The 56,463-nt window shown below is 58.2% G+C and carries 54 protein-coding genes and 3 pseudogenes; 30 read left to right on the top strand and 27 right to left on the bottom strand.

Annotated features, from left to right (window positions below; all coding sequences use genetic code 11):
* The first annotated feature begins 95 nt into the window (after positions 1–95).
* The 4 genes and pseudogenes from IB267_RS16355 to IB267_RS16340 all read left to right on the top strand — a co-directional run.
* Positions 96–233, top strand: coding sequence for a hypothetical protein (locus IB267_RS16355; RefSeq protein WP_192448553.1), 138 nt, complete (start codon positions 96–98; stop codon positions 231–233).
* Between the two features lie 286 nt (positions 234–519).
* Positions 520–1,089, top strand: coding sequence for a helix-turn-helix transcriptional regulator (locus IB267_RS16350; protein WP_192448552.1), 570 nt, complete (start codon positions 520–522; stop codon positions 1,087–1,089).
* 159 nt (positions 1,090–1,248) lie between these two features.
* On the top strand, positions 1,249–2,445 hold the full coding sequence (locus tag IB267_RS16345) for an MFS transporter (protein WP_192448551.1): 1,197 nt from the start codon (positions 1,249–1,251) through the stop codon (positions 2,443–2,445).
* A 233-nt stretch (positions 2,446–2,678) separates the two neighbouring features.
* Positions 2,679–2,906 (top strand): annotated as a pseudogene (locus IB267_RS16340) (ATP-binding protein); the annotation flags it as partial.
* Between the two features lie 611 nt (positions 2,907–3,517).
* On the opposite strand, the gene IB267_RS16335 reads toward IB267_RS16340, so the two are convergent.
* The 6 genes from IB267_RS16335 to IB267_RS16310 all read right to left on the bottom strand — a co-directional run bounded on the left by IB267_RS16335 (position 3,518) and on the right by IB267_RS16310 (position 8,067).
* Positions 3,518–4,051, bottom strand: coding sequence for a hypothetical protein (locus tag IB267_RS16335; RefSeq protein ID WP_192448550.1), 534 nt, complete (start codon positions 4,049–4,051; stop codon positions 3,518–3,520).
* A 43-nt stretch (positions 4,052–4,094) separates the two neighbouring features.
* On the bottom strand, positions 4,095–4,625 hold the full coding sequence (locus IB267_RS16330) for a hypothetical protein (RefSeq protein WP_192448549.1): 531 nt from the start codon (positions 4,623–4,625) through the stop codon (positions 4,095–4,097).
* A gap of 93 nt (positions 4,626–4,718) precedes the next feature.
* Complete coding sequence (locus tag IB267_RS33320; protein ID WP_371742549.1) at positions 4,719–5,426, bottom strand: hypothetical protein; 708 nt, start codon at positions 5,424–5,426, stop codon at positions 4,719–4,721.
* A gap of 356 nt (positions 5,427–5,782) precedes the next feature.
* Positions 5,783–6,355 carry a CYTH domain-containing protein gene (locus IB267_RS16320; RefSeq protein WP_192448548.1) on the bottom strand — a complete coding sequence of 191 codons (573 nt, stop codon included), beginning with the start codon at positions 6,353–6,355 and terminating at the stop codon, positions 5,783–5,785.
* 34 nt (positions 6,356–6,389) lie between these two features.
* On the bottom strand, positions 6,390–7,169 hold the full coding sequence (ppk2, locus tag IB267_RS16315) for a polyphosphate kinase 2 (RefSeq protein WP_246810738.1): 780 nt from the start codon (positions 7,167–7,169) through the stop codon (positions 6,390–6,392).
* 199 nt (positions 7,170–7,368) lie between these two features.
* The gene (locus IB267_RS16310) at positions 7,369–8,067 is read right to left on the bottom strand and encodes a VIT family protein (protein WP_246810676.1); all 699 of its coding nucleotides are present in this window, start codon (positions 8,065–8,067) and stop codon (positions 7,369–7,371) included.
* A 307-nt stretch (positions 8,068–8,374) separates the two neighbouring features.
* On the opposite strand from IB267_RS16310, the gene IB267_RS16305 reads away from it, so the two are divergent.
* From IB267_RS16305 to IB267_RS33715, 3 genes are all read left to right on the top strand, one after another.
* Positions 8,375–10,480: a mechanosensitive ion channel family protein gene (locus IB267_RS16305; protein WP_192448546.1), complete on the top strand. Its 2,106-nt coding sequence runs from the start codon at positions 8,375–8,377 to the stop codon at positions 10,478–10,480.
* Between the two features lie 240 nt (positions 10,481–10,720).
* Complete coding sequence (locus IB267_RS33720; RefSeq protein WP_256436947.1) at positions 10,721–11,197, top strand: DUF2254 family protein; 477 nt, start codon at positions 10,721–10,723, stop codon at positions 11,195–11,197.
* Positions 11,119–11,823 carry a DUF2254 family protein gene (locus IB267_RS33715; protein WP_371742548.1) on the top strand — a complete coding sequence of 235 codons (705 nt, stop codon included), beginning with the start codon at positions 11,119–11,121 and terminating at the stop codon, positions 11,821–11,823. Before IB267_RS33720 ends, IB267_RS33715 begins: the two co-directional genes overlap by 79 nt.
* A gap of 36 nt (positions 11,824–11,859) precedes the next feature.
* On the opposite strand, the gene IB267_RS16295 is transcribed toward IB267_RS33715, so the two are convergent.
* A complete protein-coding gene (locus IB267_RS16295; RefSeq protein ID WP_246810675.1) occupies positions 11,860–12,687 on the bottom strand; it encodes a MarC family protein in 828 nt (275 codons plus the stop codon).
* A 541-nt stretch (positions 12,688–13,228) separates the two neighbouring features.
* Between IB267_RS16295 and IB267_RS16290 the strand changes: the two genes are divergently transcribed.
* The gene (locus tag IB267_RS16290; RefSeq protein WP_192448545.1) at positions 13,229–13,588 is read left to right on the top strand and encodes a hypothetical protein; all 360 of its coding nucleotides are present in this window, start codon (positions 13,229–13,231) and stop codon (positions 13,586–13,588) included.
* A gap of 347 nt (positions 13,589–13,935) precedes the next feature.
* Here the strand turns inward: IB267_RS16290 and IB267_RS33315 are convergent, their stop codons facing one another.
* Complete coding sequence (locus tag IB267_RS33315; RefSeq protein ID WP_246810737.1) at positions 13,936–14,277, bottom strand: GNAT family N-acetyltransferase; 342 nt, start codon at positions 14,275–14,277, stop codon at positions 13,936–13,938.
* Positions 14,278–14,520: 243 nt separating this feature from the next.
* Positions 14,521–15,552, bottom strand: a pseudogene (locus tag IB267_RS33125) (zinc-dependent alcohol dehydrogenase family protein); the annotation flags it as partial.
* 335 nt (positions 15,553–15,887) lie between these two features.
* Between IB267_RS33125 and IB267_RS16280 the strand changes: the two are divergent.
* From IB267_RS16280 to IB267_RS16265, 4 genes are all read left to right on the top strand, one after another.
* Positions 15,888–17,828 (top strand): DUF3604 domain-containing protein, encoded by a 1,941-nt coding sequence (locus IB267_RS16280; RefSeq protein WP_192448543.1) that lies wholly within the window; start codon positions 15,888–15,890, stop codon positions 17,826–17,828.
* An 82-nt stretch (positions 17,829–17,910) separates the two neighbouring features.
* On the top strand, positions 17,911–18,762 hold the full coding sequence (locus IB267_RS16275) for a peptidyl-prolyl cis-trans isomerase (RefSeq protein WP_192448542.1): 852 nt from the start codon (positions 17,911–17,913) through the stop codon (positions 18,760–18,762).
* Positions 18,759–19,754 (top strand): HupE/UreJ family protein, encoded by a 996-nt coding sequence (locus IB267_RS16270; protein ID WP_192448541.1) that lies wholly within the window; start codon positions 18,759–18,761, stop codon positions 19,752–19,754. The genes IB267_RS16275 and IB267_RS16270 overlap by 4 nt, the downstream gene beginning before the upstream one ends.
* Before the next feature lie 100 nt (positions 19,755–19,854).
* Complete coding sequence (locus tag IB267_RS16265; protein WP_192448540.1) at positions 19,855–20,178, top strand: hypothetical protein; 324 nt, start codon at positions 19,855–19,857, stop codon at positions 20,176–20,178.
* A gap of 104 nt (positions 20,179–20,282) precedes the next feature.
* Here the strand turns inward: IB267_RS16265 and IB267_RS16260 are convergent, their stop codons facing one another.
* Positions 20,283–21,317, bottom strand: a complete 1,035-nt coding sequence (locus IB267_RS16260; RefSeq protein WP_192448539.1) for an ABC transporter ATP-binding protein — start codon at positions 21,315–21,317, stop codon at positions 20,283–20,285.
* 150 nt (positions 21,318–21,467) lie between these two features.
* Between IB267_RS16260 and IB267_RS16255 the strand changes: the two genes are divergently transcribed.
* Entirely contained in the window at positions 21,468–21,755 is a 288-nt protein-coding gene (locus IB267_RS16255) for a hypothetical protein (protein WP_192448538.1), read from the top strand.
* A 368-nt stretch (positions 21,756–22,123) separates the two neighbouring features.
* Here IB267_RS16255 and IB267_RS16250 read toward each other — a convergent pair whose 3' ends face one another.
* Both IB267_RS16250 and IB267_RS16245 read right to left on the bottom strand, forming a co-directional pair.
* A complete protein-coding gene (locus IB267_RS16250; protein ID WP_192448537.1) occupies positions 22,124–22,627 on the bottom strand; it encodes a universal stress protein in 504 nt (167 codons plus the stop codon).
* Between the two features lie 518 nt (positions 22,628–23,145).
* Positions 23,146–23,802, bottom strand: coding sequence for a BON domain-containing protein (locus IB267_RS16245; protein WP_192448536.1), 657 nt, complete (start codon positions 23,800–23,802; stop codon positions 23,146–23,148).
* Between the two features lie 135 nt (positions 23,803–23,937).
* Between IB267_RS16245 and IB267_RS16240 the strand changes: the two genes are divergently transcribed.
* A complete protein-coding gene (locus IB267_RS16240) occupies positions 23,938–24,390 on the top strand; it encodes a pyridoxamine 5'-phosphate oxidase family protein (protein WP_192448535.1) in 453 nt (150 codons plus the stop codon).
* Between the two features lie 65 nt (positions 24,391–24,455).
* Here the strand turns inward: IB267_RS16240 and IB267_RS16235 are convergent, their stop codons facing one another.
* From IB267_RS16235 to IB267_RS16225, 3 genes and pseudogenes are all read right to left on the bottom strand, one after another.
* Entirely contained in the window at positions 24,456–25,289 is an 834-nt protein-coding gene (locus tag IB267_RS16235) for a universal stress protein (RefSeq protein WP_192448534.1), read from the bottom strand.
* Between the two features lie 247 nt (positions 25,290–25,536).
* Positions 25,537–25,910 (bottom strand): annotated as a pseudogene (locus tag IB267_RS16230) (response regulator); the annotation flags it as partial.
* 343 nt (positions 25,911–26,253) lie between these two features.
* Positions 26,254–26,994: a helix-turn-helix domain-containing protein gene (locus tag IB267_RS16225; protein WP_192448533.1), complete on the bottom strand. Its 741-nt coding sequence runs from the start codon at positions 26,992–26,994 to the stop codon at positions 26,254–26,256.
* A gap of 137 nt (positions 26,995–27,131) precedes the next feature.
* Here IB267_RS16225 and IB267_RS16220 point away from each other — a divergent pair, with 137 nt between their 5' ends.
* The gene (locus IB267_RS16220) at positions 27,132–27,872 is read left to right on the top strand and encodes a response regulator (RefSeq protein WP_192448532.1); all 741 of its coding nucleotides are present in this window, start codon (positions 27,132–27,134) and stop codon (positions 27,870–27,872) included.
* Between the two features lie 34 nt (positions 27,873–27,906).
* Here the strand turns inward: IB267_RS16220 and IB267_RS16215 are convergent, their stop codons facing one another.
* The gene (locus IB267_RS16215) at positions 27,907–28,338 is read right to left on the bottom strand and encodes a hypothetical protein (protein WP_192448531.1); all 432 of its coding nucleotides are present in this window, start codon (positions 28,336–28,338) and stop codon (positions 27,907–27,909) included.
* Between the two features lie 216 nt (positions 28,339–28,554).
* Between IB267_RS16215 and argF the strand changes: the two genes are divergently transcribed.
* The 5 genes from argF (at position 28,555) to IB267_RS16190 (ending at position 34,404) form a co-directional block, all read left to right on the top strand.
* The gene (argF, locus tag IB267_RS16210; RefSeq protein ID WP_192448530.1) at positions 28,555–29,577 is read left to right on the top strand and encodes an ornithine carbamoyltransferase; all 1,023 of its coding nucleotides are present in this window, start codon (positions 28,555–28,557) and stop codon (positions 29,575–29,577) included.
* Positions 29,578–29,649: 72 nt separating this feature from the next.
* Positions 29,650–31,245, top strand: coding sequence for an MBL fold metallo-hydrolase RNA specificity domain-containing protein (locus IB267_RS16205; RefSeq protein WP_192449237.1), 1,596 nt, complete (start codon positions 29,650–29,652; stop codon positions 31,243–31,245).
* Positions 31,246–31,285: 40 nt separating this feature from the next.
* The gene (locus IB267_RS16200) at positions 31,286–31,837 is read left to right on the top strand and encodes a hypothetical protein (RefSeq protein WP_246810674.1); all 552 of its coding nucleotides are present in this window, start codon (positions 31,286–31,288) and stop codon (positions 31,835–31,837) included.
* A gap of 78 nt (positions 31,838–31,915) precedes the next feature.
* Positions 31,916–33,238, top strand: a complete 1,323-nt coding sequence (locus tag IB267_RS16195; RefSeq protein WP_192448528.1) for a trypsin-like peptidase domain-containing protein — start codon at positions 31,916–31,918, stop codon at positions 33,236–33,238.
* 53 nt (positions 33,239–33,291) lie between these two features.
* Positions 33,292–34,404 carry a site-2 protease family protein gene (locus IB267_RS16190; protein WP_192448527.1) on the top strand — a complete coding sequence of 371 codons (1,113 nt, stop codon included), beginning with the start codon at positions 33,292–33,294 and terminating at the stop codon, positions 34,402–34,404.
* A gap of 367 nt (positions 34,405–34,771) precedes the next feature.
* On the opposite strand, the gene IB267_RS16185 is transcribed toward IB267_RS16190, so the two are convergent.
* From IB267_RS16185 to IB267_RS16170, 4 genes are all read right to left on the bottom strand, one after another.
* Positions 34,772–35,215 carry a host attachment protein gene (locus IB267_RS16185; protein ID WP_192448526.1) on the bottom strand — a complete coding sequence of 148 codons (444 nt, stop codon included), beginning with the start codon at positions 35,213–35,215 and terminating at the stop codon, positions 34,772–34,774.
* 36 nt (positions 35,216–35,251) lie between these two features.
* The gene (locus IB267_RS16180) at positions 35,252–36,082 is read right to left on the bottom strand and encodes a universal stress protein (RefSeq protein ID WP_192448525.1); all 831 of its coding nucleotides are present in this window, start codon (positions 36,080–36,082) and stop codon (positions 35,252–35,254) included.
* 71 nt (positions 36,083–36,153) lie between these two features.
* The gene (locus tag IB267_RS16175; protein ID WP_192448524.1) at positions 36,154–36,681 is read right to left on the bottom strand and encodes an Hsp20/alpha crystallin family protein; all 528 of its coding nucleotides are present in this window, start codon (positions 36,679–36,681) and stop codon (positions 36,154–36,156) included.
* A 498-nt stretch (positions 36,682–37,179) separates the two neighbouring features.
* Positions 37,180–37,545 carry a glucokinase gene (locus IB267_RS16170; RefSeq protein WP_192448523.1) on the bottom strand — a complete coding sequence of 122 codons (366 nt, stop codon included), beginning with the start codon at positions 37,543–37,545 and terminating at the stop codon, positions 37,180–37,182.
* A 127-nt stretch (positions 37,546–37,672) separates the two neighbouring features.
* Between IB267_RS16170 and ppsA the strand changes: the two genes are divergently transcribed.
* A complete protein-coding gene (gene ppsA, locus IB267_RS16165) occupies positions 37,673–40,051 on the top strand; it encodes a phosphoenolpyruvate synthase (protein ID WP_192448522.1) in 2,379 nt (792 codons plus the stop codon).
* A gap of 22 nt (positions 40,052–40,073) precedes the next feature.
* Here the strand turns inward: ppsA and IB267_RS16160 are convergent, their stop codons facing one another.
* Positions 40,074–40,391 carry an ATPase inhibitor subunit zeta gene (locus IB267_RS16160; protein WP_192448521.1) on the bottom strand — a complete coding sequence of 106 codons (318 nt, stop codon included), beginning with the start codon at positions 40,389–40,391 and terminating at the stop codon, positions 40,074–40,076.
* 25 nt (positions 40,392–40,416) lie between these two features.
* On the bottom strand, positions 40,417–42,039 hold the full coding sequence (gene groL, locus IB267_RS16155) for a chaperonin GroEL (protein ID WP_192448520.1): 1,623 nt from the start codon (positions 42,037–42,039) through the stop codon (positions 40,417–40,419).
* A gap of 169 nt (positions 42,040–42,208) precedes the next feature.
* Here groL and IB267_RS16150 point away from each other — a divergent pair, with 169 nt between their 5' ends.
* Entirely contained in the window at positions 42,209–43,015 is an 807-nt protein-coding gene (locus tag IB267_RS16150; RefSeq protein ID WP_192448519.1) for a universal stress protein, read from the top strand.
* On the opposite strand, the gene IB267_RS33920 is transcribed toward IB267_RS16150, so the two are convergent.
* Both IB267_RS33920 and IB267_RS16140 read right to left on the bottom strand, forming a co-directional pair.
* Positions 42,922–43,305 (bottom strand): helix-hairpin-helix domain-containing protein, encoded by a 384-nt coding sequence (locus tag IB267_RS33920; RefSeq protein ID WP_371742585.1) that lies wholly within the window; start codon positions 43,303–43,305, stop codon positions 42,922–42,924. The genes IB267_RS16150 and IB267_RS33920 overlap by 94 nt on opposite strands.
* Before the next feature lie 76 nt (positions 43,306–43,381).
* On the bottom strand, positions 43,382–43,801 hold the full coding sequence (locus IB267_RS16140) for a DUF3775 domain-containing protein (RefSeq protein WP_192448517.1): 420 nt from the start codon (positions 43,799–43,801) through the stop codon (positions 43,382–43,384).
* 267 nt (positions 43,802–44,068) lie between these two features.
* On the opposite strand from IB267_RS16140, the gene IB267_RS16135 reads away from it, so the two are divergent.
* A complete protein-coding gene (locus tag IB267_RS16135) occupies positions 44,069–45,583 on the top strand; it encodes a bifunctional aminoglycoside phosphotransferase/ATP-binding protein (RefSeq protein WP_192448516.1) in 1,515 nt (504 codons plus the stop codon).
* A gap of 569 nt (positions 45,584–46,152) precedes the next feature.
* Here the strand turns inward: IB267_RS16135 and mgtA are convergent.
* From mgtA to IB267_RS16120, 3 genes are all read right to left on the bottom strand, one after another.
* Positions 46,153–48,702 carry a magnesium-translocating P-type ATPase gene (gene mgtA, locus IB267_RS16130; RefSeq protein ID WP_371742547.1) on the bottom strand — a complete coding sequence of 850 codons (2,550 nt, stop codon included), beginning with the start codon at positions 48,700–48,702 and terminating at the stop codon, positions 46,153–46,155.
* 360 nt (positions 48,703–49,062) lie between these two features.
* Positions 49,063–49,398 carry a cytochrome c gene (locus IB267_RS16125; protein WP_192448514.1) on the bottom strand — a complete coding sequence of 112 codons (336 nt, stop codon included), beginning with the start codon at positions 49,396–49,398 and terminating at the stop codon, positions 49,063–49,065.
* On the bottom strand, positions 49,399–49,794 hold the full coding sequence (locus IB267_RS16120; RefSeq protein ID WP_246810673.1) for a hypothetical protein: 396 nt from the start codon (positions 49,792–49,794) through the stop codon (positions 49,399–49,401).
* Positions 49,795–50,029: 235 nt separating this feature from the next.
* Here IB267_RS16120 and IB267_RS16115 point away from each other — a divergent pair, with 235 nt between their 5' ends.
* The 7 genes from IB267_RS16115 (at position 50,030) to IB267_RS16085 (ending at position 56,261) form a co-directional block, all read left to right on the top strand.
* Positions 50,030–50,719, top strand: coding sequence for a CBS domain-containing protein (locus IB267_RS16115; RefSeq protein WP_192448513.1), 690 nt, complete (start codon positions 50,030–50,032; stop codon positions 50,717–50,719).
* Between the two features lie 4 nt (positions 50,720–50,723).
* The gene (locus IB267_RS16110; protein WP_192448512.1) at positions 50,724–51,659 is read left to right on the top strand and encodes a 1-phosphofructokinase family hexose kinase; all 936 of its coding nucleotides are present in this window, start codon (positions 50,724–50,726) and stop codon (positions 51,657–51,659) included.
* Positions 51,660–52,019: 360 nt separating this feature from the next.
* Positions 52,020–52,361 carry a DUF5335 family protein gene (locus IB267_RS16105; protein ID WP_192448511.1) on the top strand — a complete coding sequence of 114 codons (342 nt, stop codon included), beginning with the start codon at positions 52,020–52,022 and terminating at the stop codon, positions 52,359–52,361.
* A 73-nt stretch (positions 52,362–52,434) separates the two neighbouring features.
* Positions 52,435–53,418 (top strand): zinc-dependent alcohol dehydrogenase family protein, encoded by a 984-nt coding sequence (locus IB267_RS16100; RefSeq protein WP_192448510.1) that lies wholly within the window; start codon positions 52,435–52,437, stop codon positions 53,416–53,418.
* Between the two features lie 268 nt (positions 53,419–53,686).
* Entirely contained in the window at positions 53,687–54,676 is a 990-nt protein-coding gene (locus IB267_RS16095) for an ABC transporter substrate-binding protein (protein ID WP_192448509.1), read from the top strand.
* Positions 54,673–55,497, top strand: coding sequence for an ABC transporter ATP-binding protein (locus IB267_RS16090; RefSeq protein ID WP_192448508.1), 825 nt, complete (start codon positions 54,673–54,675; stop codon positions 55,495–55,497). The genes IB267_RS16095 and IB267_RS16090 overlap by 4 nt, the downstream gene beginning before the upstream one ends.
* Entirely contained in the window at positions 55,494–56,261 is a 768-nt protein-coding gene (locus IB267_RS16085; protein ID WP_192448507.1) for an ABC transporter permease, read from the top strand. The genes IB267_RS16090 and IB267_RS16085 overlap by 4 nt, the downstream gene beginning before the upstream one ends.
* Positions 56,262–56,463 lie beyond the last annotated feature (202 nt).

The following is a 56,463-nucleotide window of genomic DNA, read 5'->3' as shown; positions in this document are numbered from 1 at the left end:
GGATACAGGGTTTGGTTGAAAGTCGTGTCGTCGCCGGGTTGTCCGGGCGTTTACCTGTGACTATGTGTGTGACAACCAAGAAAGGATCAAACCCAATGCGTATCGCCACAGTCTTGCTCGTACTCTCCGCGCTTGCCGGATGCTCCCAGACCGGCGGCGGTGCGAGCAGCGTCAGACAGGATTACTACGGTGGCGACGGCGGTTTTTATGCGGGCGCGGTTGCACCGCGCTGAAGCAGCGCTGACGGGAGCTGTCTGAGCCCTGACAGCAGATGACGGCCGATCAGGCGATTTGCCCAGTACGAAGCATCGCCTGATCTTCAGCCGTAGTGGCGCCGAACATCTCCGGGCCGCCAAGAAAATCGATCGAGATCCAGCTTCCCCCCCTGGAGACCCCGTTGGCACCCCGTCCTTCCCGTTAAGTCAGCTCTCTGTCCTTCAGAGCCTCAGGTCGCTGTTGACATCTGACCAAGCGTCCTTGCTATTCGAGAGGCGAGGGGGCCATTGTCGCGAGGAAGATATGGAGCTCGATCTGAAGATTTGCGCTTTGCCGCTCGGATGCCGGCTTCGACGCTTCCGCAGGCTGAAGCAGATCAAGCAGGAGACGCTGGCGGCGGATCTTGGCGTGTCGCAGGGTCTGCTGTCGCGGTGGGAAGCGGGCCGGCATGAGCCTTCGGCAAAGGCCCGGACTCGGGTCGAAAGGCTACTGGAGCGGCACGAGAGCGTCGGGATGGACCTGACCTTGCGGCGGCTCATCGAAACAGCGCCGTTTCCGGTTCATCTTGTTTGCGACGATACGCATGCGCTTTTGAGCGCGTCACCGGCGAGACAAGCCCAGTGGCGGATCTCCGCGGCGTCCTTCTTCGGCGTCTCGCTCTGGCGATACGCGACGGCGGAAATCATCGAGAGAGAGCTTCAACTGCAGGGACTCGGCTGGTTTGAAGAAGTCTGGTCGGGCGCCATACAGTTCACGACCGATGGCAGCGACGACCCCGATATGCCGATCCCCCCAAGCATCATCCGATGGGAACGAGTAGGGATTTCCGACGGGCGCGTCGGTCGCCTCGTAACCAGCGTCGGTCCTGTCTGAGACGCGAATATTTCATTCGTTGTCCAAGCTGTGCAGCCCTTGTTAGCCTGAAGCGACCACGAGTTGCCCTGAACCACCGTCCCGCAAAACCCGGCGGGCAGGGCACCTGCACTCCAGATCCCATCGGTCACGATCAAACGGCCAAGAGCACCCCAGACAATGACAAATTCGCGTCGCGCCATCACGTTTTCCCTTCTCATCCTCTGCGCAACGTTGTCGCTGGCAGGGACGGACCTCATCTTGCCGGCTGTCCCGCAATTGCCTGAAATCTTCGGCACCGACAGGGCGACCGCGCAGCTGGTGCTTGCCGCCTATGTCGGCGGTGGCGGTCTCGGCCTGCTTCTCTATGGGCGCTTGGCGGATCATTTTTCGCGCAAGGCGCTGCTCTTGTCTTCGCTTGGCGCATTTGCGGCCGCCTCGCTCGCCTGCGCCTTCTCGCCGGACATCACGGCACTGATCGCGCTGAGGTTCATTCAGGGTGTGGCGTCTGCGGCAGCTCCTGTCTTTGGCCCGGGGTTGATCCGCCAGCTGTTCACCGACAAGGCGGCGGTGCGCGCAATCGGGTTCCTTGGCAGCGTGGAATCGCTGGTGCCGGCGCTTGCGCCCATCTTCGGCGTGCTGCTCCTCTCGCATTTCGGATGGCAATCGTCGTTCGAGCTGTTGGGTGTTTTGACACTGCTCGCCGCGGTGCTCATCCTCGTGCTCGGGCTGCCCCAGGAGGAAAAGACCTCCGATATGCGCGGCAGCTATGGGCAACTGCTTACCGATCGCATCTTCATGCGCTACGCGCTCAGCCAGGCCCTGACGCTCGGCGGGCTTCTCACCTTCGTCTTCGGCGCGCCGACGGTCATCGTCGCGTCGATGGGCGGCTCGCTCAACGACTTCATCATCATGCAGGTGATCAACATTTCCGGGTTCATCATCGTCGCCAATCTCACCGCCCGGATCGCCGAACGTTTTGGCGCTGAAAACGTCATCCTGACCGGCACCGTCATGGCAGCCTTGAGTGCCCTTGCGCTGCTCGCCTATGGGCTCACGGGCGGCACCAACACGCTGATTTTGCCTCTATTGTTTACGCCCATGGCGATCGGCTTGGGCCTTCGTGGCCCCATCGGCTTCTATCGCGGCATCCTTGCCTCGGGCGCCAACAATGCGCGCGGATCGGCGCTGATCGTCTTCTTCATCTTCATGATCACGACGCTCGGAACCGTCATCGCCGCCCCCATCATCGCAGCCGGACTCGCGGCCCTCGCATTCGTCGCCACGGCCATCCACCTTCTATCGGTGGTCCTCCTAATCCTTCTTCCGGCGATGCCGGAGCCCACACGCGAGGCCGCCGGCGCATCTAGGCTATAGGCAGTGTCGATCGCAACGGTCATTGAGAGGAGACTGCAAGGCGACGGGTCCCAGACCGCGGGCAGCATTCCGAACCAGATGAGCGCTCCCTTGAACGGCTAATATAAATCGGCGAATCTCCAAGGACGTGCCGGTATACGCCTTAGCGCATGCCACTGATATCCACGTGTCGCTCAAGCGCGCCCCCAAGTTTTCGCGCGACCGCTTGGGAAGCCAAATTGTCATCAGTGATCAGGCTTATTGCCGTCCTCACGACAAACCTCAGTTTCAGCGAATGGGCCATCGTCTTCGGCGATGCCAAGATGACTACGGCGCTGCTGGACCGGCTCACGCACCACTGCCACATCCTGGAAACCGGAAACAACAGCTTCCGCTTCAAAAACAGCTCCGCGCACGAGCCCAAAACGACAAAGGAGAAACCGAGGAACTTGACCACTACCACAGACCCGAAACATACCTAACAGGTGGGTCAATTCTCGGTGGAAACGCCTCAGTTCTCAGTGGTAATCAACAGGCTGTGTATAAAACGCTGCCTGTGTTGCGAGTGCAGCTTTAATCGAGGCGATCAGTCCGCAAGTCTCTGCCGTGCCATCGCCTCGGCTATTCATGTGGGGCGGAACAAAGACCATTTGAGACTGCTCTAAATTCCAACGCACTAATGTGCTAGATGTTCCGAGCGTGTTGCCCCTTTACGGTCAGCCATCTCCCCGCCGTAGGCATGATGCGCGAAACTCACAAAGCACAATGCGACGCACTTCCACCGGCCAATCCATCACGTCTGCAAGTTCGCGCCCGGTCCAGCCAGCAGCTTTCCCATATGGACACATTGTTGAAACATCTGAGATCGCGATCGATATGTCGTGAGAAAGTAAGGAACCGAGCCCCCCTTGGCGGCTACCAGCCGCAACGAACCGGACGTGGGCCAGCCGTAGCGAACGCGAAGGCCGCTTAAGACCGAATGGAGGTTGCGCTTTACGGCGCGAAGCGCTTCAACGCCAAGGACAGGCTGCTGGGATTGAATATCGAAGGGAGATGTCGCTCGGGCCCGGAAGAACACAGAGCCGGACGCGTCCTAGTTTGCGCTGAACCGCTCAAGCATCTGCAAAAGCAAGGCATTTTCCTGCCTAAGTCGCCGAGCCAGAAGCTCTTTCAATCTGCGATTTTCTTCTTCGAGCGCAGCGAGTGCGTCGGCGGCAACTGGTACGGCCGTTGCCACCATCTTGCTTCGTGCACGGCGCACTATCCGCGCCGCACGCGGTCGTTTCGCAAGCTGAGACACCTCGGCCGGAGGAACTACGTTGACTTGCGAGCGTGAAGCGGCTTCAGAGTGAGCCGGCAGAACGGCGACTTCTTCCGATCCGGTAAGGCCGGCGATTGCCAAACCACCGCCGGCTGAGCCGCCATCATGATCAGAGCCCTCGGCGCTCAGTGGCGCTGGTGCGGCGTCGGCTTGACCGACCGTTTCAAAGAGATGCGGCGCTTGGCTCTCAGCCTCGCGCGCCAACGCCTTCAAGTCGGTATCGCCCCATATCGAGGCGGGTCGGACTGCCGAGCGCCGGCGAGACGGCTTCACTTCGACGATAAACTTTCGCTGCTGTGGTTTCATCGGAATCCAAGGTCGGGAGCGCGGCAGGCCTGGGCGGAACCCGTCAAAACCGCTCAAGCATTTTCTTGAGCTGAGCGTTCTGCAAAGCCAGTTTTTGTCCCAGTTGCCGCCTTAGTTGTCTGATGTCCTCGTCCAGCGCTGTAACCTCATCGGCAAAAGCGATCGGCACGCGGGGCTTGGAGTTCCCGACCTCATACGCGACACCGTCAGCGGACGCAACGTTTTGAGCCTTCGATTTGCTCGGTTTGTGCCGTCTGGAGAGTTTTCGGCGAGGTGGGACCACTGCTTCAGTGGCGCGAGCCGGCTCAGACGCAACAGACGCGATTGCTTGATCGTCACGGATTTCAACAGCGAGGCTGACCGTTTCTCCGGCAACGGGATCGGTTTCGACCGCAACCAGCGCCGTCTCGACAATCGCTGCCGTCCCATCGGACGTTGAAGCGGCGATTGGGTCTTCCATCGGCATAGGGGGCTCAGTCGGCCTTTCGGGCGCAGCTTCCGGCATGCGCTCCGGCTGTTCGACGGCTCTGCCTCTCGATGCCAGATCAACCAAGAACTTCCATGGTGATTTCATGATGCCTCGTCACCCGGACCTATTCCAAGCTCGTATCTAAACGACGCGATGACAAAGGCCGACCGCATGAACGATCGGCGTTTCACCGCGTGATCAGTTAAGCCCGAGCCGCTTCTTCAGATCGGCGTTTTCGGCACGCAGTTTATCTGCGAGTGCCTTGCGCAGCCGCGCATTTTCTTCCTCCAGCTGAAGAAGGTCCGCAATCTCGTCGAGGACCGTACCCGTCGATCCTGCCGACGGCTTCGACGCGGTCTCCTTTCCAATGCCTTTGGTGGCAGCCTTTGCCCTTGTTTTGACGGTAGGCGCCGCCTGGTTTGCCGCCTTCGCCTCAACCGGGGCTTCCTTGCGCTTGCGGCCCCTCTTGGCGGCCGGTGCAACACTTGCCTCTGCTGTCGTTGCATCCATAGCTACTTTTTTTGCCCGCGGTCCGCGCTTCTTGGGCACGGGCACGTCCGCCGGCGTAGTCGCTTCCACGGTCGCGACCGTTCCAACCGGGTTGATTTCTTCTGCCATGATTTTTCCCTCTCCAGCTCTAAAGCGACTTTTCCGACGAGCGAAGCCAGGTGTCAATGAGTACTTCGGCAAACGCGCTCGGGGCTCTGCCAATACTAATGCAAAATTGCGCGAAGCCGTCCATTCGTCTGCAGCACAGACCGCTTGCCAGAAGCGAGTTTCTTTACAACGCGAGACCTTGGCGCGCAGCACCGCCAGATCCATTTTATCGCGGCGCAGTGGCAATATTCCGTTCTTGCCTACCTCATGTTCCTGTTTTTCATTCCCCGCGATCGACATGGTGGCCAAGGGGGCGACTTCTCGTCCCGTATCGGCGGCATCCGCATTGTGTACCGCGAGGGCGTCGAGGCCCCGTGCAGCGCTATTCGATGCATTCCAGGAGATGCGAGCGGATCCGATTTCAAACTCGGCGACATCGCTTGGTACGGATACACAGCCTTGGCGAGGCAACCGCCGGGAGATTGGAAAAGCGCTCAACGGAGCGGGGAACGGATTTTCGACGCCCGCGGCATCGAGTTGCCGTTCCCTGACCAGACGATCTAATTCGGCGCTGACAGCAATGGGGAGGCGTCTCCTGCGATTTTCGCTATGGAAGCCCCGAAACCTGAACGGGCGTGTTGACAAATAACGCGCGAGTTCCCTTCTTATGTGACTTTCAGGCACGTCTCAGCGCTTATCCCTACAGCAATTTGGCGACCCAACATTGGATCCACTTTATGTCTGTAAAGTCCTGACTTCATCGCGCAGGGCGGGGTCAGGCCTGATGCGTGCGGCCGCCCCTTTATGAGTCTCCGGCTTGAATAGAGCTCATTCCCGGTGATTTCAGGACCAAGCCATTCTGGCAAAGAGGGAGTATCCTTGACGTCGTCGAGTTCGACTTCTGCAACAACAAGCCCACGACTTTGACCTGAATAGACGTCGACTTCCCGGATGTAGCCATTTACCTCGTAACGCGTCTTTCGAAGAAAGTCGCGGGTAAGCCCGAACATCTCCTGCGCGTCGCAATAGGGTATATCATATTCGTATTCTTCACGCCGATTGCGGCTGGTTCGGATCTTGACTGTGAGCTTAGCGTGTCGGCCCTCGATCGTGCGAATACGCACAGTTTGACGTCGCGTTGCCACCAGATAGATTTGTTGCAGAAAAGAACCCTCGGAGGCATGTTGCCGCCAGCCATCGTTGGCGACAAGAAATTTTCTCTCAATCTCCGCTGTCATTTCTTAATCTCCGGCAAACGATTGGCGCGCTTGCTTACAAGACGCTAGGCACATAATGGCGCACATGCGGGCTTTCAGCATAGTCATTGGGTCGCTTCTGACGTTTTCCCAAGTCTGGTTCATCGAACTTCACCTTCTCGTAGGGGATGACGGAAAGGATGTGAGAAATACAGTTGATGCGCGCCCGCTTCTTGTCGTCGGATCGAACAATCCACCAGGGGGCGTATTCCGTGTCGGTCATCCGGATCATCTCATCGTAAGCAATACTGTAGTCCCACCAGCGCTGATAGGATTCGACGTCCATTGGACTGAGCTTCCATTGGCGAAGCGGATCGCCGATGCGCTGACGGAAGCGGCGCTCCTGTTCGTCCTCGCTGACATCGAGGAAGTACTTGAGCAGTATGATACCGCTCTCGACGATGGCAGCTTCGAAACGTGGCGCGAGCTCGAGAAAGCGCCGTGCCATCTCTTCGCTGCAGAAGCCCATGACACGTTCAACCCCTGGCCGGTTGTACCAGGAACGATCGAATATGACGATTTCGCCAGCCGCGGGCAGATGCGGTATATAGCGCTGGATATAGATCTGGCTTTTCTCCCGATCGGTCGGCGCCGGCAAGGCAACCACGCGGAACACGCGCGGACTGACGCGCTCGGTTATGCGTTTGATCACCCCTCCTTTTCCCGCGGCATCGCGCCCCTCGAAGATGATAACAATGCGTGCCTTTGACTTCTTCACCCAAGCCTGCAGATGTGCGATCTCCACCTGTAGCCGACGCAATTCCTTTCCATAGTCAGCAACCGCTGCGGAGCTCATCCGCTCGCCGGAATTTGCGTTCTCAAGCGCTTTGCGCACATCCCTGCCATGTTTCGCCGTTTTGTCCTTGTTCTTTCCTTTACCGTTCTTTGACATGGGGACCCATTCCTCCCTTGAAAGCCGTATGCAGGAACATCGAATACTTGGTGGCCGGCGGCGGATTGCGGCGCTGATTCCTAAAGCCTGGCGCAGCGGAGCCTCATCCGCCCAGCACCAAGGCTATCGCCACCATCCCCAGACCCACCGCAACCATCAAAAGCCCAATGCGCAGCGGCGCTCCCGCATGACGCCCCAGGGTATAGCCGGTGATGAATAGCAGTCCGATCGCGATCCCATTGGAAACGCGCAGAGCGCTTGTGACATCGCCTATGAAAAAGAAGGGGGCGACGACTGGAAAGGTGAGCGAAAAAACGAGCACGAAGACAGCAAGGGCGACGACGAAGTCTTGCGCCTGAATTCCAACGCGCGTTTTGTCGGCAGACAGACTATTCAGATGCAGCCGGATCCGCTCGAAGTCGCTAGCACAGAGCGCTGGCAGGACCAGAGGCGGTAGGGCGCCTTCTATGACCGATCGCGCGATCGATGGGCTGGCTGCCGTTTGAACTGCCTCAACGGTTTTTTTCGAAAGTCGGCGCTCAGCGGTCGAACTCATCAAAAACATCACCGCGTCAATAATCCCCCATGCCAGGTTACAGCTGAGCGCCCCTACGATCATCGCCTTGACATCCGCGCTGCCAGCTTGAGCGACACCAAGCGAGCCTGTGAATGTCATCACCATGATCAGGCCGAAAAGAATCTCAGCTGCGCGGTCGACAGGATCTAGAACGCGTCGGAACGGCGACGTGCTCTTGGGTGTTGCAATGGTATCGCTGACCGTTTGTCTGCCGCCGTCCTTCATCGCGAGCCTCGACCGTCAAAACAGCGCTAATGCCACCAGAGTTTTAGTTATCTCTACTATGCCAGCGCCGCTGCGCGCTTGAATTGATCCGCGTCAATGTCCGATCTCGGTTTTCGAAATATTTAGAGAACACTTGCGGTGCGGCCGTCGGTCCCCGTGTTTTGGCCGTGACGCTGATCGCTACGACCGAACACGGTCGAAGTAAACGCCGCCCACCTCGACTGCCGACGCCCCGTCCAACGGTTTCAGTTCACGAACGATCCAAGTCCTGCCGATGGGGCGCGACAACAATTCAGGTACGTTGAATATGAAGGCGATTGTGTCCAGTTTTTCGTGTCCCTGGCGTCTCTGGATTACCCCTATTGCATTGGTTGCCCTTTCAGTTGCACCCGACATCTCGTTTGCAGCAACCAGTCCATCAGCGGGGGTAACGGACCTGCCGCCTGAGAAAGTCCGACAGTTTCTCGATCTTGCAAACAACCCGGAGGTCAAGTCGTGGCTGGAGGGTAAGGTCGCTGTGCAGGCTCCAGCCGCGGAAACTTCGATTGCGGACGCGATCTCCGATTGGGGAGCAGCCGTTAGGGGCAGAGTTGCCGCTGTCGTCGGTGCAATCGATCGAGTGCCAGACGAGATCGCGAATTCTTCTGCAGTATTTGTGCGTGACGTAAACGCAGGCAAGCCCGGACTCGTCCTAATCATCTTTGGGGCCTTGCTTGCGGTAGGCTTTGGCGCCGAGCGGCTAATCTTGCGTGTGCTCGCTAGGCGCAACACAGACTGGTCGAGCGTGGACCCGGTACGGGCGACCATGTTGCACGCCGTCGCTCTGGTCACCTTCTCCCTGGCGACCACTGGTCTTTACCTGTTGTTCGATTGGCCCCCCCTACTTGGCAAGACGATCCTGCTGCTGCTTGTCGCGTTGATACTGTTTCGATTGATCCACGGCATCGGCCGATTGCTGCTGGCTTTTGACGGCGTTAGCGAAGATCCCGAAAATCTTTCATCCATCTCTCAAGTCGATACAGTCGCTCAGTTCTGGCTTTGCCGTATCGATCTCGTCGCCGGTCTTACATTGGCCGGATGGGTCGCTGTGAACGTGATGTCCTCATTGGGCTTTTCCGCGGAGATTACAAAGCTCGCCGCATTCGTGCTCGGGTTAGGCATCCTTGGAATCGGGACTGAGACGGTTTGGCGGCGGCCAAGGGGGACCACCTCCGTCATCGTACGATCGCTGCTGTCTGTGTACATGGTACTTCTCTGGCTTGCTTGGGTCGGCGGACTTCTCGGCCTGCTGTTTGTCGGTATCTATTCCCTGGTCCTACCTGGTGTTATCCGCAGCGTCGGCCGCTTGGCCCAAACCCTGGCAAGCCGAGCGCAATTGCGTGGAGCTCTCGGGATCCTGTTGAACGTGGTGATCGTTAGAGGCGCTCGTGCGCTGGTGATCGCCGCAGCTGTCGCGTGGCTTGCCTATACGTGGCGATTCAGTGCAGCGGCTCTGGCCGGTAGCGAAGTCGGCCAGGTTGTGGTCAATGGCGCGTCGAACGCGATCGTCATCCTGCTTGTGGCAGAGTTGATTTGGCAGTCGTCCAAGGCGCTTATCGCCTATCGTATGGAGCTTGCGGAACAATCAAACGATGCAGGAAACAATCCGGCCCGAACCGACAGATTGCGGACCTTGCTTCCTATCTTTCGCAACACGTTGGCGGTCCTGATCGGTGTGATCTCCATTTTGACGATCTTGTCTGGATTGGGCGTCCAGATTGCACCCTTGCTTGCCGGTGCCGGCATATTTGGTGTTGCCATCGGATTCGGCTCGCAGACCCTGGTAAAGGACGTCCTGAGTGGCGTCTTCTACATGCTGGACGACGCATTTCGCGTTGGCGAGTACATCCAAAGCGGCAGCTACAAGGGAACTGTCGAGTCGTTCAGTCTGCGGTCCGTACGTTTGAGGCATCACCGCGGACCTATCTTCACCGTCCCGTTCGGAGAACTTGGCGCCATTGAGAACATGAGCAGAGACTGGGTGATCGACAAAATGACAATCAACGTCACTTACGATTCCGACATAGAGCTGGCTCGCAAGCTCATAAAGAAGGTCGGTCAGGAATTGGCCGCGGACCCTGAGTTCGCGGCAGACACATTGCAGCCCTTGAAAATGCAGGGCGTCGATAGCTTCGGCGACTTCGCGATCGTGCTCAGGCTCAAGCTCATGACCAAACCCAACGCGCAGTTTGCCATCAAGCGGCGCGCCTTCATGATGATCAAGAAGGTGTTCGATGAAAATGGCATCAAGATCGCTGTGCCGACAGTCCATGTGGAAGGAAGTGGTGAATCTGCGGCTGCTGCCGCTCATCAGATTCAGCAATCGGCAAAAGCGGCAAAGGTTGCCGAAGCGGCGGGCCAACCCATGTCCTGAGGAAATCGCTCAAGACCTTGCGTAGCCGCCGCACGCTCGTCGGCCCAAGGGAGGGCATGACAAAAGATGAGCTGGAACAAGCTGTATTCACTCAAGAGCTACGTGCGCGCCTCCTTGTGGATTATCCCATTTTTTGCGCTCATTGCGCAGCAGGCATTTTTTCGTGCTGTTCTTAGCTCCGAGGAATGGATACGCTGGATCCCGGCTTGACCCTTGGGAATCGATGGCACGGTTGCTGCAATGCAGGCGATCATAAGCCTGGCGCTTTCGTTTCTCGTTTTCACATTCGGCTCACTGCTTGTGGCGATACAAATCGCCAGTGGGCAGCTAACGCCGCGGATCATCGCGACGACGCTGCTGCGAGACAATGTTATCCGGTTTACCGTCGGCTTGTTTATTTTCACGCTGCTGTTCGTCATCGGCGCGATAAGTCGCGTGAACTCATCGGCCCCAGCCGCCATAGTGTGGATCTCGGCCGCCCTCGGCGTCCTCTCGCTGGCGGCATTTCTCTACTTGATTGATCATTCAGCTCGATTGCTGCGTCCAATCAGCATCATTCACAGTGTCGCCGAGCAAGGCTTCACCGTCATCGAAAGCGTTTATCCTGAACGCTGGAGGGAGAGTGTGGGGCCCTGCAGGTGCGAGATGTTCCCGGAAAGGCGGATGAGGTCGTCTTACACGCCGGCTCATCAGACATCATTCTTGCTGTGGACGTAAAATCCCTGCTGAGCCAGGCCTCGCGGGCAGACGGTGTCGTCGAGCTTGCCGCACGCGTCGGCGACTTCGTAGCCTGTGGCCAGCCGTTGCTCCGGCTATATGGCGGCGCCAGGACAATCTCCCCCAGCGAACTTAGCAGCAGCGTTGCGTTTGGGCGTGAGCGAACCATCGAGCAGGACCCGACTTTCGCTTTCAGGGTCATTGTCGATATTGCCACGAAGGCGCTCTCCAAAGCGATCAACGACGCTACGACAGCGGTGCTGGCAATCGACCAACTGCATCGCCTACTGACCACGGTTGGTGGACGCGATCTGCGCAATGAGTATCTGCGTGACGGAGCCGGACGCCTGCGGGTGATATTTCCGACACCGGACTGGGAAGACTTCGTCCAGCTCACGTGTCGCGAGATCAGGATCTATGAAGCAGACAACCTTCAGATCGCGAGGAGGCTTCATGCCATGATCGACAACCTTGAAAACGTACTGCCCGAGAGCCGGAAACAGGCCTTGCGGACTGAGCGCGATCTGCTCGATCGAATGATCGACAAGGCCTACCTCCTGCCTGAGGACGCCGCTTTGGCGCGCATCGCCGATACGCAGGGTTTGGGAGGATCGGTGAACGAGTAACTGCAGTGAAGCATCAGGCAGATCAGCGAGAAATGTTCACCATTCAATCATGTTGAAGCTATGGAGGATGATTTGAAGTCCGAGCGCTGCTTGGGTGACACCGAGCACCACTGCCAAAACCTGAAGCGAGGTCCCGACCCATTTTAGTATGGCATCGGCGAAGAGCATCGCAAGCCAATCGAGCGCAAGGATCATCAATACGATAGCAGCCACGGTCAGGCCTTCAGCTTGGCGATTGCCTGCAAGCGTTGAAAAGACGATGACCGCGGCGATCCCGTAAGGTGTGACGATCGTTGGAAAAGCTAGAGGCGAGAAGGCCAGTTTCATGTCCGGCGCGCGGTCTGGTGCAAGAGCGTGATCCGTTGGACTTGCTGATTGCTGTAGAATGGTTCGCAGCGCCACCAGGAAAAGAATGACACCACCGGTCATGGCTAGAACCGGCAACGAAATCTCAAAGTTCTCAAGCATGGTGCGCCCAAGAAGGCCGGCAACCGCCAGTGCGCCGGCGGAGAAGAATATTGCTCTTTGGATGGCTCTGCGTCGAAATGCGGGCTCCCATGTCTTGGTTATCGTCACAAACGGTACCAGGATCTTGATCGGGCCAAGCATAAGAAAAAGCATCAAGAATACTTTTCGCGCACCAAATTCGACCTCCGGCAACGCTACGTCATATGTCGCTTGCGCAAAAGAATGAGCTGGAAAGCAAGCAAGAATTACCAACAGTGCGGTGAAAAACTTGGAACAGTGCAAATAGCGCCGTCGCAATGTCTCAACCAAGCGAGTATCCTGTCTGCTTGATGCTGCAAAAATGGCTATGTGTTCGTGCAGGCACATCATTTTTGGCCATTCCACAGTCAAGGGCATCGCCATTCTCCCGGAAGCGGACCCGATAGATCCGCAGCTTTCACCGATGGATCAGACGGCGCTTGAGCCGGCGGCACGAAGGCTGAACCGGTTCGTCTTCCCGCTCACGGCCTGGATCTTCGTACCTCCGTCAGAAAGGTTGCAGCAATTCGTCGCAAAACGCATTGATTTCCAACAAACTTGCCGCCCGGCGGTCCTGCGATGATCCCCGACGACAGGCTCTGTCCATTCAAAGTCTGCCCCAGAGTGGCGTGCGCTACGGCGATGACAAGCAACCGTGCCTCGGGAATGCCGCGGTTGGTTGATCCCGGCGAACACCGAAAGTTGTTGTATCCGAGACAGCTACTTGCACTTGACATCATGCTTATCGACCGCTGTCGGAAGAGCCATTGCACATCCTGACTGAGTATTGACGCAGCGCAAGGACGCCGTCTCATTCTGGAGGTAACTTGAGATTTATTGATACGATTGCGGTGAGCCCAACACGCGAAGCAAATCCGCGTCTTGCGCCGCAAACATCCAACAATTGATGGAGGATCCCATGGACACGGCGAAATGCGCATATGCAGCAATTACGGCGGTGCTCTTATCAACCAGTCCGACCCTGTCCCTCGCTCAACAGCCTCCGGCCGAGAACCGAGATGAACAACCCGCCTACGAAATGATGCCCGGGGCGATGATGGGCGGAGGGTGGAACCGCTTCAGGGGCTACATGCGGCCGGGCATGATGCACGGTCCTATGATGAAAATCATGTTTGCCGTTGCCGACGTCAATGGCGACGGCGCGCTGTCCTTCGACGAAATCACCGCGATCCATAAGCGGATCTTCGACGCTGTCGATGTGAACAAAGACGGAAAGGTAACATCCGAGGAAATACAGGGCTTCATGCGCGATCAATAAAGTCAGACGATGTCCATTCGAATGCCGCCGGGCATGCATTGTCATGCCAAAGTAGCAGCCGTGGGCGAAAATCCGCACAACCTGGCGTTTGGACACGCTAACGTGTCCGCTATCGTCTCGAACTTTACTCCATGCACCAGAGCGCGGCCAGGATGTGGCAGTCCGCTGTGAACTGCACTCGCGATGGGGGGCGGGCTCTGATGGCCCGCCCTCTCTCCGCAATTCGGGTTGAAGTTTGCATAGCGATGTAGGTTCGCATAGCGACTGCGCTCCGGCCGCAAGCCATTTTGCCTACCCGCTGAGACCCACAATTTCGAAGGCGCCGCCGACTAACAGGCTGCTGCGCACTAGCCTTGTCGCAAATCCTTGCGAATGAGGACGACGATCGGATCATCCTCATAGGGAATTGCCACGAAACCTTGTTCCTGTTCGAGTTCGATCGCCTCATGGTTTGCTCGACTTTCGAGCGATTCTAGGGACTTGGCGCCCGACGCTTCCGCAAATCGAGCGACATGGCGCAGCAACTCCCAAGCGACGCCCATATGTTTGTGTTCAGCACGAACGGAGATCGCAACTTCTGCCCTTTCCGTCGAAGCGTCGCGGGCTACCATGGCGGTGGCGATGATCTTCTCACTATCATCACCGAATGCGAGGAAATTTTCGGTCAGGCGGTGATCGACATTTGTCATCGAAAGGAGACGCTCGCGGCTGACCTCCCTGACCCCACCGAGAAAGCGGAAGCGCAAATCTTGCGGCGTTAGATGGGTGAAAAACTCGGCCAAACGTACGTCGTCTTCAGGACGAACAGGACGGACATGGAGGACAAGACCGCTCCGCGTGATAAGATTGCAGCTCCAAACGTCTGTTGCAGTCGAGTTCTTGGTCTGCTGTTCTGTCGTAACGACTGCCTGCAGACTTTGAGCAAAATCCGTCTCGATTATCACCTTAAGCGCTTTCGTGCGCGCGGCATTCCCGAAGGTCTCATATGCCTCGCTAATCTGTCTGAGATTGAAGCGATGTGTAATGAGGTCCTTGGGATCGATTTTTCCAGATTGTACGGTTCTTAAAAGCAATGAAGTTGTTGCCGCATCGACTAGTCGCGTCGTGATCTTGACGTTTCTTGACCAGAGCGTCTCCAGATGCAAATCGGCCTTGGCGCCGTGGACGCCTATATTCGCGATTACGCCCCCGGGTGCGACGATGTCCTGGCAGAGTTGGAATGTGGCGGGGATCCCAACCGCCTCGATCGCAGTATCGACACCCTTTCCCTGTGTCAGCCTCATCACTTCTCGCGAGGCAACGTCACCACTCGCCTGTATTGTCTGTGTCGCACCGAAACGGCGTGCAACTGTGAGGCGGTTCTCGTCAACGTCGATCATAATGAGTTCGGCTGGTGAGTAGAGTTGCGCCGTTATCAACGCCGCCAATCCGATCGGCCCGCAGCCGACTATGGCAACCGTCGCACCCGGCTCCACCTTGCCGTTGAGCACGCCGCATTCGAAGCCGGTTGGAAGAACATCGCTGAGCATAACGAGCGCCTCTTCGTCAGCACCTGTTGGAATCGGGTAAAGGCTGGTGTCGGCATGCGGAATGCGGACGTATTCGGCTTGGGTACCGTCGATGGTGTTCCCGAGAATCCATCCGCCAGAGGTACAGTGGGAGTACATTCCGCGGCGGCAGTAGTCGCATTTGCCGCAAGACGATATGCAGGAGATCAGGACGTGGTCGCCCTTCTTGAACTGGCTCACCGCGACCCCTGTTTCTTCCACGATACCCACACCCTCATGACCGAGAATACGGCCGGCTGCGCAACTCGGCACGTGTCCTTTGAGAATATGCAGATCCGTCCCGCATATCGTCGTCCTCGTGATTTTCACAATGGCGTCGGTGGCAGCAACGATCGTCGGTATCGGCCGCTCCATGAGCGACTTGCGTCCCGGTCCTTCATAGACGAGCGCCTTCATCAATTTCTCCTTCGCAAGCTGGGGTCGAAAACATCTACGATTGTGCGCGCGCCGCCGGAAACCTGCTTTGACGCCAGTCAAAGTTCAAACGAACGGCGCACATGGCGCGGGAATTGGAACCGACATTTCCTTTAGCCGGGCAGTGGACCGCGGCCTTGCAAGTTATGGACGCTCCCTCGAGTACTAAGGTGGCATTAGCGCGCAACAAGGCGTCGCCAGCGATCCGGCCAGCGTGATTTTGATCGGCGTCAAAGTCGTGATTGCCCCTGTGTGAGATCGTTGAAGGTGGAGAGCCGGGCTTTCGCGATACGATCGTGCCGGCATGGAGGGTAACAATGAAAAACACCTCTGCGAAATTCATCCTCGCAAGTGTGCTGAGCCTTGGTCCAGCACTCCCGGCGATAGCGCAGGAACATGGAGACACCGGTACGTTGGATGTGGCCAAAGCCGAAAAGGCTTTCGCCAGAAAACCCCTCTATTCGCCGTATGCGGGTCGCAGTTTTCCGACCCGCCCCCTGTTCGGCGACACGCATCTTCACACCGGAGCCTCATTCGACGCCGGAGCCTTTGGCGCGCGGTTGACCCCTCGCGATGCCTATCGTTTTGCCCGTGGCGAGGAGATCATGGCGTCGAGTGGTCAGCCGGCGAAGCTGTCACGTCCACTGGACTTCCTTGTGGTCGCCGATCATTCTGACAATATGGGCATGTTCCCAGACCTCTTTGCCGGCAAGCCGGACGTCATCGCCGACCCGCAGGCCAAGAGCTGGTACGATATGATCACGTCCGGCCAGGGCGCAAAAGCCGCGCTGGAGATCATCTTCAGCTTCGGCAAGGGGACCTTGCCGCCGTCGATGATCTATGGACCCGACACGCGCCCTTACAAGAATGCCTGGCAGGATACGATCAAGGCGGCCGAAGAATACAACGAGCCCGGCCACTTTACCGCTTTCATCGGCTACGAATGGACCTCGAACACGGCCGGCAACAACCTGCACCGCAACGTCATCTTCCGCGACAATGCCGACAAGGCGAGCCAGGTCGTACCCTATACGACGCTAAAACCGCTCGGTAGCGACAACCCGCGCGACCTGTGGAAGTGGATGCAGGCCTACGAGGACAAGACCGGCGGCAATGTGCTGGCGATCGCACACAACGGTAACTTGTCCAACGGGCGCATGTTCCCAATGATCGAGTCCTTCACTGGCAAACCTGTGGACAAGGACTACGTCGAGCAACGCTCCCGCTGGGAGCGCCTCTATGAGACGACCCAAACCAAAGGCACCGGCGAGGCGCACCCGGCGCTTTCGCCCAATGATGAGTTCGCCAGCTTCGAGATCTGGGACTTCGGCAATCTCGATGCCAGCGAGCGCAAGACACCCGAGATGCTCGAATTCGAATATGCGCGCTCCGCCCTCAAGAATGGCCTGAAGCTGGAAGCTCAGCTTGGCACCAACCCATACAAGTTCGGGCTGGTGGGCAGCTCGGACTCCCATACAGGTCTGGCGGCTATGGAAGAAGACAACTTCTTCGGCAAGACGACCCCGCAGGAACCTAGCCCTGAACGGCTGACAGCGACCTTCGTAAAGGACGCCAAGACCAAGATCACGGTGATGGACTGGGAAGTCGGGGCATCCGGTTACGCGGCCGTATGGGCACAAGAGAATACCCGCGATTCCATTTGGGACGCCATGCAACGCAAGGAGACTTATGCGACGACTGGGCCGCGCATGCTCGTGCGCTTCTTCGCCGGCTGGGACTTCGAACCGGCCGATGCCGAAGGCCGCAATCCCGGGGCTATCGGCTATGCCAAGGGCGTGCCGATGGGTGGCGACCTGACGAAGGCGCCCGAGGGCAAGGCACCCACATTCCTCGTCGCCGCGCTTCGGGACCCGATCGGCGCCAATCTCGACCGCTACCAGATCGTCAAAGGCTGGCTCGACGGCAATGGCGAGACACATGAACAGGTCTATGACGTCGCCTGGAGTGCGGGCCGCAAGCCGGGCGCGGACGGCAAGGTCCCATCGGTCGGTGATACGGTCGACGTCGCAAACGCCACATGGACCAATACGATCGGCGCGCCCGAACTGATCGCGGTCTGGAAGGATCCCAAGTTCGACCCGAACCAGAAGGCGTTCTACTATGGCCGCGTCCTTGAGATCCCGACCCCCCGTTGGACGGCCTATGATGGCAAGCGTTTCGGAACGAAGGCGCTCGAAGGCACGCGCATGACTGTGACAGAGCGCGCCTACACCTCGCCGATCTGGTACACGCCGTGAGCCGGAAAACGGACCACGACCCGTGGGCGGGTGCACGAGGTTCGTGCCCCCATCGCCATACGTCACGCGAACGGAGAACGGCATGCTGAAGCGCATCCGGCGAGAGCCCCTGTTCCATTTCCTGGTGGTGGCGCTTTTGATTTTCGCGGCCCACGACCTTTTGCGCCGCGGTGCGGATGCGCCGGACAAAATAGTCGTAAGTGTCGCGAAGATCGAGCAGATGGCGACGGTCTTTGCCAAGACCTGGCAGCGTCCGCCCAATAAAGACGAGCTGAAAGGCATGATCGACGATTATGTGAAGGAGGAGATCCTGGTGCGCCAGGCGCTACAGCTAGGTCTCGACCGAGGCGACACGGTCGTGCGCCGCCGTCTGCGCCAGAAGATGGAATTCCTCAGCGCCGCCGACTCCGCCCCGCTGACAGCCACAGATCCGGAGTTGGAAGCCTATCTCGCGGCCAATCCCGCAGCCTTTACCACCTCTGCGACGCTGGCATTTGAACAGGTCTTCCTCAATCCGTCCCGCCATGGCGATACGATCGCCAAAGACGCCGAGGCCCTCCTTGCGGAACTCCGCACCAACGACACGGCCGATCCGGCCCTCCTTGGCGATACCTCGCTGCTGCCTGCCACTGTCGAACTCACAAACAGGGCGGCGATCGACCAGATGTTTGGTGGCGCTGTTGCCGATGGACTCGAAACGGCACCCATCGACAAGTGGACGGGGCCGATCGCCAGCAGCTTCGGTCTCCATCTGGTCAGGGTCACGGAGCGCACGCCGGGTCAGGTGCAGCAACTCGCGGGCATCCGCGACGAAGTCACACGGAAATGGGAAAACGCGAGACGCACCGAACTCGAGCGGCAACGCTTCGGCGCGTTGCTGGCGCACTATGAGATCAGCATCGAAGCCCCCACGGCTGCGGGAGAGAGCCGTTGAGACAGTCTGGCGCCCTTCTCGCTTTTCCTCTCCTGTTGCTCTTTGGCGCCCCAGCCCTGGCTCATGAGGTGCGCCCTGCTTTTCTCGACATCCGCGAAACCGCGCCCGATGCCTTTACGGTCCTCTGGAAGGTGCCGGCGCAGGGCCGGATGCGGCTGGCGCTTGACGCGCGTCTGCCGAGGCAATGCATCGAAAGGGCCAAGCCGGTCCGGTCATTCGAAGGCAGCGCCTATCTGGAGCGCTGGACCGTCGACTGCGCGGGAGGATTGCGCAACAGTCAGATCGCCATCGACGGGCTCAAGACGACGTTGACCGAGGCGCTGGTGCGCATTGGCTATCAGAACGGTGGCTCCGAGGTCGGGCGCCTGATGCCAGATGCGCCCTCTTTCACGGTGGCCGGCGCGCAGACCAGCCTCGAAGTCGCCCGGACCTATTTCCTGCTCGGCGTTGAACACATCATGCTCGGCTTCGATCATCTGATCTTCGTCCTTGCGCTGATGCTGCTGATCCATGATCGCTTTATGCTGTTCAAGACGATCACGGCCTTCACTGTTGCCCACAGCATCACACTCGCCGGCGCATCGCTCGGTTATTTCAGCCTTCCCCAGAAGCCGGTCGAAGCGACCGTCGCCCTCAGCATCGCCTTCGTCGCAAGCGAACTGCTGAAGGCAAGACCGAACGAGGTGCGTCTCTCCGAAGCCTATCCCTGGGTGGTTGCCTTCGCCTTCGGCCTGCTGCACGGCTTCGGCTTCTCCGGCGCGCTGAAGGAGATCGGCTTGCCGCAATCGGATGTGCCGATCAGCCTTTTGACTTTCAACCTGGGCGTCGAGGCCGGACAGATCATCTTCGTCGTCACGGCGCTGGCGATTGCCTGGGTTGCCCGCACGTTGCTCGTTCTCAATACGAGCTTGGCGCGCCAGGCAATAGCCTACGGCATCGGCACCAGCGCGATGCTCTGGTTCATTCCCCGGGTCGCCACTATGGCGATTTGATTGTCGGAATGTTGGGTCGAAGGCATGGCACGCGGCAGGAAAGCGCCCCCTTTTGAACGAGGTTCAATTCACGTTTGGCGGATAAATCGGAGAGGAAAGAATGAGCGAGTTTCAGAACAAGGCTGTTCGGCTGACGGTGGCATGCAGTGGTGCCGCATCGGTGACCAACCTTGGCGAATGTCAAAAGAGGTTCCTGGCGGCCGCACTGGAACTCAACCGGGCACTTGATCAGGAAGCTGATCATGATGTTGACGTGTCGTCGGTGGGACCAGGGGCCACGAGGCGGATCGACCTCATTATTGGTGATCTGATGAAAGAATTGGCGGTCGTCGGTCACCTGTTCGACATTGATATCATGCAAGCTGGACATAATACCCTCGATCGGCGGATGGGCGAGATCAGGAGTGCACTTATCAGGCCGTGATGATTCGGAAGTGGTGGGCGGCCAACCCTGTGACCTTTACGGAGTGTTTTCGATCGAAGGGCGTGAGCTGCGGGCGGCCACCGAAACAGGCTTCCAGCGCTCGATCACGCCTGAGAGGCGCTCGGTTCAGCTACCCATTCCACGATCATTCGATACTGAACCTTGGCTTGCGAATAGGTTCGATAGAACTCGAGCAAATCCCCTGTCGGATCGGACAGGCGTTGGAACCCGGAAACGAAAGCCATCACTGTGCCGATCGTCGTCTGTCCCGTGATCACCAAATAACCGCCGGCGAGAAGCACCATCAGGGAGCCGAGCGAATTTGCGATGTTGAGAACGGTCTTCAGTCCGAATTTCAAGAGGTAGAGTTGCATCCGGTTTTGAAAGATCGTCCGAATGGTCCTATGCGTAGCATGGAGCACTGCTGCCCTCCTCGACGAGCGGTCCACAGCCTGATCACCAAGCCTTCGTACCAAGCCGATTTGTCGCTCGACCCGCTTGTTAAGGCTCTGCTGCAGGTATTTGGCGAGCAGAAACTGAGGAATCACGGCTGCGACGCTGAACAGAGCAATCACCGGCTCCATATATGCCATATAGGCCAGGACCGAGAGCATCATGCTAATGTTTACAACGAACTCGGAGATACTGGTTCCGACAAACCCGCCGACAGTGTCAACTTCATTGCCCAGGACATTCGCAGTCTGCCCGCTTGCTTCAGTCGGCTGTCTCGCTCGTTTGCAAGCAATTGGTGCCAGTTGGTCGCGCGCGGTTTTGATCGCGCTTTCGGCAATCCAACTCTGGTAGATAAATAGTACATACTTCAGGCAGGAATAAGCGCCCAAAACCGCGAGGTAGACCAGACCTAGTTCAGCAAGGTGCCTGAAATCCTTTGTGGCGACGGCATCGTCTACAATCCGGCGCTGCAACTCGATCGGTATGAAGTTGAAGAGCGTCACGCCGATGGCGACCGCGCCGACATAAAATTGGTGTAGGCCGGTAACACTCCAGATGAATTTCCCAAAGGTCTCGTTCAGTTGCACGGGCACCGCGGGGGCCAGCGGCCGTATACGGCGCGCCATGGTCTTCGAAAAACTCCACCGCGAACGCGTCATGGATGGATTTTCTGTTGCTGTTGCCATGTCAGACCCCGATCACGTCGAACTTGCACCCTGCTGTTGCCTTGCCGCCTCTTGTCGGCTGATATCGCGCAGGCGCGAGCAACCTCCGTAGGCGGTCTTCCTCTCGGCAAAGTGCAGTCTCACAACCGCCTCGATCCCATGGAGCAGCCATTGGATCTCTTAGACCTGCTGCGGTTTGGGATCGGCAAAATCGTTTGCCTGACGAAGGGAGGTGAGAAGATGGGACTAGCGCTGAATTTCCCTGTGGGCACGGCTCATTCCGGCGAGGGTATCCGACCCACCCCTTTGCTGGCGAAGCGAGGGACACGAATCGTGGTCGTATTGGCGGCCGTGGAGAAGAAATCCCTCGCGCAACAGCACATCCAAATTGGCCATGCGATCGCGGGTTTCCGCCTCGGACAGATACTTCATCCGTCTGGTCGTGGCCTACCCGCCTGACTTCGTCGGGCAAAAGGAATGCCCCTGCAACGATGCGATCCTCGGCGACAGCGACTGCAATTGTTCCCTCTGTCCTCATCCAGATCCCGCGCGAGAGATGGTTGTCGTCAATCAGAAGGCGGACGAACTCCCGCCCGTCGACGGCTATCTGCCGCCCGTTGATCCGGCCCGTGATGCCGGAGCCAGAAATTTCTGGCAGTTCGGGCGGCGAGAGGAGGGCGGGCCTACGCTCGCGGGCAGCGGCGCCTTCTCGCCACCGCAGGACATTTGTGTGATGAGCGCTCAAGAGCCGGGTTCCCTAGATCGTCAACGTGGTCAGTCTCGCAGACACCTTAGCGCGGCAAGCCAACCGTTCTTCTTCGCAAACCTCAACGCACGATAAGGACCGAACATTGCGCATCCTGAGCCACCTTCTTCGATACACTCCCGAGAAGTATGCCCTTCAGTCGCCCAAGGCCCCGGCTGCCAACGACAATCAAGCTTGCGCTGATCTCCGCTGCAGTCTCAAGAATCGTCTCGGCGCAGTCGCCCACTTCCAGTCGCACGGTGACGTTCTCGACGCCAAGCCCACGTGCCACATTTCGAGCTTCGTCCGCAATTGTCTTGCCGAGCATCATGGCACTCTCATCGATTCCATCGCCGGGCGTACGTGAAAGTTCCCCTGCCGGCCTCGACATGCCAGGGATCATGTTGCCGACCGGGAGAACGTGTCCGAATCCGGGAAGGCTCTGTGTTGCGCTTGCAAAATTTGGTGGGGCAACGTGGAGAACGGTCAGGGGAGCGTCGATCGCCTTGGCAAACTTTGCGGCCATCGCCACGGCGTCGCGCGCTTTATCGGATCCATCGCTTGCAACCAGGATATGGTTATCCATGGAAAACTCCTCTCAGGACAGCCTCATACATTTCCAAACCGCAAGCATTGATCATCGTCAAAGACATGATCGAAGTTAGCTGACCACAAATGCGATGGTTTGATCTCAGCACGTATGCCGCCTGGAGAGTGCAAATCGAACCGCTTTTCCTTCGTTTGGGGCTCGCACTTGCAATTGGCCTTCTCGGCGGGTTGGAGGCGGGGGTGGTGCGAGAGGGAGAGGCCGGAAGTCAGCCGGACAGCCGGCATTCGAACCTTCGGGATTTCCGGACTTCTTGGCGGTATCGTTGCGTACGTGTCGGAGGTTGAAAACAGTCCGTTCCTGTTTGCGGCTGGTCTTCGGCCACCGACCCTGCCCGTGGTTCGGGCAGGGCGTTTGAACCACACTTGGCCAACGGGCTGCGGGCCTCCCCGCTCGTGAGCCCCGTAGAGCCATTGCCTTCCTTTTGACGCCGGGCGAGGCTGAGTGGGATAGTGTCGGCTATCATGAGCCCTCGGAGGAACGCTGACCAAAAGTGCCTACTTGTCGGACACCGTCAGATAGTCGGTTACCCCACTCACCCCTTTTGCGGACCAGGCAGCCTGCTCGGCGGTGATACGCTCTCGGGCGCTTTGGACTTTCCCGCGCAGGGTCACGTGGTTGCCCGAGACTTCAACCTCGATGTCCTCTGCCTCGATTTCGGCATTCCGTCGCAAGGCCTGCTTGATGCCGTGACGAATATCGACGACATCCATCCTTGGCCGGATCCTCAACTGGTTATCGATCCCCGTTACACCAGAGAGCTGGCGAACGGAATGTTCGGCCGCCGAACGTTGAAAATAGAAGTCGACAGCGCCGGCGAGTGTGACGAACCCGTTTTCAACCTTCACCTGAATATCGCTCAGATCGGAAATAGCCGCACCCCAGTCGAGGATCTTCAGAACACGGCTTGCGATCTCGTCATCGGCAGTTTTCTTGTGCTCGGGCAACCGCACCGCGATTTCCTCCGCGATCGCCCGAACACCCCTTATCCGTCGAGCAACCTGTTCGGCGGCGTGTTTTTCGGCGAAGCTGTGGACGTGACCAGTCAGGGTCACTATTCCATTCTCAACGGTGACGCCGATGTTTGCGGCGTCGAGGCTGGGCTCATAATCGAGTTCGTCGAGAATATCCTGTCGTAAACTGTTATCGTTCATGACGGCCTCCGAAGGTTTCTTCATCCAGTCTGCAACGAAGTATGCGCCTCCGCCGGATACGGGTCTTTGAGGGGCGTCAAAGCGGGATGAAGTTTATGGATCTAATCTTGAGACATTCGCCCAAGGAGGTGGATCATGATCATCAAGGAAATGTCCCGTCACGATTGCAGCAGCCTTGTTCAGGAGAGCCGAGTGGGGCGCCTCGCCTGTTGCGAGAACAACAAGCCCTATGTCGTACCGATCACCTATGCTTACGCCGGAAATTGCCTTTATGCATTTTCCATGCCTGGTCGGAAGGTCGATTGGATGCGTAAAAATCCCAATGTTTGCCTGCAGATAGACGCAGTTTCAGGAAACGAGTGGAAAAGCGTCGTGATATACGGGCGCTATCAGGAACTTGCCCCGACAGGTCAGTGGCACCGCGAGTACCTGCACGCCTGGTCGCTTCTCGAAAAGAGAGCAAATTGGTGGGAACCGGGCGGCCTGAAGCCCGCTCGGCAGGAAATATCCGGTCATTATCCGCACCTGTTCTTCAGTATTGATGTCCTTGAAATGACCGGGCGGGCGTGCTGTGAGAGTGAGACTTGAAGCTTGAAAACTGAAAGGTGTGCCGCTCCCAGGCGGCGCACCTGTTGTTTCTTGTGTTCGATGGTTCAATGGACCATCAACACCGGCACTGCGGGTGCCTCGATCATGGCTTTCGTCACACCACCGAACATGCGTTCGCGAACCCGCGAATGGCCATAGGCACCCATAACGATCAGGTCGACCGAGGTGTCGAGCGCATGCTGCATCAACACCTCATGGATCTGACGGCCTGAGCTCGGGAGCCTGTCAACGGTGACCCTAATGCCGTGTCTGGCGAGGTAAGTCGCAACATCGGCTCCCGGTTCTTCTCCGTTTCTTGCCGGCGCCGCCGTGGGATCGACCAGTACCACGTTGACGCTGTCAGCGGCCTTCATCATCTCAAGCGCTTCGCGTGCGGCTCTGGCGGCTTCGATGGTGGAGTTCCATGCAAGCAGGATCTTCTTCGGTGCTAACGTCACCGACTGGCGGTTGCCCGACAGAAGGACTGGGTGGGCCGAACGAAAAAGCGCACCTTCAATTGCGTGCGAACGAAGCCGGGAGCTCGCTTCGAGGCTTGATCCAATCAGTGTCATGTCGGCGTAACGTGCGCGCTCGCCGATGTCATCCTCGACCCACGCTTCCTCCGGGTAGCAGCCCTCGACTTCAAACGAGATACCAAGGCCTTCCAGCGTTGCGCGGGAATTCGTAACGGCATCGCCGAGTTTCTCGGCATCCTGTGCGCGCACGTCAAGCCACGCAACCGACATCGCGGCGTAGTCGCCAAGCGGCACGGGGGCAGCAAGTCTGACCAGAAGAACAGACAGATGTGCGCTTCCGGCCATGCAAAGGTCTGCCGCGGTTCTCAGATCGAGATCATAATTATCGGCATCGACCACCAATAGTACGGTTTTGTATGTCATAGCTCCAATCTCCCGAATTCACGTTTGAGCTACCAGCCAATCTACGCACCTCTTGGCAAACGGCATTGACGGCAATCAAAGAGTGTTCGGGATGCTCAGCTGGAAGGCCCGAATGGGAGAGCGGACATCGAAGATGTTGTCGTAGGAAAAGCTTAACCGGCACAATTTCGCCGCTTTGTGGCTTGCAGGGTTGTACCCGCACCGATCCGCTTGACCTACCGCAATGTTGTCCGTTGAAGTGACGGTATCAATCGAGCAGTTCTCGCAGACGTTTTGAGAGTTTTCTCGCCGTGTAGGGTTTGAGCAGCCAAGAGGCGCCTTCCGGTAGCCTCTCTTTGGCAAGGCTCGGAGCGGCGTAACCCGATGTCACGAGTATCTTCATCTCAGGGCGGAATCTTCGAACGCGGTGTGCGAGCTCGTTGCCTGTCATCCCGCCGGGCATCACCATGTCCGTAAACACAAGAGAAATCTCCGGGTGGTCGGCGAGACGCTGAAGCGCTTCAGCCCCGGACTCGGCCTCCACAACGCCATACCCGCATCCAAAAGCCGCGCGACCACAATACGGCGTACACGGGCGTCGTCCTCGACAACGAGAATAGTCTCGTGTCCTTGCGCGACCCGCTCCGGCGGTAGATCCTTTGCCACGCCTATGGAGGCCGATCCAGAGGCTGGCAACGAAGACCTTGCTCTCATCCTTGCGCTTTCGTGCCAGTTCGCCGGACCATGACCCGTGTCTTTGAACTTTTGCGTGGATGTCCTCGATAGGCTCGGGGAATGAGGTTTCAAGCAGGTGGTGAACTACCTCACCTTGCGCTTCAGCCTCGCGCCAACCGTAAAGTCGCTCGCAGCCCTTGCTCCAGTGACCGATGTGCCCGCCCGGGCCCATGGACGATCAGATTCGCGTCCTCAAGAAGCCCAACGATTTTCCCGACCACAGTTTGCGCTATCATCAACCGCCACGTTCTCAGGCGAAATCAGTTCGCCTAGCTCTATTCGACATCGCATCTGGGCGAAGATCGCAACCGTCGCCATCCGCGATGGATTGAAGCATATGTCTTTTCAAGATGATGATCGAGCGACGGTCGGGCGCAGCGATGATGCCCATGCCTGCAAATTTCGTTATGGTTCGAGATACCGTTTCGATTGTCATGTTCAAGTAGTCCGCAATATCGAGCCGCGTCATCGGTAGATCGACGAGATCCGTGGCTGCGCCGTCCCGGTTTTTCGCCATAAGAAGTAGGAAGTTGGCAACCTTCTCGTCGGCGCTACGTCGCGACAGCAGCACCGCCTGGTCCTGGGCCGCCGTCATTTCATCGCATAGCTTGGAAAACAGCTGGTTTCGAAGGTGCGGCTGACGAGCCACTTCGTCTTCAAAGCGACGGCGGGGATATCGCCGCAATCTCACCTCGGTTATCGCCTCGACAGTATAGAGATAGCGGTCCCTGAGAGAAACGCCGAGGAGATCACCGGGATGCAGGAAGCCGACAATGACCCGGCGACCATCGGTTAGCAGCCGCAATGCGCGCAGCATGCCGTCTTCGACCTGAAAAACATAACCGGCATCGTCCCCTTCCCAAAACACCGCCTGACCCGGCGCAGCTTCGACGATCGGCTGGAAGCTGAAGACCGACGATAGATCCGGGACAGCAGGAGAGCACTCCAACGCTCCAAGACCGCCATTGATAGCAACTGATTGAAGGGTCATTCGCGCATCCTCCATCTGGCGCTGAGTAGAGGATTTCAACATCCGAGCGTGAACCGGCATCGACGCATCTGCCACAAATAGTGCTATAGTGTAACGGAATGTAACAGCATGTCGGTGGACCAACTTCGGGGAAAGGTATGGCAAACGCTAGAAGCGAGCCGGAACTCGTTCTGGTTGTGGACGACGATCCACGCATAAGGCAGATGTTGTCACGCTACTTCGAAGGGGAAGGCTATCGGGTTAGCCTTGCCGGTGATGGCCGCGAAATGCGAGACAGGCTCGATAAGGCCCATGTGGACATCGTTTTGCTCGATCTGGGGCTCCCTGGAGAGGATGGGCTGTCGCTCGCCCGTGAGCTTCGCGCCCATTCCGATATTCCCATCATCATGCTGACCGGCCGGGACGACGTGGTTGATCGTGTGGTTGGCCTGGAAATCGGGGCCGACGACTATGTCACGAAGCCATTCCACCTTCGTGAGGTTCTGGCACGCGTAAGAGGTGCACTTCGCCGTAATCGACCTAGAGTCGTGTCGATTCAGGAGAATGAAAAAAGCGAAACCTTCTGTTTCGAAGGCTTGCGCCTCGACGTTTCCCGTCGTCGGTTGACATCTGAAGACGGTCGCGAGATCGCCTTGACGACGGCCGAGTTCGACATGCTGTGCACTCTCGTGAGACATGCCGGCCGCGTCCTCAATAGGGATATGTTGATGGATTTGACGCGCGGCAGATCGCTGGAGGCCTTCGACCGCGTAATCGACGCCCAGATAGCGCGGTTACGCAGGAAGATCGAGAGAGACCCCCGCCGTCCCGAGTTCATCAAGTCGGTCCGCGGAGTGGGCTATGTATTCAGTGCGCGCACCGTGAAACAGAACGCTTAGGGCTGTCGCCTATCGATGACGCTCACTGGAGATTTCAGCGCAGCGGTATGATTATTCCGTCGACCTCTCCGTCCGCACCCGGCCACCTGTCCGGCGCAAGACTTGCGACATGAATGGCGCGGCAATGCCTGTTGAATGCCGCTAGTCTCAAATATTCGAGCAGGGCGTCGCAGACACCGCGCGGATCGCCGGCGCTGGCTACGACAAAGACGGGAACCGAGAGGTGGCGGCCCAGTCTTTCATGATGCCTCACGCGCAATATGGCGATCCCCCTGATGTAGCCGAGCGAATCCTCGACAACCGCAATCTCCTTGACAAAGGGGGAGGGGTGTCTGCGCATGAGCGCCGCTGCACAGACCTGCCGCCATGCACAAGGGTCGACGTCGTAGCCTACCGCGCCGATCAGGCAATAGGCCCGTTCGACCTGTGATGCTTTGATTGGGGCGACGGCATAGGCGCAAGCCATGATATCCTTCCCGATGAGTCAGTCGGAATTAAAGAGCCGGCCGGGTCCAGAGCTTTGTGCCGCACGACTGTAGGCTCTCCCCGATTATGGCGGCATGGCATTATGAAGTGAGTTTTCCCGTCGGCAGGCGAGCCGTCATTGACGAGCATCAATGCCGGTAGCGGATATCTGTCTTTTATTTATCTTAAGGAGCGCGCCCAAAAAGGAGAATGCGCCATGTCGATCGATCTTCGTGGTCGTAGCGTGCTTTCCCTTGACGACCTGACTGCCGATGAAATCCACTATCTGCTTCGGCTTGCCGGCACCCTCAAGGAAGAAAGGCAGAGTGGAACCGAGCTCAAGCAACTGAGCACCAGGAACGTCGTTCTGTTATGCGAACAGGATTCGATCCATACGCGCGCGGCCTTTGAAGTCGCTGCCTACGACCAAGGTGCCAACGTGACCTTGATCGGACCATCAGCCGGTCACACGCGCTATCGGGAATCGATCAAGGACACGGCCCGTTTTCTCGACCGGCTTTATGATGCAATCGGATATATTGGGCGTTCCCAATCCGTCGTCGAAGAGGTCGCCAAATGGGCGTGTGTGCCCGTCTTGAATGGAGGGACCGACACGTCACACCCCACCCAGACTTTGGCCGACCTCGTGACGATGCAGGAATGCAGTGAGAAGCCTCTCGATGGCATGATCGTGGCCTTCCTTGGGGATGGACGCAGCAACGTCGCTCGATCACTGGCCGTGGCTTCCTCAAAACTCGGCATCGACCTTCGCATCGTTTCACCGCCGAGTTTCTGGCCGGAGGCGTCCTTCATTGAAAATGTGACTTCGGCTGCAAGGGATAGCGGCGGCAGGATAGCGGTACTTGAGCACGTCGGCACCGGTATTCTCGGGGCAGACTTTATCTGCACGGCGCCGTGGTTTGGCGACACGGACGTGCGTTGGGCCGAACGGGTGAGACAGCTTGCGCCCTTTGCCGTCAGAGAGAATGTTATGGAGGCGACCGATAACCCACAAACGAAGCTGATGCACAGTCTTCCCGCCTGGCATTGCCGGGAAGACGAGGCGGGCGCCCGTATCGCCAAGCGTTTCGGCGTCGAATGCATGGAAGTGTGCGACGGTGTGTTTGAATCCAAATCCTCGATCGTCTTCGATCAGGCTGAAAATCGCATGCATGCAGCCAAGGCGCTTCTTGTGGCGACACTTGCCGACCGACGGGGCCCATCAGAGCCGCCGGCCTAATCTACAGACTTGCGACTGAACGGAAGACCTTTCATGGCACATGACCCCGCAATCAGAACAAGGCACATGTCGATGAATACTCAACCGCTCCTTCATTTTCACGGGGCCGCAGGCACCGTCACCGGTTCCTGCCACCTGCTTGAGTTCGGCGAAACGAAGGTTCTGATCGATTGCGGGCTGTTTCAAGGGTCGAAGACCGAAAAAGAACTCAACTATCGTCCGTTGCCCTTCGATGTCGACAGCATCGACGCTGTGATCCTGACGCATGCGCACATCGACCACTCCGGCCTCTTGCCGAAGCTCGCCAAACTTGGGTACGGCGGCCCGATTTTCGCAACGCCGGGCACGGCCGATCTGTGTTCCGTCATGCTGCCAGACTCCGCGCATATTCAGGAAAGTGAAGTCGATCAGCTCAACCGCCGAAACCTCAGACGCGGGCGGCAACCTGTGACGCCAATTTACGATGCCCATGATGCAGCAGTGGCGGTCACGCTCTTCAGGCAAGTTCTGCTTGGCAAATGGGAGACGGCGGCCGAGGGAATACGGTTTCGGTTCTGGAATGCGGGTCACCTGCTCGGTTCGGCGTCCGTCGAAGTCGAGCTCGACACGGCACCGACGCCTCTCCGATTGCTCTTTTCCGGAGACATCGGCCCACGTCACAAGCTTCTGCAATACGACGCGGCCGCGCCAACCGGCTGGGACTATATCGTTTGCGAGAGCACCTACGGCGACGTCGAGCGCGAAGATGCAACCGACGAAACCAGACGGCGCATTTTGCGTACGGTGGTCATGGAGGCGACCCATCCAAACGGCGCCTTGATCGTGCCATCCTTCGCGGTGGAACGAACTCAGGAGCTTCTCACAGATCTCGTTTATCTGATGGATACCGGCAAAATCGAGAGATGTCCGATCGTCATCGACTCGCCTCTGGCGACACGCGCGAGCGAAATTTTTAGACGGCATGCGCGGGAACTGGAGAACGGGGAGCTGCTTGCCAAGGCCCTTCAAGCGAAGAACGTGCGTTTCACCGAGACCCCGGAGCAATCGAAAGCAATCGATTTCATGAAAGGCTTTCACATCGTGATTGCCGCCAGCGGAATGTGTGAGGCCGGTCGCATAAGGCATCGCCTGAAGAACTGGCTTTGGCGAGACGAGGGGACCGTGCTCCTTGTCGGTTACCAGGCCGCCGGTACCTTGGGACGCATTCTTGAGGACGGGGCCCCGGTGGTGCGCATCCAAGGCGAGGACATACGCGTCCGTGCACGCATCAGGAAGCTGGATATTTATAGCGGGCATGCCGATGGCAGGGAGCTGGCAGAATGGGTGCAGGCGCGCGAGCCGATCGGCGCCGGGGTCTTTCTTGTGCATGGGGAGGATGCGGCTCTGGAGGGAATGAGACAGCGGCTTCAGACGTTCCTTCGACCGGACAAGGTGGTTCGTCCCCGTTTGGATGCCTCGTTCCGACTGGAAGCGAAGGGAGCCGTCGAGATAGTTGAAGGCGTCGCCCCGCCACGCATCGATCCACTTCGCGCGGGGCGGATGGACTGGAACAACGATCTGCAATCGCTGGTACTCGACTTGCAAGCGGAATTGGCAAAAGCAGCCGACGACAAAGCCCGGGCCGTGGTCATTCGCCGCGTGCGGCGGGCACTAAACGAGGACGCTTGACCCCTTCCGCATGCCAGCGGCGAAGTGTGGAGCACGTACGTTGGACACGAGATCATCAACCGGCGGACGCCATACGATCCCGATCCGCATCGACCAACTTTCTCGGCTCTTCAATTCGCTCGATCCCACACCGTTTCATGAGCGCGATTTGGACGAGGACGCCGAGCGTTTCATTGTCGATTGGGCGGAGGACGCCCCCAATGATCAAGCAATTGCGATCGTCGTGCAGTTGCCGTCGGGAGAAGCTGACACGGCTTCGACGCGTATTGTCCAGGACGCGATGCGCTATAATTTTGAAAGCCGCGCCAAGCAAGCCAGTCGCGAGTTGCGGCAGCTCTTAAGGGAGGGGCGGCGCGCCTTATTCATCGCCGTGCCGATCCTCGCGTTCGGCTTGATCGCAAGCCAGCTCGCGGCCAATCTGTCGGGTGAGGGCACGCTCTCACGTGTCGCCAGTGAAAGCCTGGTCATCTTCGGTTGGGTGGCAAACTGGAGGGCGCTTGAGATTTTTCTCTACGACTGGTGGCCAATCAGGCGACGCGGCCGGCTCTATCGCCGTCTGGCTGCAGCTGACGTCAAGGTGATCGCCTACTGACATTCGATATTCCTTGACGCGCGTCAATGCGCGCGCGCGCACAGATGAGATCCTGACTTCTTTTCAGGAGTGCAGGATATGCAGAATCTACCATGTTTCCTGCTTGCCACCGCGATCTATGCGTTCGCCGCTTCGCCAGCCGCCCCGGCAAGTGGTGGCACAGGGTTCTCTGATGCCCTGTCTCGGGTCCGGCCCGCGGTCGTTGGCATTAGCAGTACCGCCAGCCGTATATTGACAAACGATTTGCTGGACGATGCGAACGTTCGAAAGATCCTGGGCCTGCCCGATAATGTCCTCATCGTTCAGAGCGGTTCTACCATTGCGGGATCCGGCATCATCATCGACGCCGAACAGGGTTACATCGTCACAAACAGCCACGTGATCGCCGATGCCGATGACATCGCCGTCACGCTTAACGATGGCCGCGTTCTGCCGGCCGAAATTGTCGGCAGCGATCAGCCCACCGATCTTGCCGTGATCAGGATCGCGGCGCGGGGCCTCGTTGCCCTTGGCTGGGGGCGATCGTCCGTTCTGAACGTTGGCGATTTCGTGGTGGCGGTGGGAAGTCCCCTTGGCTTGGAGCAAACAGCAAGTTTCGGTATCATAAGCGGCCTCAGCCGATCCGGACTTGGGATCGACGACTATGAGGACTACATCCAGACAGATGCCGCACTTAACCCGGGAAACTCCGGCGGCGCGCTTGTCAATGCGGCAGGCGAGCTTTTGGGAGTGGTGCGCGGTGCGCCGCCGCCCAACGAAGCCGCTCAGGGCGTCGGTTTTGTTATCCCTTCCGACTTCGCGTCCAAGATCGTTCGCGCTCTCATAAAGGACGGCGTCATAAAGCGCGGATGGCTCGGCGTGTCCGTCACCCTTTCACAGGCAGACGATAAGACCAGGGACCTGGTCGTCCACCGGCTCACCTGCAACTCGGCTGCCGAGCGCCAGGGGGTAAGGCTCGGCGATGCCGTGACCGCGCTTAACGGCCACGCGGTCTCGACCGAGGCTGCCTTCAAGAATGCAGTCAGTCTGCTTGCGCCCGATGCGCAGGTTACTCTCGATATCCGCCGGGAGGGCAGGTCACAACGGCTGGAGCTGAAGCTTCTAGATCCCGTAGACGTGCAGGGCTCTCCGGGCCAGGGCGCGCTGGACACCGTGACCCTTGCCCTGCCGGGTTCATCGGCTTCGCGCGCATGTACGCCCAAAGGGCCGGTACTAATGGAAGTACCATCCGATAGCGTCGCCTATGCAGCTGGGCTGAGATCGGGTGACTACCTGACATCGATCAACGGCGAGCCCCCCGTCTCGGCGTCGCGGATTCAGGACCTGTTGGACGCCGCCGATGGCAAAGTTTCGTTCGATATCCTGCGCGCAGGCACAGCATATCGATTTGTGGTTCCGTAGACGGAACTCTTCGACGTTCGGCTTTGGGAAAAGAGTATCGGAGCGACAACATCATGAAATGGTCCTTGAAACTGGGCACCATCGGAGGGACCGAAGTCCGCGTGCACGTAACTTTCGCCCTTCTTCTCATTTGGATCTGGGTGATGCATTACCGGATCGGCGGTCCGACTGCCGCCTATGAAGGCGTCGCCTTTATCATCTGCGTCTTCCTCTGCGTGGTGCTTCATGAATTCGGGCACATCGCGGCCGCTCGGCATTTCGGTATCCAGACACCGGATATCACTCTTTTGCCAATCGGCGGCATAGCACGGTTGGAACGCAACCCCACCAGACCGCTTGAGGAGTTGGTGATCGCCATCGCAGGGCCCTTTGTAAACGTCGTGATTGCTGGCCTCATCGTCATGGTGCTTGGAAGCGCCTTGGGCTGGGAAAAACTGCTGGCACCGCAGGATCCCCGCGTAGATTTCCTGGCGCGGCTCGCGGGGGTCAACATTTTCCTTGTCGTGTTCAACATGATCCCAGCCTTCCCGATGGATGGCGGGCGTGTCCTTAGGGCAGTCCTTGCCTGGCATCTGCCCTGGGCGAGCGCTACCTCAATTGCGGCTCGGATCGGACAATCCATCGCGTTAGCCATGGGTGTCTTTGGCGTCTTCTTCAACCCGTTGCTTATCCTCATTGCAATCTTCGTCTATTTCGCAGCGGAGACTGAAGCGCAAGGCAGCGACCTTCAAGCCATTTCCGACGACACAAGCATCCGTGATGTAATGATCACCGAATTCGCGACACTGGGCCTTCAGGCTCGTGTCGGTGAGGCAGTAGAGCTCCTTCTTGCCACCAGCCAAAGCGAGTTTCCCGTTGTTGACGGGGCTGGTCGGTTCGAAGGATTGATGACGCGAGAAGGCATTGTCCGTGCGATGAAGGAAAGGGGGGCGGGGGCGTCCGTAAGCGACGTTATGCGCCGCGACATCCCCGCATTGGATGAGAAGTCCCCGATCGACATGAGTTTGAAGCTCATGCAGGAAGCGCAAGCATCTGCCATTCCCATCGTGGATAGCAGCGAGCGCGTTGTGGGCCTGATTAATTACGAAACCATTGGAGAATTGATGATGCTCCACTACGCCGATGAAAGCTTTAAACCCCGCGGCCGCCATCACCATGCGCACTGATCCACCAAGTCGCGTTCTATCGCTCGACCACGGAGTCCCCGTCGGCGATGCAATCACTTGGATAGAGAATGACCTTCTCTCCAGGCACCAGCCCCTTGCGCCTCGACCTTGCAATGACTTCAACACTGTCCCCGGGCGTCAACCCATGCACCTCTGCAAAGGGCTCTGACGACGAATTCGTCGGGTCGGGCGGGGTCAACCAAACGTCCCAGACAGATCACAAGCGCATTCAAGAGCTGCGGGCCATGGGTCGGGCAGGGAAATTATCCGCGCAACGACTGGCCCGACATACCCGTCGACATTGACGATAGTGCGCTCATCGATCCGTGTTTCGATCGACCCTGACGCCGGACGTTCCGTGCACGCCTTATTGCGCAAAATAGCTTTCGATATCCGCTACATCGAATTTGACCAAGTCCTTTGCCAGTTCTGCGCTGACCACAGACCGGGTGTGGGTGTCGAGTTGCCGACGCAGTTGGCCAAGGACGCGTGGAGGTGCAACGAGGACGAGGATCTTCATTTTCTTTTCGTGTGCCAGGGATGACATTCTGCCGGCAAGGCTGGAGACGAATCGATCCTCGGCCTGTTGATGCAAATCAGTCTGTTCAACCTTGCTGCGAGCGCCGCCCACCGATTGGTAGACCCTTCCTTCGCGATCGCTCCCCAGCATGCGCGTCGGCGCCTCCAAGTTTACGATTGAATCCATAACAACGAGATTGAGACGTTCAACATCTCCATCATTGCGCAAAACAAGCGCACGGCCCCCGTCGCATGCCAAAATCCAGCAATCGTGTGGAATTCTCGGCTTCATCGGTTTGTCCTTTCCATTCGAGGCTCTGGCGTCTCTTCAATGGGACATCAGAATTGGCAAATTGGCCTGCTTGAGCATCGATTTCGTAACACCCCCAAGGATAAGCTCAAGCAGTTTGGAGTGCCCATACGCGCCCATGACAATCATGTCGGCGTTGATGTCCAACGCGTGTCTCAGCAAGGTATCAGTCACGAAGCGGCCTGAACTTGGCAGGGTCTCGACCGAGACGTTAATGCCGTGGCGTGCGAGATACGTCGCGATATCGGCCCCTGGCTCATCACCGCTGACCCTGGATGCCGCAATGGGGTCCACCATCGTGACGTGAACAGACTGCGCCATCTTCATTATTTCGAGGGCGTCCCTGGCCGCATGGGCCGCGCTTGGACGCGAGTCCCACGCAAGAAGGATCACTCTCGGCCGCAATGTCACGTTCGCGCCGGGTGGAACGAACAGGACTGGGCGACCCGCTTGGAAAAGCCCGCCGCTGACAATTTGTGACCTCAGCTCTTCACTCGCAAATACGCTAGGCCCGGCCAGAAGCAAATCCGCGTAGAGGGCTCTTTCGCCGATATCATAAGCGGGGCCTGCGACTTCCGCGTACAAGCTATCGACATCAAATGACAGTCCGGCCGATGCAAGGCGCTCGCGGATCCCGACAAGGTGTTCGGAAATCCGCTGAAGGTTGCGCTCGCGTATTTCCAGCCAACTCGGCGATAGCGTCTGATAGCGTCCGGTGGGCATGGGGGCAATGGTGACGACCAGAGTGCTGAGGTGTGCGTTTACCTCACCGCTCAGGTTCATCGCGATTTTCAGATCCTCGGCGGCTCCTCCGTCGGCAACCACGTTCAAAATTGTTTTAAATGACATGATAATCCTCCCTTTGGCGACCAGCGCTCCGCGAAGCTCTTGAGCCCTTGCGGAGCGGAGCGCCGAGCTCGTTAGGCGGCCTTCACCTGGATCTTGCGATCGCTCTGTTGAGCTTCTTTGGTTTTTGGCAACGTGACCGTCAGCACGCCCTTCGAAAACGTCGCCGCAATGTCTTCGGCTTTTACGCCTTGGGGCATCTTGAAAGTGCGCTGGAATGAGCCGTAGCGCCGCTCGGACAGTACGTACTCCCTGTCCTTTTCTTCCTTGGCTTCCAGTTTTTCTCCGCGGATCGTCAGATTTCCGTTCGCGACCTTAACCTCGATGTCCTTTTCCTCGATCCCTGGCAATTCAGCGGTGATTTCGTAGCTCGCCTCCTTTTCGACGAGATCAATCGCCGGCGCGAGGGCCCAGGTCGGTAGGACGGTTGAGCCGTGAATATGCACAGGATCGAACGAACGGCGCCAGAAGCTCGGAGTGAAGTCGTCGAAGAGGCGGTCAATTTCAGCCCGCAAACCTTCAAAGGGCATCCACGATTGCGCGCGGGGGCGGAGCGCTTTTTCTTCTTGCTTGACGGGGAGTTTCGTCGGTGTCTCAGTCATGACTGGTTCTCCTTTTGAGTAGACGTGGGGCCTAGCCGGCGGCCGACAATGAACATGAGAAGGAGCCGGATCGTCCCTCCAACTCCTTTGGCCCATCGACCAGTAGACCAGACAATTAGACCGCTATCTGCAAGCTGTCGCATTGACGCCCGTCAAAGCTGCCTCGGTCGCCGCTTTGACGCAGACCAATGCAAAGCATTGCCGTCCGTGTTTCTTGTTCACCAAGGCGCGAGGTTCAGGGATTTCCACATGGCCCGGCGTGACATATGGCACAGGATACAGGTGGTCCTGTCGAATTGGCTTCTACTGATCCTGATCGTTCTCATGATCGCTTCGGTCTACAGTGTTGTCGTGATAAGGGAGGGCCTTCTCAAAGAAAGACAGATACGTATCGGGCCGTCTCAAGGGTTGGTCGCCTCTTGTTGCACCGACGCGGCTTCCTGATAGCGGAGACTACCTACACCGCCGAGCCCGTTGCCTCGTTGTCGAACAAGCGGCTCAGTCTAGGCGCCCAGACAGTGCCAAAGCCGCGCCCTTCAAAATCGCGTCGTCGCTACGAATGATGAAAATTGGTATCTCCGCAAGCCAGGCGGACCGCCGGCCCTTCGCTTCGAAAGCTGCTCGAAACAGATCGGCCCTCAACCGTCGTTCCATTCTTCGCGGAATGGCCCCCCAGAGATAAATGCCGCCCCTGGCATCATAGAGAAGAGCTATGTCACCAGCGAACCTGGCCAGCCAGGAGAAAGCGTCGTTTTCAAACTGTACGTAGTGGTCGATCGACAGTCGGTCGTAATCCGTGACCGCAAGGCGTGTATGTGTTTCGCCGATCTCCGCCACGATTGCCTGACGCGCCAACTTGCCCACAGCAGTGCCCTCCCATCTCGCTTATGACATTGTGCGGCAAGCTTACCGAACGCGCTTTGACGGCCGTCAAGGTCAGACCGCGGCTTGACGTTTAAGATTTGCCGGCTTTAAACGCTGGAGGCTTGGGATGAGATCCGTTATTTGGCTCGAAGACGTCAGGCGAGGTGACATCGGCGACGTTGGCGGCAAGAACGCGTCGCTCGGCGAAATGATCAACGTGCTCTCCGGGAGCGGTATCAAGGTTCCGGGCGGGTTTGCGACGACGGCGCAAGCCTATTGGCGCTTCATCGATTTCAACGGTTTGCGCGAACCAATCCGCGCGCTTGTGGATGCATGGGAATCGGGGCGCGACACCCTTTCTCAAGCTGGAACAGCGATCCGCTCCCTCATCCTGCAAGGTGCCTGGCCCCCCGACATCGAGGACGATCTGATATCGGCCTATCGCAGTTTTTCGGAAAGGCTTGGCGTCGAGGCTGCGTCCGTCGCGGTGCGTTCGAGCGCCACCGCCGAGGATCTGCCGGCGGCGAGTTTTGCAGGTCAACAGGAAAGCTACCTCAACATCGCTGGCGAACGGGCCCTGATGGATACCTGCCGCCGCTGCTACGCCTCCCTTTTCACGGATCGTGCCATGGCATATCGCCAGGCTAACGGCTTCGAGCAGATGAAGGTGGCACTGTCGATAGGTATCCAGCAGATGGTACGCTCAGACCTTGGCGCAGCCGGCGTCATGTTCTCGATCGAAACTGAGACCGGGTTTGCCAGGGTTGCCGTTATCAACGCGAGCTGGGGGCTTGGCGAATATGTCGTCAAGGGCATCGTCGATCCGGATGAATATCACGTCTTTAAGCCGTTGCTCGGCATTCCTGACGTCGTGCCGATAATAGGAAAAAGGCGCGGCTCCAAGGAACGAAAGCTCGTCTACGGCGATGGATCGTCCCCGACGCAAGACGTCTTGACGAGCGGCGAGGAGAGATCATTGATCGTCTTGAGCGACGAAGATATTGTCCAGCTCGCCAGTTGGGCCGTTGCAGTTGAGACTCACTATGAATGTCCGATGGACATCGAATGGGCGAAGGATGGTCATAGCCAGGAGATTTGGCTTGTTCAGGCACGCCCGGAGACGGTGCAGTCGCGTGCGGCGACCAACCTGCTGTCGAGCTACCGCATCAACTCCAAGGGAAGACCGATTGCTCGAGGACTTGCGATCGGCAACGCCGTAGCCGCCGCGCCTGTTTGCCTTGTCGTGGACACTGACGACCTTGATGGCTTTGTCGACGGCGCCGTTCTGGTTGCGGCGACAACGGATCCGGACTGGGTTCCGCTGATGAAGCGGGCCAGCGCCATTGTCACCGACCATGGGGGCCGGACGTCACATGCCGCAATTGTCAGCAGGGAGCTCGGTATTCCAGCGATCGTCGGCGTTGGAAACGCAACGCAGTTGCTCCACCCGCGGCAGGTGGTCACGGTATGCTGTGCGGAAGGGGATGAGGGCACGATCTACGAGGGGCGGGCGGACTTCGTCGCTGAGGAAACAATCCTCTCCGATATACCTGAAACGCGAACAAAGGTGATGCTTAATCTAGCCGACCCGCAGGCTGCATTCAGGTGGTGGCGATTACCGGCCGACGGCATCGGACTTGCGCGCATGGAGTTCGTGATAACGAATACCATCCAGATTCATCCGATGGCGCTTGTCCACTTCGACGGTTTGCGAGATCAGGCCGCCAGGGAAAGAATCGACAGCCTCACGAGGGAATATAGCGACAAGACCGAATACTTCGTGGACAAGCTCTCAGCCGGGCTGGCGCGACTTGCCGCAGTCGCATTTCCCAAACCGATCATCGTTCGCATGAGCGATTTCAAGACGAATGAATATTCGGGTCTTTGCGGCGGGCCGCAGTTCGAGCCGCTAGAGGAAAACCCGATGATCGGCTTTCGTGGAGCGTCCCGCTATCATTCACCCCGTTACAGAGATGGGTTCGTGCTGGAGTGCCGTGCCGTGAAGCGCCTTCGAGAGCGGATGGGTTTTGTGAATGTCGCGCTCATGATCCCTTTCTGCCGCTCTCCACAGGAAGCGGAAAAGGTGTTGGATACGATGGCTGAGAACGGATTGAAGCGGGGCAGCGGGCTTGAGATCTACATCATGTGCGAAATACCTTCCAATGTCATTCTGGCAGCGGAATTCGCGCGGCACTTTGACGGGTTCTCCATCGGCTCGAACGATTTGACCCAATTGACGCTTGGCATCGACCGGGACTGCGAGGACCTCGCAGCCGTCTTTGATGAACAAGATCCAGCGGTAAAGTGGATGATCCGCAAGGTCATCGGCGACGCAAAGGCGGCTGGCGTCAAGATCGGGCTTTGCGGACAGGCACCGAGCGATCACCCCGAGTTCGCTGCCTTCCTTGTCGACTGCGGAATTGATTCGATCTCCGTCACCCCCGACAGCTTCGTGGTGGTCAAACGAATGGTCGCGTCTGCGGAAGCGCAACAGGAGAAGGGGTAGGGATCAAGGCAAACGGAACGGGTCATTCCTCGGCTTCGAGCTGCTCGGCGGCTACATAGAGGAGCGCGCGCATTTTCTCCTGCAGCATGGCCCTGTCGGCTGCCACGTTAGCAGCATGCAGATCATCGAGAACCTTCAGCAAGACGTCATCGTCCCCCGGATCGGCTTGACCAGCAGTGATCACCTCTTCCACATAGCACGATACGTCTGCGCGACCGACAACCTGGGCCGCCCACTTCGCCAGAATGCGATTGCGTCGATCGCGAACCCGGATTGCTCTTGCGAAGTCCAGGAAATACTTCTCTTCAAGAGCCTTCTGACGCTCGTTCAATGCAGTCATTGCGATGCTCCCACATCTTCTGGGACTAAGCTTGCATGCCAGTCTCGACAAGACCGTCCCTTGTCGGTTCCGGTATTTCTGTCATGGTGGCTTCGGTGAGCAACAGAATGCTTGCGACCGACACCGCATTTTCAAGCGCTACGCGAATGACTTTTGTGGGATCGATGATGCCGGCAGAAACCAGATCGACATATTCCTTCCGCCCGGCGTCAAAACCGTAATTACCTTGCCCCTCCATCATCTTCGCCACGACGACGCCGCCGTCGGTGGACGAGTTCTCCGCGATCTGGCGCGCCGGGAGCTCGAGCGCGCGCTTCAGGATCTGCACGCCGGTGCGCTCGTCGCCTTCACAAGCCTTTTCCTCATCGGTTACGGCTTCTAGGCATCGCAAGAGGGCGAGGCCACCTCCGGGAAGAATACCTTCCGCAACCGCCGCCTTGGTTGCGCTGATTGCGTCGTCGAGCGCTTCCTTCTTCGACTTGAGTTCCGCTTCCGTAGCAGCACCCACCTTTATGACGGCAACCCCACCTGAGAGTTTTGCCAGTCGCTCCTCGAGTTTCTCTCGGTCATAGTCACTCGTCGTCGTGGAGATTTCGCGCCTTATCTGGTCGGCGCGGCCGGCAATTGCCTTTTTATCTCCCGCCCCGCCGATGATCGTCGTCGTGTCCTTCGTGATGACCACCCGTTCAGCGTGGCCCAGTTGTTCTGCTGTCACGGTTTCCAGTTTGATGCCCAATTCTTCGGAAATGAGCTGGCCTCCGGTTAGTATCGCTATGTCTTGAAGCAGCGCCTTTCGCCGGTCGCCGAAAGCGGGTGTCTTCACGGCACAGTTACGGAGCGTTCCCCGCATCTGGTTAACGATCAGCGTGGCCAGCGCTTCCGTTTCAACGTCTTCGGCGATGATCAGCAATGGGGTTCCGGATTTGGCGACGGCCTCAAGCAGGCCGACGCAGTCCTTCAGCGACGTGATCTTCCGGTCAAGAAGCAGAATGACAGGATCTTCAAGCGACACTTCCATCCGCTCCGTGTCAGTGACGAAGTAGGGCGAAAGATAACCGCGATCGAACTGCATGCCTTCGAGTACCTCAAGGACCGTTTCGGTAGATTTAGACTCTTCGACGCTGATGACCCCTTCGTCGCCGACGCGCTCCATTGCTTCCCCGATGAGGGTGCCAATATGCGTGTCGTTGTGCGCGGAGATCGTTGCCACTTGCTCTTTTTCGCGCTTTGAGGAAACAGGGCGCGAATTTCGTTTGAGTTCAAAAACTGCCCGCTTAAGCGCCCGATCCAGGCCCCGTTTGATATCGATCGCGCTTGCGCCGGCCACGACGTTGCGCAGGCCGTCGGCGAAGATTGCATGGGCAAGAATGGTCGATGTGGTCGTTCCGTCGCCGACGATTTCGCCGGTCTTTTCTGCGGCCTGCCGCAGCATCCGCGCACCGAGATTTTCCTCCGGGTCCTTGAGATCGAACTCCTTGGCGATCGTCACGCCGTCATTGCAAACGATCGGCGATCCCCACTTTTTCTCTATCAGCACGGCCTTGGATCGAGGTCCGAGAGTAACGCGAACCGCATCGGCAAGCTGCGCTGTTCCCTTCAGGATCTTTTCGCGCGCCGCTGAGTGGAAAAGAACTTGCTTGTGCGCCATCGTCTCAATCCTCCGTCAACTACCGTCTAGCACGGGAGGAGGGATGCGGCCTTGATGGGCGTCAAAGACTTCTTCATTCATGCCATCGCACCTTTGACGGTGGTCAAGGCGAAACCGATGCATCGGTGCTTTGATAGAGCGATGGAAGTCCCAAAGTGGGGTCGTAGCGATGATTTACAATACAATATTGGTAAGCTTGAGCCTGCACGAAAGTGTTGCACGGCAGCTTAAATTTGCGCGTGACGTGGCGTCGCGCTTCGAAGCAACACTCATCGGTTTCGCAGCCGGCGATGTTCGCATCATAACAGCGGCGCCCCCCGGCGTGGTCATGGACGATGAATTCATGCGCCTTGAAGCCATTGATATCGAACGCCGTCTGGAGATGCTCAGGAGAGAGTTCGAGGCTGAAGGCGGAGCCGCAGACCTGCTGCGCACAAGCGTCGGTGATCCGACGAAAGATCTCGCGACCGCTGCGCGATTGGCCGACCTTGTTATCGCAGGTGTATCGCATGTTGGGAGCGAGCAGGTGGACATCAGTGAACTGATCCATTCGGCTGGCCGCCCCGTCCTTATCCCCAGAACCGATCTTGAGCCGCTCGCAGCCCACAAGGTCGTTGTTGCCTGGAAGGATACGCGCGAGGCTCGCCGCGCCGTGGTCGATGCGTTGCCCTTCCTCATCCATGCCCGTGAGGTACTTGTCGCATCGGTCGAAGATCAAGCAAAACATCGCGGCACGGAAACAGTGAATGATGTTGTGCGCCACCTGATCCATCATGGTGCAAGGGCCCGCGGGGAAGTCTTCAGCGCTGATGCTCCTTCAGATGGCGACACCCTGATCAATATCACCAAGCAGTTTGGGGCGGATCTGATCGTTTCGGGAGCTTATGGCCACAGTCGCCTGCGCGAGTGGCTGGTGGGAGGTGTTACCCGATCGCTGCTGCGCGAAACCTCTCTCCATCGCTTGATGTCGTCCTGAGAGACAGTCCAAACTGTTCGCGTCAACTGGGTCGGAAAGGCGAAAAACGGTGTGCCCCATGTCCCCTCCGGATGAAAAGGCCCGCTTTCTGAGCGATCCGGCGTCCTATCCCGATCGGCCAACGAGGATTGAAGGACGAGAGACCCATATGTCGTGGGTCTTCGAGAGATCGGCCGATCGAGCCTGGTGACAACGTCGGAGGCACGCAGATAGGCGCGCGATCCGAAGGTCTCCTCTGCCTGCTCCTCAAGCAGATCTGCGTAGTCACGCAACTGCTCAGCGATCACCATGTTGTCGCATCGCATCGTTTCCGAAACGACCGGACCGGTCACTCTTGCCACGCTATCCTCCTACTCGCCTCGAGCTCTACAAGTGTCCTTTCTCGTACTCCTGGCAAGATTCTCCGAAAGCAGCCATTGCCTCTTCCAGGTAGTCCGCAAGAAGTGGCGTTCCGATCAAATAGGCGGCCGTGTGTTCATTGTGGGCGTCGGCGGCCTCGGCGCGAATTCGTTCCCAGTCATCCACCGTATCGTCTCCGCGGCCGAGCCAGCAAAGGGCGACGAGGTCGATCTGCTCGTCCTCGTTCATGTCCGAGATCGTGCTCTCCAGTTCGGATTCGACAGGATCGTCCGGTTGGTCTTCGAGCACGGAAATCATATCGTCGTCCGTGGCGTTGGAGGCAGGGTCAACTTCGGAAGCAACATCCTTGGCGTCGAATTCGCGCGCCTTGATGATGAGATAGCAAACTGTATCGGGCGAGATCGACAGGTCCCAGGTTCTATTCATATGAATTCTCCAATTTCGCAGATTTGCCCGCCCCATTGTGACAATGAAGGGCGCAACTCCGCGTGCCAACACAGCTACGTTGTGTTGATATTCGTACGCTTGCACCGGAGCGCCTTGACGACCGTCAAAGTCGCCGAGACGTTGGGCGGATTATTCCTGTTGGCTCCGAAGTTTTCGCAGGAAGGATTGATCAGCGTCAACGCAACGACGGTAGATGTGATTGTAATGTTCTGACGGTGCAGTACACCGCCACTCAAGCGAGGCAACATGCTCGTCGAGGACCAGACCCGTGCAATCGCATTCCTGAGCGACCGACATTCCCACGGAAGCGACGAGGTCGAACATATCGAAACGCATATTTCCCATGTTTTTCTCACTCGCGATCGCGCTTTCAAGATGAAGCGCGCCGTCAAGCTTCCGTACGTTGATTTTTCTACGCCGGAATTGCGGCTCGAAGCCTGCAAACGGGAGGTTCGCCTGAATTCGGTCACGGCTCCCGGTCTATACCTTGGCATCCGGACAATCTCGCGCGCGCCGGCGGGCAAGCTTCACTTTGGCGACGGCGTGCTGGTCGAACCGGTTATCGAGATGGTTCGCTTCGAACAGGAAGCACTGTTCGATCAAATGGCCACGCTGGGACGGCTGAACGCGAAGCTGCTGACCCAAGCGGCACGCATGATCGCTCGCCACCACCGCAGCGCACCTATCGTTCATCGCAGTTCAGGATCTGCAAACATTGGCGCCGTGCTCGCCATTAACAGAGCTGGCTTTGCTACCAGCCGCGTCTTTGAGGAAGCTGAAGTGGCAACGATCTGCCACCTGTTCGAAGAAATCCTGAAAGAAAATGCGCCGCTTCTTGATAACCGAGAGGCGGCCGGAAAAGTCAGGCTTTGCCATGGGGACCTGCACCTGCGCAACATATGTCTCATTAAGGGAAAACCTTGTCTATTCGATTGCATCGAGTTCAATGATCAGATTGCGACCATCGACACGCTCTATGATCTGGCGTTCCTTTTGATGGACTTGTGGCACAGAGGATTTGCGCAATTCGCCAACCTGGTCATGAACCGCTACCTCGATGATACGGACGATGATGACGGTTTCGTGCTTTTGCCCTTCTTCATGGCCCTGCGAGCGGCCGTCAGGGCCCACGTGATCGCCACGCAGCTTGCCGAGGGCGGAGATGCGGCCGCCCTGAAGTCCGAGGCACGTTCCTACTTTGAGTTGGCTCGCACGCTCCTTACAAAAGTCCAACCGCGTCTTATCGTGATCGGCGGCTTCAGCGGCTCGGGGAAGACGACCGTCGCCGATGCGCTAGCCGCCCGGCTTGGCGCCCCTCCCGGCGCTCGCATCATCGAGAGTGATCGTATTCGCAAGGCGTTGCACGGTGTTGCCGCCGAGGTGCATCTCGATGCGGATGCCTATCGACCGGACGTTTCTGACAGGGTTTATTCCGAGATGGTTCGCCGCAGTCTGGCGATAACGAAGGCCGGAGGGTCTGTTGTCGCCGATGCCGTGTTTGACCGTCCGGAAAACCGTAGGCTTGTTGAAATTTCATCCAGGGCCGCAGGTACCTCATGCGAGGCCGTCTGGCTACAGGCTGACGCCCAGGTCTTGCAGCAGCGAATTTCGGGCAGGCACGACGGCCCGTCCGATGCGGATCTGCGCGTCTTGGCCCGGCAGTTATCGGGTAGGCAAAAGCCACCAACCTGGCGCTTAATCAATGCGCAAAGGCCGGTTGGCGAGATTGTTTCCGAGATCCTGGAGCCCGGGAACGGGTAGCGATATCGCAAGCAGGATTGGTCTTGCCGAACAGAAGAGACCAACTTCGATAGCATGGACCCGCCGCTCGTCGGATCCAGTGTTCGGCCCCTCCAGTGTGACACCGGAATTCGCGCACGTTCGCCGATCTTCGCCCCCACGCCGGCTCGGCGCAGTTGCCTCAACGTGGAACGAAATACTGCGGCTGTTGATATGTGCCTCGCTTTTTCGACCGACTCGGTTGCGTATTCGCCCATTGGCGGCGGCGCGGCATGTTTCACGATCAGAACCGCACTGCGATATCTACGGCACAAAAATCTGCCGCGACCCTGACATTGCGTTCGACCTGACCACCACCAGTTACGAGGAGAGCAGGTCATCGCCCTGAGCTTCTCAAGCCGCGGGAAGCCTCTACACATCCTAAAGCGGCCGGCCGACGCCTGATCACGTTCAAGGACGGTGGCGGCGTGTGCTATGTTGCCAGCCTCGGGCGCTGATCGTCAGAACAAGCCGGGCCAAGACAAGGCCCAGGAGGCAGATTTAAGAAGACGTTCTCAGCTGGCCTCGTTGAGGAAGCGTAAGATCACACGTTAGGAAGCGAATGACTGACCAACCCGCGACAGGAACTGCCGCTTCACCTGCTCGGCCAGAATCAGGTAAATGGTGGTCAGGGCCGCAAGCGTCAGTACCACGTGAGCTGGGAGCGGCACGAAGCCGAACCAGGCTGCGAACGGCGAGAACGGTAAAGCCAGCGCCAGTATCACGATTCCGAGCGAGCTTGCGGCAAGGGCCGGATGTGGCCAACTCTGCCACGGTCGCGCTTGCGTGCGGATGACGAATATCACCAACACCTGGGTCATAAGCGATTCCACGAACCATCCTGTCTGGAACAAGGCTTCGCTCGCCTGGAAGACCCACAGCAGCAGTCCGAAAGTCAGAAAGTCGAACAAGGAGCTCACAGGCCCCAGAACAAGCATGAAATTGCGCACGAAATTCATGTCCCAGTGGCGCGGTTGCGCGATCATCGCTTCGTCCACGCTATCGAGCGGGATGGCGATTTCGGAGGCATCGTAGAGCAGATTGTTGAGAAGGATCTGCACCGGCAGCATGGGCAGGAAGGGCAGGATGATTACCGCTCCCGCCATCGAGAACATGTTCCCAAAGTTCGAACTCGTCCCCATCATCACGTATTTCATGATATTGGCGAAGGTTCGCCGTCCCTCGCGTACGCCCTCGACCAATACGTTGAGGTCGTGCTTGAGGAGGATCATGGCGGCCGCGTCCTTGGCGACGTCGACCGCTCCGTCGACAGACAGACCGACGTCTGCCGCCTGCAGCGACGGCGCGTCGTTGATGCCGTCGCCGAGGTAGCCGACGACATGTCCCCTGCGGTGCAGAGCCCGAATGATCCGTGCTTTCTGCGGTGGGGTGACGCGGCAGAATAAAGTGGTGCCGGGGAGACGCGCCGAGAGTGCCTCATCAGTCAGGTTGGCGAGCTCGGGCCCGTTGATAACGGCTGCAACTGAAATGTCCAGCGCGGCACACACATGCCGTGTCACTCGTTCGTTATCGCCGGTGACGATCTTGATCGTTACGCCGAGGCCTGAGAGTGCCTGCAACGCCTGGCGCGCGCTCTCCTTCGGCGGATCGAGGAAAGCTGCGAACCCCGCGAAGGTTAGTTCGCTCTCGTCAGCAATGCCGGCATGATCGCGCTCTGGCTCGACCTCGCGCCACCCGACGCCCAAGAGGCGGAAACCCTCATCTCCGAGCCGCTCGAGGGTAGCGCGTGCCGTTTCGCGGGCGCCGTCATCGAGCGGCCTGACAACGTCGCTTCCGGCGACCCGATAGGTCGATGCATGTCCGATCACGTCTTCTGGAGCGCCCTTGACCACTAGGAATCGACGGCCGTCGTGCTCGGCGAGGATCGAAACACGTCGCCTTTCGAAATCGAAGGGCACCTCGTCGATCTTGCGCCAGCCGGCAGGGTCAATCAGCGCTGAATCGAGGATGGCATCATCAAGGGGGCTCTTTAGGCCGGTCTCGAAGACGGCATTAACGTAGGCCCATTGCAGGACATCGTTGCTTTCGCCGCCCTCGATGTCAACCTCACGGACGAGCTTGATACGAGCTTCTGTTAGTGTCCCGGTCTTGTCGCTGCACAGGGTGTCCATGCTGCCGAGATCGTGGATCGCCGATAGGCGTTTGACGATCACCTGCTCGCGCGACATGCGGACGGCGCCGCGCGCAAGGGTCACCGAAATTACCATCGGTAAGAGTTCCGGTGTGAGACCGACGGCCAGCGCCAAGGCAAAAAGGAAGGACTCGATCAGTGCCCGTTGGAAGAGCAGGTTGACCAGGAGAACAAATAGTACCAGGAGCACGGTGAGACGGACGACCAGCATGCCGAAGCTCCGAGTGCCGAGCGTGAAGGCGGTCGCCGGCGGCTCTTTGCTGAGCGCGCCGGCGATGGCGCCGAGGCGCGTGGCTCGCCCAGTTGCGACAACCAGACCGCGTGCCGAACCGCTGATGACAGAACTACCCATGAACACGCCGTCGTCCCGTGTGTCCGTGTTCACTTCACCTGTCGACGAGCCGTTCGCGTTCTTCTCGACCGGGTAGGGTTCACCGGTCAGCAGCGCCTCGTTGACGAACAAATCTTGTTCTTCGGTCAGTCGGCAGTCAGCTGGCACCAGATTGCCGGCGGAAAGCAGGACGACATCGCCGGTCACCAGATCAGAAGCGGGCAAGTCCTGGGCGCGTCCATCCCTTACAACGCGGACGCTGAGCGCCACGCGCTGGCGCAACGCCGCGGCCGAGGCCTCGGCGCGATGTTCCTGGACAAAGTCGATAAGCACCGACAGGATGACGATCGTCGATATAATGAAGAAGCTGGCCCCCTCATGCGTCAGCGCCGCAATCGATGCGGCCAACAGCAGAATAACCACGAGTGGATCGGCGAAACGACGCAGCAGGCCGAGGATCAAACGTTGGCGTCGCGGCTCGTCGATGAGGTTCGGCCCTTGCAGTGACATTCGAGCGGTGGCTTCAGCGGTGCTCAGGCCGTCGGAAGAGGTCTGCAAGGCAATATAGAGATCCCCTAGTGGCTGGCTCCAGAGATCACAACCACCAAGTGCGCGCACGGGCGCGTCACTCGCTCGCTTAGTGTTGTGGCTATCTGTGGCTGAAATGACCAAGCTTCGCATCGCACCGATGTCGTCGTTGCAACCAGGCGGGGAAATTATGCTCGCCCACCGAACAAGCGTCAATGGCAGTCACCACCGCCATCGGCCCCATACCCGGCCGTGATCGAAATCAAAGTTATCATCAAGATCTTGGTGTATCGCTTCAAACCTGAAGGAAGACCGGCATCAGTCGAAGCAGACCGCTTCCGCAGGAAAGCGTCAAGCCAATCGAGGACTGTTGGCTAGCCCCACCTTCGGTCACCGGTTTACGCCAGAGTGGCGTGCGCAGAGCACGCGCCACTCGCTTGGTTTTCGGCCCTAGTGTCCCTGCGACTTGATATAGGCGGCCAGGTCAGAAATTTCGGCGCGTGTTAGCGAGAGATCGGGCATCCGTGAATGCTGAGGCGCCGACAGGAATGTCGACAAGCGGGCAGCATCCAGTTTGCCCGATTTTTTCATTTCGGAGAATGTGGGAACATTGTCTGATCCGCGTTGCTGTCCGGGGCCTGTCACGTGACATTCACTGCACCATCGATTGGCGATGGCGCGACCGTGCGCAAGATCGGCCGCGCTGCTTTGATCTCCGAGCAGCAACAAAAAGACGGCGGCAACCTGCAAGGCTTTGGTTCGCGCCGATGGTAACGTCGTCAGCATCTACAGTACCACCTGTGCAGCCGTGTTTTCGACCAGACGTTTCTCGTCATCGTGAAGTCGCCTAGCCGCCTTGCGTATGATGGTCGAGCCTATATCTGCAAAGCGCGCGCCTGCGCTGCTGTAGTCCAACAATGCGTCTTGCCAGTAGGTGCACCATATATCGAACAGATCGTTTTGGTGATCGGGCGATTGACAATCTTCCAACAGGCACAAGTCGCTGTGGAGACGGCTTTGCAAGAACTTCAACGCCTCAATCTGATAACGAAGGGTGGCCTCGATGGACCCCGCCTGCATATGCCCGAGCGACCACACGGAGCCCATCATTTCGATCGAGGGTAATGGGGAGAGAACGAACCAAAAAGGCGCGCTCGATTGATGCAGATTTGCTCGTTGCATGGGCATCGCTCCAGTTGCTGACCCAGTCCCGGTGGCTGAGCATGACGCCCAAACGGCCGGGAATCTCCGTTTCAACCCTATCGGAGCCTGCCATCCTCGTCTTTGATGGCGATCAAAGCTAGCTGCTGCATTTGCTGAAGATCAAAAGGGTTCGGCGTTCCTTGATCGGCGTCAATCTCCGATGCCAGCCGTTGAGATATATTGCGCAGATCGAGATTTTCTTACGGGGTCGCAGATGCATGCTTCGGACATCATGACCAGAAGGGTCATAACCCTGAGCCCCGAACATAGTGTGCGACATGCCGCACGACTGATGCTCGACAATCGGGTTAGCGGCTTGCCCGTCTGCAACGACGAAGGAAACATCGTCGGTATCCTGTCCGAGGGGGATTTGCTACGCCGCTCGGAGTTGGGATCGTCAACGCTTAAAGAGACGGGCAACCGTCTTCGACAGGGTCCCGAAACTTATATCAAGACGCACAGTTGGCGCGTCGGAGACGTCATGACCAAAAACCCGGTTACGGTAGAAGCGGACGCATCCGTGGACCAGATAGCAGCGCTGATGGCGACGCACGCAATCAAGCGTGTTCCCGTTGTCCAACGGGGCCGCCTGCTTGGGATCGTGAGCCGTCGCGACATTCTCGAGGTTGTCCTTTCTTCCAAACCCGAGCGGTTTGCCACCGGTGACGAAGCCATCAGGCGTGCAGTAATGGCGCGCCTCCTATCCGATCTCAATCTTGATGCAGGCACTGTCGACGTCAGGGTGGAGGGCGGTGTCGTTGCACTGTGCGGCAGTGTCGAAAGCGGCGTCAAACGCCTGGCTGCTCGTGTTGCAGCAGAAACCGTATGCGGGATCGGGGGCGTGAGAAATGAACTGCGCGTCATCAACGAGGCCGATTGCAAAATTTCACGCCCTCACCGGTGAAACGATGGCCGTTCTCGCGATCGCACTCAACCCCACCGTCGATGTTTCGAGCCATGCAACGCGCATTCACCCGACCATCAAGGTGCGCACACGCAATGTGCAACAGCGTCCAGGCGGCGGTGGTGTCAATGTCGCAGCGGTCATCGCAACGCTGGGCGGTAGCGCAGAACTGGTGGTTCTGGAAGGTGGCGCGACGGGTGCGATACTCAATGATGCTCTCGCTGCAACGGCCATCCGCATCCACTCTGTAAAAATAACGGGATCCACCCGCATCGCCTTTATGGTGCATGAAGAAGAAACCGGACTTGAGTATCGTTTTGTGCCGGAAGGTCCCGAAATTGCTGCAGGCGACGTTCGTGCAGTCTTGCAGGTCGTTGACGAATTCCAGGGAAACTATCTGGTTGCAAGCGGCAGCCTCCCGCGTAACGCGCCCGCCGAGGTCTACGCCGAGATTGCCAGATGTGCAGGCAAAAAGGGGACCAAGGTCATCCTTGATTGCCCTGGAAAGACGTTGTGTGACACACTGGGCAAGGCTCCAGTCTTCCTCATCAAGCCGAGCCTTGAGGAGCTTGAGGTTCTTGCGGGCTGCCGACTGGACGAGGGTGGCGTCGCAGAGACGGCGTCCGCATTGGTAAGGGACGGTGCCTCGCAATTCGTCGCAGTCACCCTCGGCCGCGAGGGTGCATTACTCGCAGGCGATTTCGGCACCTTGCGCGTGCCAACGAAGCATGTCGTCGCCAAATCCACGGTGGGCGCCGGAGACAGCTTCATTGGTGGACTTGTATGGTTCCTTGAGGCAGGTGGGTCAATGGAAGATGCATTTCGCTTCGGCGTTGCCGCCGGTGCGGCAGCGGTAATGGCGCCGGCAGGGGAGCTCTGCAGGCGCGAGGATGTGTTTGCGAACTACGGTGAAGGCTGGTTGCCAGACGGACCGGTTTAGGTCAGGCGATTTGATCGCCGACAAAGCCGAGGTACCTGAGATGGTTTAGGATTGCATCAATCCTTGGGACGCCGAGCAGTTGTCGACCCGAGCGTGTGAGTCCGTCTGAGAATCGTGAAACGGCATTTTTGCTGCAAACTGTTGGTGGAGTGATGCTAATGCCCTGAGGCACCTTTTGCCGGGCCATGCCACAGGACATTTGTCGCGAGCCATTCAATCACGCATCTGATTCTCGCCAGGATACCCGCGCCAGGAACAGACCACGCATGGCATAGCCTGGCGCCGTGAAGCAGCGATTTGACCGGCTGGGGTGCCTAGCTTGCCCATACCCCGGCCATTGATGAAAAGGGAGTGATGAACATGACCAGTCGCATCTTGGATCGGTCCGAGTGGAGGTTTTTTTTTGATAGCATGGCAAAGGCCCTTCGCGGGAAGCGGGCGCAGGTCGAGATTACCGGCCTTCGACTGGGTGACCAGATACAGACGAAATCTGTCCCGTTACTCGGCATCACCTTCGATCCCAAGGGCGATCTGCTGGAGATTGCTATGGAGGGATTGGATCATCTCATTCACAAACCCTCCAGCATTGCAATCCGCGAAGAGATCGATGGGCTCAGTGGTATTGAAATCGTGGATTCAGAAGAGCACCGCCAGATTGTAACCCTGACGAGCCCGCTTATGCTTTCTGCGCCACGGGAATGAGCAGGAATATACGACCTTGCCCGGAATGTCGCCAGGAGGTCTTGGCCTGACTTGAATTCAGTTGAGGTGCGTGATGAAGGCGATGGTACTTGAAAAGCCTGGGACGCCTCTCGTTCTCAAGACCCTTGCCGACCCGCGCCCGGGCCCTGGCGAAATCCGAATACGCGTGGAAGCCTGTGCCGTCTGTCGCACCGACCTCCACGTCGTTGACGGAGAACTCGATCATCCGAAACTCCCCCTGATCCCTGGCCATGAAATCGTCGGGATGGTCGATGCCGTCGGCGACAACGTTGATCGAAGTATTATTGGAAGCCGTGTTGGCGTGCCGTGGCTGGGCTTTACTTGCGGTCATTGCCCCTATTGCCGTGCCGGCCGAGAAAACCTTTGCGACATGCCGCTGTTCACGGGGTTTACCCGCGATGGCGGGTTTGCCAGCCACGTCGTCGCCGACCAGCGATTTTGCTTCAGGCTTGAGTTTGCGGACGATCCCGTGGCTGTCGCGCCGCTTTTATGCGCTGGCCTTATTGGCTGGCGGTCGCTTAAGAAGACAGGCGATGCAAAGCGCATCGGCCTTTTTGGGTTTGGGGCTGCGGCCCACATCATTACCCAGATCGCGATATGGCAGGGTCGCGAAATCTATGCGTTCACCCGAACTGGTGACATTTCGGCCCAGCGCTTCGCAATCAGTCTCGGCGCAAACTGGGCCGGTGGATCGGAGGCGACCTTGGAAACGGTACTTGACGCCGCCATCATCTTTGCGCCAGCGGGCGAGCTCGTTCCGACGGCACTGCGCGCAGTGCGCAAGGGAGGGCGCGTGGTGTGTGGCGGCATACATATGAGCGATATTCCTCGAATGTCCTATTCTGTTCTCTGGGGTGAACGCGAGATCGTTTCGGTCGCGAACTTGACGCGGGCGGATGCCTGTGAGTTCTTTCCCGTGGCTCAAAAAGCCCAAGTGACGACCCACACCGTCGTCTATCCCCTCGAAAGAGCGAACGAAGCCCTCGATGATCTGCGCCGCGGCAGACTGAACGGGGCCGCCGTCATTGTGCCGTAAACCCGAATGAGGAGCGGGGAGGGCTCTCCGCCGCTTGCCACCGTTGGAGTGTAACGACACGCTCTTCCGATCGATCCGAGGCAGGCAGCCAGCTCGCTGAACGTTGCGCAGGATCAATGCCAACCCTCCAAAAGCTGGCAGTATGACTTGGATGGCGCTTCGCATAATCCATTTTGCTAAAGGAAGGCGTGCGCCACTGTGAGACGTCGATGGGAAAGGGAAGGGGCACGATAGGAAATTCCGCTTTCTCAAGGCCAGGATTCATCAAATGATTATCAGACGGCTGAAACGAAGGCAGATTCTCGCGATGGCGATCGCAACAGGCTTTTGGGCGGCTGAATCAACTGTGAGCAACGCAACGAGTGTGACCATCCGCATCGGTCATTTCCCGAACATAACGCACGTTCAGGCGCTGGTGGCCAGAAGCTTTGAACATCGCGGACGAAGCTGGTTCGCCGATCGCTTAGGACCGGGCGTCGTTATCGAATGGTATGCTTACAATGCCGGCCCGAGCGCCATGGAGGCAATCTTTGCCGGCAGTCTGGATCTAGCCTACGTCGGACCGAACCCGGCAATCAATGCCTATGCGCGTTCTGGTGGAGCTGAGATCCGTATCGTGGCAGGCGCCGTGAACGGTGGCTCTGCGCTTGTCGTGCAACCGGAAGAAAGGCTCGCCGCTCCGAAAGATTTCCGCGGGAGACGGATCGGGACACCTCAGTTCGGGAATACTCAGGACGTCGCAGCCCGAGCTTGGCTGCGAGATGGCGGCTTGCGAATTACACAGGCAGGTGGGGACGCCTATGTGGTGCCGACTTCAAACCCGGAGCAGTTGTCTCTTTTCAAAACCCGACAACTCGATGCTGTTTGGACCGTCGAGCCGTGGGTTTCACGTCTCGAGCTGGAAGCGGCTGGCAAGGTGCTGATTGAGGAAAGGCAGGCGATCACGACGGTGCTCATCTCAAGGGTTGGGTTTCTTGAGCAACATCGCGATCTCGTGCATCGATTTGTTCAGGCCCATCGCGAACTCGGAGAATGGATCAGCCGTCATCCCGAGGAAGCCCAGGCTATGGTCCGCGAAGAGCTGAAAGCGGATTTTCGGGTAACGATGTCCCCGGAGCTTACATCTCGGGCATGGCCGCGCATATCAGTTACCAGCGATATCGCGCTTTCCGCTTTGCAGGAATATGTAGCCAAAGCACAACGTGTCGGCTTCCTGGATGCAATCCCGGATCTTTCTCAGCTGGTCGAACTGCCATGATCATCCGCGCGCCTTTTGTTGCAGCAGACACGCAGCATTGCAGTCTTGCGACGAGCAAGCTCGATGTTCAAACCGTCTCGAAATGGTTTCGAACGTCTCGTGCCAGCGTGCACGCGCTAGCCGACGTATCGATGCAGGTTGCAGCCGGTCAGATCGTTTGCGTCGTTGGCCCGAGCGGCTGCGGCAAGTCGACGCTTCTCGACATCATCGCTGGGCTGACGCGACCAGATGCCGGTCACGTGTTTGCGGACGGTCAGGAGGTCGCAGGTCCCGGCCGAGAGCGGTTGGTCGTGTTTCAGGAACCGTCCCTTTTCCCTTGGCTGAACGTGTTTGGCAACGTGATGTTCGGCTTGAGACTTTGCCCAGAGCTTCGTGGGGACGAGCGCCGGGACATCGCGCATCACTACCTATCGCTGGTAGGACTGGAAAAGTTTGCAAAGGCGCACGTCCACGAACTGTCGGGTGGCATGAAGCAGCGCGTCGCGCTTGCGCGTGCATTGGCGCCTGATCCGCAAGTGCTCTTGATGGACGAGCCATTTGGCGCGCTCGACGCAATGACGCGGGAGCACCTTTACGACGACGTCCAGAAGATCTGGGCTGACAGTCGCAAGACGGTGGTGTTCGTGACGCACAACATGCGCGAAGCAACGTGCCTAGGCGATCGCATCTTGCTGATGTCGAGTGCCCCCGGAACAATCGTGCGAAGTTTTGACATCCCGCTGTCGCGCCCTCGCAGCATTTACAATGCCGAGTTGGTGGCACACGCGGCAGCGGTTGCCGATGCGCTCCGCGGCACAATGGGAGGCGGAGAACCGGAATGAGGCGAGCGGCGTTCGTGACGGCATTCTTTGCCGGGCTGCTCCTGATTTGGGAGCTGGCGGCCGATACTGGCTGGTGGTCACCAGTTCTATTCCCTTCGGCCGTAAACGTTGCCCGATATCTCTGGGGCGCAATGAGCGATGGTACGCTCCTTGAAGCAATCCGCGTTACGCTCCGACGGCTGCTGCTTGGGTACGTGATCGGAGCGGCAATTGGTCTCCCGCTCGGCGTTCTTACAAGTTCGTCGAAGGCTATGGAGGACACGGTTGGTTCACTGGCACTTGGCCTACAGACCTTGCCGAGCGTGTGCTGGGTGCCCTTCGCCGTGCTCTGGTTCGGACAGACCGAGAGTGCGATGCTGTTCGTCGTCGTAATGGGTACGGTCTGGTCGGTGATAATTGCGACCAACCACGGAGCTCGAACCATCCCGCCGATCTATGCAAAGGCTGCGCGGACCATGGGCTCAAAGGGATTGCATTTGTGGATGACGGTCCTGCTGCCAGCATCCCTGCCTTTTCTTGTCAGCGGCATGAAGCAGGGGTGGGCCTTTGCGTGGCGCTCATTGATGGCCGCCGAGATCTTCGTGACAATACTGACCGGTTTCGGTCTTGGCCAGTTGCTTCACTATGGACGTGAGCTGAATGCAATGGATCAGGTGATCGGAGCCATGATGGTGATCGTCTTGATCGGCCTGCTTGCAGATCGAATTCTGTTTGCGCCCTGGGAGCGTTTCCTGCATCGCAGGTGGGGAACGGGCCTCGACTAAAATATGGGCTTGAGGTTGCGCGATCTCGATCGCCTGGTAGTTCTTGCCGATTGACGGACAGTTGAAGGCGGGACGCGTGGTGAATTGCTCGACGCTGGCGGCGTTTACGCCCGTCTGTGGCAAAACGATTGCGAACCGTAGTGTCTTAACGGCAGCTATTAACGCAGGCCGGAGCAAAAATTGCCATGATCCGAGCATTCGG

It is taken from the genome of Ensifer sp. ENS09 (genome assembly GCF_014852425.1).
Lineage (GTDB): Bacteria > Pseudomonadota > Alphaproteobacteria > Rhizobiales > Rhizobiaceae > Ensifer.
Note: the sequence above shows the minus strand (reverse complement) of the source record. Positions and strands in the feature narration are given on the sequence as shown.

What these genes read in the sequence shown, in the direction of transcription:
- IB267_RS16225 (WP_192448533.1), bottom strand. Translation starts at nt 26,994, where the DNA reads ATGACCCTTCAATCAGTTGCTATCAATGGCGGTCTTGGAGCGTTGGAG.
- IB267_RS16180 (WP_192448525.1), bottom strand. Translation starts at nt 36,082, where the DNA reads ATGTCATTTAAAACAATTTTGAACGTGGTTGCCGACGGAGGAGCCGCC.
- groL (WP_192448520.1), bottom strand. Translation starts at nt 42,039, where the DNA reads ATGGCGCACAAGCAAGTTCTTTTCCACTCAGCGGCGCGCGAAAAGATC.
- IB267_RS16275 (WP_192448542.1), top strand. Translation starts at nt 17,911, where the DNA reads ATGCTGAAGCGCATCCGGCGAGAGCCCCTGTTCCATTTCCTGGTGGTG.
- IB267_RS16115 (WP_192448513.1), top strand. Translation starts at nt 50,030, where the DNA reads ATGCATGCTTCGGACATCATGACCAGAAGGGTCATAACCCTGAGCCCC.
- IB267_RS16120 (WP_246810673.1), bottom strand. Translation starts at nt 49,794, where the DNA reads ATGCAACGAGCAAATCTGCATCAATCGAGCGCGCCTTTTTGGTTCGTT.
- IB267_RS16195 (WP_192448528.1), top strand. Translation starts at nt 31,916, where the DNA reads ATGCAGAATCTACCATGTTTCCTGCTTGCCACCGCGATCTATGCGTTC.
- IB267_RS16150 (WP_192448519.1), top strand. Translation starts at nt 42,209, where the DNA reads ATGATTTACAATACAATATTGGTAAGCTTGAGCCTGCACGAAAGTGTT.
- IB267_RS16240 (WP_192448535.1), top strand. Translation starts at nt 23,938, where the DNA reads ATGATCATCAAGGAAATGTCCCGTCACGATTGCAGCAGCCTTGTTCAG.
- IB267_RS16320 (WP_192448548.1), bottom strand. Translation starts at nt 6,355, where the DNA reads ATGACAGCGGAGATTGAGAGAAAATTTCTTGTCGCCAACGATGGCTGG.
- IB267_RS16245 (WP_192448536.1), bottom strand. Translation starts at nt 23,802, where the DNA reads ATGAACGATAACAGTTTACGACAGGATATTCTCGACGAACTCGATTAT.
- IB267_RS16260 (WP_192448539.1), bottom strand. Translation starts at nt 21,317, where the DNA reads ATGGCAACAGCAACAGAAAATCCATCCATGACGCGTTCGCGGTGGAGT.
- IB267_RS16295 (WP_246810675.1), bottom strand. Translation starts at nt 12,687, where the DNA reads ATGCCCTTGACTGTGGAATGGCCAAAAATGATGTGCCTGCACGAACAC.
- IB267_RS16355 (WP_192448553.1), top strand. Translation starts at nt 96, where the DNA reads ATGCGTATCGCCACAGTCTTGCTCGTACTCTCCGCGCTTGCCGGATGC.
- IB267_RS16110 (WP_192448512.1), top strand. Translation starts at nt 50,724, where the DNA reads ATGGCCGTTCTCGCGATCGCACTCAACCCCACCGTCGATGTTTCGAGC.
- IB267_RS33920 (WP_371742585.1), bottom strand. Translation starts at nt 43,305, where the DNA reads ATGGTGATCGCTGAGCAGTTGCGTGACTACGCAGATCTGCTTGAGGAG.
- IB267_RS16330 (WP_192448549.1), bottom strand. Translation starts at nt 4,625, where the DNA reads ATGAAATCACCATGGAAGTTCTTGGTTGATCTGGCATCGAGAGGCAGA.
- IB267_RS16125 (WP_192448514.1), bottom strand. Translation starts at nt 49,398, where the DNA reads ATGCTGACGACGTTACCATCGGCGCGAACCAAAGCCTTGCAGGTTGCC.
- IB267_RS16090 (WP_192448508.1), top strand. Translation starts at nt 54,673, where the DNA reads ATGATCATCCGCGCGCCTTTTGTTGCAGCAGACACGCAGCATTGCAGT.
- ppk2 (WP_246810738.1), bottom strand. Translation starts at nt 7,169, where the DNA reads ATGAGCTCCGCAGCGGTTGCTGACTATGGAAAGGAATTGCGTCGGCTA.
- IB267_RS16335 (WP_192448550.1), bottom strand. Translation starts at nt 4,051, where the DNA reads ATGAAACCACAGCAGCGAAAGTTTATCGTCGAAGTGAAGCCGTCTCGC.
- IB267_RS33315 (WP_246810737.1), bottom strand. Translation starts at nt 14,277, where the DNA reads ATGACAAATGTCGATCACCGCCTGACCGAAAATTTCCTCGCATTCGGT.
- IB267_RS33720 (WP_256436947.1), top strand. Translation starts at nt 10,721, where the DNA reads ATGCAGGCGATCATAAGCCTGGCGCTTTCGTTTCTCGTTTTCACATTC.
- IB267_RS16135 (WP_192448516.1), top strand. Translation starts at nt 44,069, where the DNA reads ATGCTCGTCGAGGACCAGACCCGTGCAATCGCATTCCTGAGCGACCGA.
- IB267_RS16085 (WP_192448507.1), top strand. Translation starts at nt 55,494, where the DNA reads ATGAGGCGAGCGGCGTTCGTGACGGCATTCTTTGCCGGGCTGCTCCTG.
- argF (WP_192448530.1), top strand. Translation starts at nt 28,555, where the DNA reads ATGTCGATCGATCTTCGTGGTCGTAGCGTGCTTTCCCTTGACGACCTG.
- IB267_RS16095 (WP_192448509.1), top strand. Translation starts at nt 53,687, where the DNA reads ATGATTATCAGACGGCTGAAACGAAGGCAGATTCTCGCGATGGCGATC.
- IB267_RS16175 (WP_192448524.1), bottom strand. Translation starts at nt 36,681, where the DNA reads ATGACTGAGACACCGACGAAACTCCCCGTCAAGCAAGAAGAAAAAGCG.
- IB267_RS16265 (WP_192448540.1), top strand. Translation starts at nt 19,855, where the DNA reads ATGAGCGAGTTTCAGAACAAGGCTGTTCGGCTGACGGTGGCATGCAGT.
- IB267_RS16350 (WP_192448552.1), top strand. Translation starts at nt 520, where the DNA reads ATGGAGCTCGATCTGAAGATTTGCGCTTTGCCGCTCGGATGCCGGCTT.
- IB267_RS16345 (WP_192448551.1), top strand. Translation starts at nt 1,249, where the DNA reads ATGACAAATTCGCGTCGCGCCATCACGTTTTCCCTTCTCATCCTCTGC.
- IB267_RS16250 (WP_192448537.1), bottom strand. Translation starts at nt 22,627, where the DNA reads ATGGATAACCATATCCTGGTTGCAAGCGATGGATCCGATAAAGCGCGC.
- IB267_RS16140 (WP_192448517.1), bottom strand. Translation starts at nt 43,801, where the DNA reads ATGAATAGAACCTGGGACCTGTCGATCTCGCCCGATACAGTTTGCTAT.
- IB267_RS16185 (WP_192448526.1), bottom strand. Translation starts at nt 35,215, where the DNA reads ATGAAGCCGAGAATTCCACACGATTGCTGGATTTTGGCATGCGACGGG.
- IB267_RS16310 (WP_246810676.1), bottom strand. Translation starts at nt 8,067, where the DNA reads ATGAAGGACGGCGGCAGACAAACGGTCAGCGATACCATTGCAACACCC.
- IB267_RS16190 (WP_192448527.1), top strand. Translation starts at nt 33,292, where the DNA reads ATGAAATGGTCCTTGAAACTGGGCACCATCGGAGGGACCGAAGTCCGC.
- IB267_RS16290 (WP_192448545.1), top strand. Translation starts at nt 13,229, where the DNA reads ATGGACACGGCGAAATGCGCATATGCAGCAATTACGGCGGTGCTCTTA.
- IB267_RS16160 (WP_192448521.1), bottom strand. Translation starts at nt 40,391, where the DNA reads ATGACTGCATTGAACGAGCGTCAGAAGGCTCTTGAAGAGAAGTATTTC.
- IB267_RS16235 (WP_192448534.1), bottom strand. Translation starts at nt 25,289, where the DNA reads ATGACATACAAAACCGTACTATTGGTGGTCGATGCCGATAATTATGAT.
- IB267_RS16305 (WP_192448546.1), top strand. Translation starts at nt 8,375, where the DNA reads ATGAAGGCGATTGTGTCCAGTTTTTCGTGTCCCTGGCGTCTCTGGATT.
- IB267_RS16280 (WP_192448543.1), top strand. Translation starts at nt 15,888, where the DNA reads ATGAAAAACACCTCTGCGAAATTCATCCTCGCAAGTGTGCTGAGCCTT.
- IB267_RS16100 (WP_192448510.1), top strand. Translation starts at nt 52,435, where the DNA reads ATGAAGGCGATGGTACTTGAAAAGCCTGGGACGCCTCTCGTTCTCAAG.
- IB267_RS16205 (WP_192449237.1), top strand. Translation starts at nt 29,650, where the DNA reads ATGAATACTCAACCGCTCCTTCATTTTCACGGGGCCGCAGGCACCGTC.
- ppsA (WP_192448522.1), top strand. Translation starts at nt 37,673, where the DNA reads ATGAGATCCGTTATTTGGCTCGAAGACGTCAGGCGAGGTGACATCGGC.
- IB267_RS16215 (WP_192448531.1), bottom strand. Translation starts at nt 28,338, where the DNA reads ATGGCTTGCGCCTATGCCGTCGCCCCAATCAAAGCATCACAGGTCGAA.
- IB267_RS16105 (WP_192448511.1), top strand. Translation starts at nt 52,020, where the DNA reads ATGACCAGTCGCATCTTGGATCGGTCCGAGTGGAGGTTTTTTTTTGAT.
- IB267_RS16220 (WP_192448532.1), top strand. Translation starts at nt 27,132, where the DNA reads ATGGCAAACGCTAGAAGCGAGCCGGAACTCGTTCTGGTTGTGGACGAC.